Consider the following 52,438-nt stretch of genomic DNA (forward strand, 5'->3'; position numbering starts at 1 on the left):
TCATGGATAAATTACAGGCCATCCGCGGCGTGGCATTTGACCTGGACGGTACGCTGGTCGATAGCGCGCCGGGTTTAACCGCCGCCGTTGATAGCGCGCTTTACGCGCTGGAACTGCCAGTGGCAGGTGAAGAGCGCGTCGTGACCTGGATTGGCAACGGCGCAGACGTCCTGATGGAGCGGGCGCTGAATTGGGCTCGCCAGGAGCGTGCCACGTTACGCGCGGCGATGGGGAAACCTTCCGTCGACGATCATGATATACCGCAAGACGAACAGCTACGCGTTTTGCGTAAACTGTTCGACCGCTATTACGCCGAAGCGGCGGAAGAAGGCAGTTTCTTGTTCCCGGCAGTGGCCGATACGCTCGGCGCGCTGCACGCAAAAGGCCTGCCGCTGGCGCTGGTTACCAACAAACCGACACCGTTCGTGGCGCCCTTGCTCGAGGCCCTCGATATCGCGAAATACTTTAGCGTGGTGATCGGCGGCGACGATGTGAAGAATAAAAAGCCGCATCCGGATCCGCTGCTGCTGGTGGCGCAAAAGCTCTCTCTGACGCCAGCCGAACTCCTGTTCGTCGGGGATTCGCGCAACGATATTCAGGCGGCGAAAGCGGCGGGCTGTTGCTCTATCGGTCTGACTTACGGCTACAACTACGGCGAGCCGATTGCGTTGAGCGAGCCGGATTTTATCTTTGACCAATTTAATGAACTCTTGCCCGCTCTTGGGCTACCGTACAGTGAAACTCAGGAATTAAAAAATGACTAAGCCCATCGTTTTTAGTGGCGCACAGCCCTCAGGTGAATTGACCATTGGCAACTATATGGGTGCGCTGCGTCAATGGGTAAACATGCAGGATGACTATCACTGTATTTACTGCATCGTTGACCAGCACGCGATCACCGTGCGTCAGGATCCGCAGAACCTGCGTAAAGCGACGCTGGATACGCTGGCGCTGTACCTGGCCTGTGGTATCGATCCGCAAAAGAGCACCATTTTCGTCCAGTCTCACGTGCCGGAACACGCCCAACTGGGCTGGGCGCTGAACTGCTACACCTATTTCGGCGAGCTGAGCCGCATGACCCAGTTTAAGGACAAGTCCGCGCGCTACGCCGAGAACATCAACGCCGGTCTGTTTGACTACCCGGTACTGATGGCCGCTGATATTCTGCTGTACCAGACCAACCAGGTACCGGTAGGCGAAGATCAGAAACAGCATCTTGAGCTGAGCCGCGACGTCGCGCAGCGCTTTAACGCTATCTATGGCGATATCTTTAAAGTGCCGGAGCCGTTTATTCCTAAGTCCGGCGCGCGCGTGATGTCCCTGCTGGAGCCGACCAAGAAGATGTCCAAGTCCGATGACAACCGCAACAACGTCATTGGTCTGCTGGAAGACCCGAAATCGGTAGTTAAGAAGATTAAACGCGCGGTGACCGACTCCGACGAGCCGCCGGTTGTCCGTTACGATGTGCAAAACAAAGCGGGCGTTTCCAACCTGCTGGATATCCTCTCCGCCGTGACCGGCCAGAGCATTCCGGAACTGGAACAGCACTTTGAAGGTAAAATGTACGGCCACCTGAAAGGCGAAGTCGCCGAAGCGGTTTCCGGGATGCTGACCGAGCTGCAGGAGCGCTATCACCGTTTCCGCAACGACGAAGCGTTCCTTAATCAGGTGATGAAAGAGGGGGCGGAAAAAGCCAGCGCGCACGCTTCTAAGACCCTGAAAGCGGTATATGACGCGATTGGCTTTGTCGCTAAGCCGTAACAAGGCTCGCTGAAGGTAAAAAAACCGGGATAATCCCGGTTTTTTTGTGTCTGTTAGAGCGCATTAGCTTAATGGTGAGAAAACCAGTTCAGCTTGTCGCGTAGCGCCACCACGCGGCCCACGATAATCAACGCCGGGCTGGCCATCTGCTGCGCCAGAATATCCAACCGATCCAGAGTGCCGGCGACAACCTTCTGGTTGACCGCGGTGCCGTTCTCGACGATGGCGGCCGGCATATCCGCCGCCATGCCGTGGGCGATCAGCTTTTCACGGATCGCCGGCGCCTGGTTTAGCCCCATATAGAACACCAGCGTCTGTTTTTCCGCCGCCAGGTTTTGCCAGTCGAGATCGCTACCGGTTTTCAGATGGCCGGTAATTAGACGTACGCCCTGGGCGAAATCACGGTGGGTAAGCGGAATGCCTGAGTAGGCCGAGCAGCCGGATGCGGCGGTGATCCCTGGCACCACCGAGAACGGAATACCTGCCGCGCAGAGAGTCTCCAGCTCTTCGCCGCCGCGGCCAAAAATAAACGGATCGCCGCCTTTCAGGCGCACGACACGCTTGCCGCTTTGCGCTTCGCGCAGCAGGATTTGGTTAATTTCCTCCTGCGGCACGCAGTGATAGCCTGCGCGTTTGCCGACAAATACCCGATCGGCGTCGCGGCGCACCAGATTCATAATATCGTCGGAGACCAGCCGGTCGTAGACCACCACATCGGCCTGCTGGATCTGCTGCAGCCCTTTGAGGGTGAGCAGACCGGCATCGCCCGGACCGGCGCCAACCAGCACCACTTCGCCGCGATGTTCCAGTGGTTCATTCAGTAACCGTTCCGTGGTATCGGCGACGGCCTGACGATCATCGTTCGCCAGCGATTGGGCGAGGCCATCGTTAACAAATAGCTTTTCCCAGAAGCGGCGGCGTTCGCCGACGGTAGCGAACTGCTTTTTCACCCTTGAGCGCAGCTGCCCGGCATAGCGGGCGATTTGTCCGAGATGCAGCGGCAGCAGCGATTCGAGCTTTTCACGCAGCAGGCGCGCCAACACCGGCGAGGTACCACCGGAAGACACGGCGACCATCAGCGGCGAGCGGTCGATAATTGACGGCATGATAAAGCTAGCCTGACGGGGCGCATCCACCACGTTACAGAAAATACGCCGTGATTCGGCTGCCTCGCTGACCTGCTGATTAACGACATCATCGTCGGTGGCGGCGATCGCCAGCCAGCAGTTATCGAGCAGCGCAGGATTGAAATCGCCCTGCGCCAGCGTCAGCATCTGCGCCTCGGCCCACACCTGAAACTGCGGAGTAAACTGGCGTGAGTTCACCGTTAACCGGGCGCCGGCGTCGAGCAACAGACGCGCCTTGCGTTCAGCGACATCGCCGCCGCCGACCAGCAAGCAGTCGCGATCGCGTAGTTGGCAAAAAATAGGTAAGTGGTCCACGGCAGATCCTCACGGCAAGGGGGGAAAGGGAGTGCGGTCGTAGCATAGCAGCAGAGGGAATCACGGAGATATGAATTTTGCCGCCTCTACTTAGTAGTGGTTATAAGCCGATGATATGGTTCCCCCCGCGGCGCGGAGGGAACCTTGCGGCATCAGGCTTTCAGCTGCACTTTGCCATCTTTAACACGGGCTTCGTAATGGGCGATGGAGTGGCTCTCATCTTCCATGCACAACCCGTCGCTGAGGCGGAAGCGCTGCTTTTTCAGCGGGCTGGCAACCCACAGCGCGCCGTCATGCTCAGCGATGATCCCGCGGGACAGCACGCTGGCATTGAAGAACGGATCGATATTGCTGATGGCGAACACTCTGTCGTCATGGTACGGACGGAAGATAGCCACCTGCTGTTGCCCCAGCAGCGCGCAGACGCCGGTCGCCGGCAGGATGTCGTCAATTTTGCAGATGTTTACCCACTGGCTCATACGTTTTCCTCCACCAGCGTGACCGGGATGCGCTCATAGGGCGTGGCCGGGCGATGCTGGTCACGTTCCGGCACCACCTGAACGTTCGGGTCGCGCTGGTCGCTGTTGATAAAGTGTTTGAAGCGCGTCTGCGCCGCCGGGTTATTGACGGTCTCGGTCCATTCGCAGGCGAAAGCGGCGCGCAGGCGAGCCAGCTCTTCTTCAAGGTGATCGTTCAGGCCCAGCTTATCGTCGATGATGACGCTGCGCAGATAGTCGATGCCGCCTTCCATGTTGTCCAGCCACGGCGCGGTACGGGTCAGCTTATCGGCGGTGCGGATGTAGAACATCATAAAGCGGTCGAGATATTTGATGAGCGTATCGCGATCGAGGTCCGCGGCCAGCAGATCGGCGTGGCGTGGTTTCATCCCGCCGTTACCGCACACGTACAGGTTCCAGCCTTTCTCGGTGGCGATGATCCCAACGTCTTTACCCTGGGCTTCCGCGCATTCACGGGTGCAGCCGGAGACGCCGAACTTCATTTTGTGCGGGGTACGGATGCCTTTGTAGCGGTTTTCCAGTTCTACGCCGAAGCCGACGCTATCGCCGACGCCGTAGCGGCACCAGGTACTGCCGACGCAGGTTTTCGCCATACGTAGCGCTTTGGCGTACGCATGGCCGGTTTCGAAGCCGGCTTCAATCAGCTGACGCCAGATCTCCGGCAGGTCATCTTTTTGCGCGCCGAACAGGCCGATACGCTGGGAGCCGGTGATTTTGGTATACAGATTAAATTCGCGCGCGATGCGACCGACGGCAACCAGGCCTTCTGGCGTGATTTCGCCGCCTGCGGAGCGCGGGATCACCGAGTAGGTGCCATCTTTCTGGATATTGGCGAGGAAGTTATCGTTGGTGTCCTGCAGCGGCGTGTGCTGTGGTTTGAGGATGTACTCATTCCAGCAGGAGGCCAGCAGGGAACCGACGGTCGGCTTACAGACTTCACAGCCGTAGCCCTGACCGTGTTTTTCCAGCAGCTCGTCGAAGGTTTTGATGCCTTCCACGCGGATCAGGTGGAACAGTTCCTGGCGAGAGTAGGCGAAGTGCTCGCACAGATTGTTGTTCACTTCGATACCCTGTTTCGCCAGCTCGGCGTTGAGCACCTGCGTCACCAGCGGAATACAGCCGCCGCAGCCGGTTCCGGCTTTGGTTTCCGCTTTCAGCGCCGCTACGGTGTGACAGCCTTTATTGATAGCGGCGATCAGGTCGCCTTTGCTGACGTCGAAGCAGGAACAAATTTGCGCGCTGTCCGGCAGTTTATCCACGCCGATAGACGGCTTGCCGCTGCCGGCGTGGGCCGGGAGGATCAGCGAATCCGGGTTTTCCGGTAATTCGATGGCGTTCAGCACCAGCTGCAGCAGGTTGCCGTAATCGCTGGTGTCGCCGACCAGTACCGCGCCGAGCAGGGTTTTGTTATCTTCGCTGACGATGAGCCGTTTGTAGACTTCTTTGCTTTCGTCGAGATAGACGTAGCTACGCGCGCCCGGCGTGCGCCCGTGGGCGTCGCCGATACCGCCAACGTCAACGCCGAGCAGTTTCAGCTTGGCGCTGAGGTCGGCGCCGGTGAACAGATTGTCGTTGCCGAGGATATGGTCAACCGTCACCTGCGCCATTTTGTAGCCCGGGGCGACAAGACCATACACGCGGTTATTCCAGCTGGCGCATTCGCCGATAGCGTAGATATCCGGGTCGGAGGTCTGGCAGCTATCGTTGACCATGATGCCGCCGCGCTGGGCGACGGCGAGACCGCATTGAGTAGCCAGCTTGTCGCGCGGACGGATACCGGTAGAGAAGACGATGAAATCGACCTGCAGTTCGCTACCGTCGGCGAAGCGCATCGTTTTGCGCGCCTCGGTGCCCTGCTGAACGATCTCTTTGGTGTTTTTGCTGGTGTGAACCTTCACACCCATGCTTTCGATCTTACGCTTCAGCTGCTCGCCGCCCATCTGATCGAGCTGCTCGGCCATCAGCATCGGCGCAAACTCGATCACGTGGGTTTCCACCCCGAGATTTTTCAGCGCGCCGGCTGCTTCCAGACCGAGCAGACCGCCGCCGACCACCGCGCCGCGTTTGCTGCGACGGGCGCAGGATTCGATGGCGTTAAGATCTTCAATAGTACGATAGACGAAGCAATCCTGGGTTTCCGCGCCTTTAATCGGCGGGATCCACGGGTATGAGCCAGTCGCCATAATCAGCTTGTCGTAGAAAACGGTACGGCCAGCGCTGGAGTGGATAACCTTTTCCTGGCGGTTGATGGTAATCGCGCGTTCGCCGACCAGCACCTTGACGCCGTGTTTCTCATAGAAACCTTCGCGTACCAGCGACAGCTCTTCCGCAGTGTGATGGGAGAAGTAAGACGACAGGTGGACACGGTCATAGGCGATACGCGGCTCTTCACAGAACACGGTAATGTCGAATTGTCCGGCAGGCGCCTTATCAAGAAGCTCTTCGATAAAGCGATGGCCGACCATGCCGTTACCGATAATAGCGATTCTGACTTTGCTCATTTTTGCCTCGATTTCTTTTCTATTACCGCCTACCTTAACGATTCAGCTACTACACTCATTGATACAAATCAATTTAGAACTTACCTACCACTTAATGAGTATATTCATGATTTATAATGATTTTTATAAGTTATGGAAAAATCAGGCTTTTCCGTTCTGTTCTTTTTATGTACAAAGGCAGCGGAAGAAATGAGCAATATTCAGGGGAGCAAACTATGTCGACAACGCCGCTGTGGTTAATTCAGAACGTCCATCTGCCAAAGAGGGAAGGGTTGTGGCAGATTGCGATTGATAAAGGGCGATTCGGCGACATTACGCCGATGGGAGAGGCACGCAGCGAGAGCTACGAAGTGCTTAACGCCCGCGGCGGATTGGCCATCCCGCCGTTTATCGAACCGCATATTCATCTCGATACCACGCAAACGGCGGGAGAACCAAACTGGAACCAGTCCGGGACGCTGTTCGAGGGGATTGAGCGTTGGGCCGAGCGTAAAGCGCTGCTAAGCCATGAGGATGTGAAAGCCCGCGCGTGGAAAACCCTGCGCTGGCAAATCGCTAACGGCATCCAGTTTGTTCGCACCCATGTCGATGTTTCTGACCCATCGTTGACCGCGCTGAAAGCGATGCTGGAAGTCAAACAAGAGGTAGCGCCGTGGGTCGATTTGCAGATAGTCGCCTTCCCCCAGGAAGGGATTTTATCCTACCCCAATGGTGAGAGTTTGCTGGAGGAGGCATTACAGCTGGGCGCCGATGTGGTCGGGGCGATCCCGCATTTCGAATTTACTCGTGAATACGGAGTGGAATCGCTGCATATCGCCTTCCGTTTGGCGCAGAAATACCAGCGTCCGCTGGATATCCACTGCGATGAAATTGACGATGAACAGTCACGCTTTGTCGAAACGGTCGCCGCGCTGGCATTAAAAGAGGGAATCGGCCCCCGGGTGACCGCGAGTCATACGACCGCGATGCACTCCTACAATGGCGCTTATACCTCGCGGCTGTTCCGCCTGTTAAAACTCTCGGGCATTAACTTCGTCGCCAACCCGCTGGTCAATATTCATCTGCAGGGGCGCTTTGATGACTACCCGAAGCGGCGCGGCGTGACGCGGGTCAAGGAGCTGATGGCGGCCGGCATTAATGTTTGTTTTGGCCACGATGATGTGTTCGACCCATGGTATCCGTTGGGAACCGGCAACATGCTACAGGTGCTGCATATGGGGCTGCACGTTTGCCAACTGATGGGCTATCAGCAGATTAACGACAGTCTACAGCTGATTACCCACAACAGCGCCAGAACCTTTGGGCTCAATGATTACGGCATCGCTACCGGCAATCCGGCTAATCTGGTGATCTTGCCTGCTGAAAACGGTTTTGAAGCCGTACGCTGCCAGGTGCCGGTACGTTGGTCAATTCGTCAGGGAAGGGTCATTGCGACTACGCAGCTGGCGCAGACGTGGATACAGACCGATAAAGGCGGCGAGGAGTTGTTTTTTACCAAAAATAGCCCCTTTGCCGAAGCAAAGGGGCCTAAGGCTTAGTGCGTCGACGCGTTCTGACGGTGGCGGGAAACGAAGCCAAGGAGCAGACACATCACGAATACCACGGCATAGAGGCCGTTCGCGGTGTGCAGCGCGGCCAGCGGGCCGCTGGCCGCGACGATCGGCCCGGTCACCACGAAGGTCAGCATGGTGCCGATGGTGCCGCAGGTCAGAATGAAGTTCACCAGCTTCGGTGAAGCGACTTTGGTCTGCTGCGAGCCCAGGGTAATGATCGAGGTATAGATAGCGCTGGAGAAGAAGCCAAGGGTCAGGATGAACCACGGCATATGCTCCGGCGAACCGTTAATGAACAGATACATCAGGACTGTCGCCAGACCCGCCAGCACGGTCAGGATGCGCTGCAGGTCGAAGAAGCGCAGGATGAAGCTGAACGACCACATGCCGATCATATAGGACATCCAGAAATCGCTGACCAGCTTACCGGCGTCGCCGAGGCTCATGCCGAGGCCTTTGGCATACTCTGGTACCCAGGAGATAAAGCCCAACTGGCCGAGGATGTAGCATAGCGCGGCGATGGAAAGGAACAGCACGCCGATGCCCCATTTCTCTTTCACTACCGGCTGGCTGTTTTCCGCCAGCGCTTTATTGCCAAGCACCGGGAACTCACAGCCGAAAGTCAGCACGAAAATAGCGACGTAGACCAGGCCGATACAGGCGTAAACCCAGTACCACTCGATGCTGCGCGCCAGCAGAACGGCGGCGACCATCGGGAAGATCATCCCTGCCATGCTGAAGAAGGAGTCCGTGAACAGCAGACGCGCGCCGCGCTGGCGGCCTTCATACATGTGGGTAATCAGGAAAGTCCCGATCGACATGGTGATCCCGCTGACCAGACCGAGCACGAACATCGACGCGGAGAACAGCGTCAGGCTGTGGCCGAACATCAGCCCGGCGATGGCTAACAGCATCAGGATAAAGCCGAAGCGCAGCTGGGTTTTCAGCGGCACGATCTCCATCAGCCAGGCATTGAGGAAGATAGAAATCAGAATACCGGCATTGAGGAAGGTAAAGGTGTTACTCATACTGGACACCGGCAGATGGAAATAATCTGCGATGTTCCCCATCACCATCCCGGTGACGATCACCAACGCGCCGGTCAGGGCGTAGGAGAAAAAGCTGATCCATGTGAGCTTGATACGATTGCTGTTAGTCATGACAGGCCTGTGAATAGATAGGTAAAGCGCGTTGACGCTGCGCCGGGCGCACAGATTTTATTCATTCAAGTGATGAAGGCAAACGTTTATATTGAAATGTAGAATTTATTGCATGGATTTATGTGATCTCCATCACATTAGTGAACGGTGAGAGGATTGAGTCAGTTCGTAACAAGTGTTTCAGCTAAGTAAAATTAGGTAAAAGGCTAGCCCGCTATGCAAAGGCTCTTTAGAATCAAGGCACTTGCTTTTTACTCTGCTCCGTTAAGGAATTTCCATGCTCAAATCCACTCTGGCGGCGATGGCTGCCGTATTCGCCATTTCAGCATTCTCCCCCGCCATGGCGGCCAAGGGCGACCCGCACGTACTGCTGACCACTTCTGCTGGCAACATCGAGTTGGAGCTGAATAGCCAGAAGGCGCCGATTTCTGTCGATAACTTCCTGAAGTACGTGAACAGCGGTTTCTATAACAACACGACCTTCCACCGGGTGATCCCAGGCTTTATGGTGCAGGGCGGCGGCTTTAACGAGCAGATGCAGCAAAAGCAGCCTAACCCGCCGATTAAAAACGAAGCCGACAATGGCCTGCGTAATACCCGCGGGACGATCGCCATGGCGCGTACCGCCGATCAGGACAGCGCGACCAGCCAGTTCTTCATCAACGTGGCGGATAACGCCTTCCTCGACCACGGCCAGCGTGATTTTGGCTATGCGGTATTTGGTAAAGTGGTGAAGGGTATGGACGTCGCCGACAAAATCTCTCAGGTTCCGACCCACAACGTTGGCCCGTACCAAAATGTTCCGTCTAAACCGGTCGTTATTCTTTCGGCGAAAGTGCTGCCGTAACCCTCTTCTGGCGCGGGCGGTCCGCCTGCGCCTGGCTTGCCTCTCTGCGTAACCCGAAATTGCTGCTTATACTTGTGGCACACAGGGGACGATAAGGGAGGCGACCATGCGTTTACTCACCGATAAGCAAAAATCCCGGCTCTGGGAACAGACCCGCAACGCCAATTTTCAGGCCAGCAGACGCCTTGAAGGCGCGACGGTACCGCTGGTTAGCCTGACGGCTGAGGAAGCGCTGGCGCGTCTTGCCGAGCTGAGGAGGCGTCATGAGCGATAAATATGGCGACGGTCGCGACCCCTATCTCTATCCGGCGCTGGATGTGCTGCGTAACCGGCTGGGTATCCATCAGGCGCAACGGCTGGAACAAACTGCATGGGAATTCACTTCGCTGCGCGCGGCGACGATCCCGTTGGGCCCGCGCGGCCGCGGCTTACCGCATCTCTGCGCCATTCACCGGCAACTTTATCAGGATCTCTTTGACTGGGCGGGTAAACTGCGGGAAATCGATATCTACCAGGGCGATACGCCGTTTTGCCACTTCGCGTGGATAGAGAAAGAGGGTAACGCGCTGATGCGCAAGCTGGAAGAAGAGGACTATCTGCGTGAACTCCCCCGGGAGACCTTCGTCGAGCGCCTGAGCTGGTACTACGGCGAAATCAATGTCCTGCATCCTTTCCGCCTTGGCAACGGCCTGACGCAAAGGATCTTCTTCGAACAGTTGGCCATTCACGCCGGTTACCTGCTCGACTGGCGGGGCATCGATCCGGATGCGTGGAGCCAGGCTAACCAGCTGGGCGCGATGGGCGACCCGGAGCCGCTGGAGCGGATCTTTCGTAAAGTGGTGAGCGAAGCGCGGGAATCTGAGTAGAATAGCCCGGTTTTGTTTTTTCCGGAGCCGCTATGATCCTGCTAATCGATAACTATGACTCTTTCACCTGGAATCTGTACCAGTACTTTTGTGAACTGGGGGCGGAGGTGCTGGTTAAGCGTAACGATGAGTTAACGCTGGAAGAGATAGCGTCGCTGGCGCCGGAGAAAATCGTCATTTCGCCGGGCCCCTGCACGCCGGATGAGTCCGGTATTTCGCTGGACGTTATCCGCCGCTATGCCGGTAAAACACCGCTGCTCGGCGTGTGTCTGGGTCATCAGGCCATCGCCCAGGTCTTTGGCGCCACCATCGTACGCGCCGCGCAGGTCATGCATGGTAAAACGTCGCTGATTGAGCACAACGGCGAGGGCGTTTTTCAGGGACTAAACAACCCGCTTACCGTTACGCGCTACCATTCATTAGTTATCGACCCGCCGACCCTTCCCGCGGATTTTATCGTTACCGCCCGCAGCGCCAGCGGTGAAATCATGGGTATCCGCCATCGCCAGTGGGATCTCGAAGGCGTGCAGTTCCACCCGGAGAGCATTCTTAGCGAACAGGGACACCAGTTGCTGGAAAACTTCCTTAAACGCTGATTTGTAGTTGCCATGAGGTGATTTATTATGCATATTTTGTGATTAAAACTTCGCAATCATTGCACGTTACACAGAAGGATGGGCATCACATGGCAACAGAGCAACCGGCAATCACCCGCGCCACATTCGATGAAGTCATTCTGCCGATTTATGCACCGGCGGAGTTTATTCCGGTGAAGGGGAAAGGCAGCCGCGTTTGGGATCAGCAGGGCAAAGAGTACGTTGATTTTGCCGGCGGGATTGCGGTGACCGCGCTGGGCCACTGCCACCCGGCGCTGGTGGCGGCGCTGCGTGAGCAGGGCGAGACCCTGTGGCACACCAGCAACGTTTTTACCAACGAGCCGGCGCTGCGCCTGGGGCGCCAGCTGGTAGATGCCACTTTTGCCGAGCGCGTGGTGTTTATGAACTCCGGAACGGAAGCCAACGAAACGGCGTTCAAGCTGGCGCGTCATTACGCGATCACTCGCCATAGTCCGTACAAAACCAAAATCATCGCTTTCCATAATGCTTTCCACGGACGGTCGCTGTTCACCGTCTCGGTCGGCGGTCAGCCGAAATACTCTGACGGTTTCGGGCCGAAACCGGCAGATATCGTGCATGTTCCATTTAACGATCTCGAGGCGGTGAAAGCGGTGATCGATGACCATACCTGCGCGGTGGTGGTTGAGCCGATTCAGGGCGAGGGCGGGGTGATGGCGGCGACGCCAGCGTTCCTGCAGGGGCTGCGCGATCTGTGCGACCAGCATCAGGCGCTGCTGGTATTTGATGAAGTGCAGTGCGGTATGGGCCGTACCGGTTCATTGTTCGCCTATATGCATTACGGCGTGACGCCGGACATCCTGACCAGCGCGAAAGCGCTCGGCGGCGGTTTCCCGATTAGCGCGATGTTAACCACCAATGAAATCGCCAGCGCCTTCCATGCCGGTTCCCATGGCTCCACCTACGGCGGCAATCCGCTGGCCTGTGCGGTGGCGACCGCGGCTTTCAACCTGATTAACACGCCGCAGGTGCTGGCGGGCGTCAATGCCAAACGGGCGCTGTTTGTTGAACACCTGCAGCAGATCGATGCGCAGTTTGATCTGTTCAGCGACATCCGCGGCATGGGACTGTTAATCGGCGCCGCGCTTAAGCCGCAGCATCACGGACGCGCGCGCGATTTCCTCTATGCCGCGGCGGAGGCCGGGGTGATGGTGTTAAACGCCGGGCCGGACGTAATGCGCTTTGTGCCGTCGCTGGTGATTGATGATAGCGATATCGCCGAAGGGATGGCGCGCTTCGCGCAGGCGGTTAAAAACGTACTTAGCGCTTAGTCGTGCGTAGCCAGATGCCGTGATGCGGACGCTGACGCCATGCCACCGACGAAATGGTGTGCATGGTGTTCAGATGGCCGAGGATCCGCTGCAAATGCTGCTCAAGGGTGCTGAGCGGCCCACGCAACACTTCCCCGTCCTGGGATTCCATAATATTCACATCGCCCGCGCTGCCCGGCCCGTCTGAATCCAGACGCTGCTGACAGCGCTGCAGGGCAATTTCACACGATTCCAGATACCGCTGCGCCAGGTCAGGCGTTAGCATCGTATGCTCGCGCGCCAGCGTGGTCATGGCGTTGATATGCTCAACGATAAACTGGCTATGGGTTACCCACAGCTTCATATCTTCCAGATAGTGCGAGTTAAAGCCCGGTTCCTGCATCGCCTGGTTAAGCGAGTTATACAGGGCGTTGTGCGCCTGGTTGACGCGCATACGCTGGTAGGCCAACGCCGGGGCCTGCGGATCGGCGCTAAGGATCAGCCGAATAGCCTCCTGATCGGCCTCCAGGGCATCGTGGGCGTTTTTACGTAGCAGGCCGCTCTGCCATTGCGGCCATAGCCAGACCATCCCGCCAAAGGCGATCAGACAGCCAATGATGGTATCGATAAAGCGGGCGACGATGAACTGCTCGCCGTTAAGCGTTAGCAACTGCAGGGTATATACCGCGGTGACGGTAAAGCCCACCATCGCCCAGCCGTAGTGTTTACGGATGATGAGATAGCTCAGCAGCGTGATGAACAACATACCGCTTAACGTGTAGCTCTCCGGTACGTGGAAATGTAGGGTCAGCCAGGCGATCACCAGGCCCGCCAGGGTGCCTGCCGCCCGGTGGACAATCCGCACGCGGGTGGCGCCGTAACCGTTTTGCGTCACGAACAGCACGGTCATCAGGATCCAGTACGGCTTCGGCAGATGTAGGGCGCTGCCCATCAGGCTGGCGATGCTCAACATTACGCTGATGCGCGCGGCGTTGCGCAGCGCCGGGGATTTCAATGACAGGTAGTTCTTCAGCGCCGGTAGTAGCGGTAGGCGCCGTTCTTTATCCGCCATCAGGTTACGTGCGTACAGCGGGCGCTGGGTGCGCAGCACGCGGGCGATACGACTGAAGTGCCAGGCGCAGAACTGGCCTACCGGGTTATCGGGATGCTGATAAGCGATTTTTTCCAGCGCGCCGATTTGCTTATCCATCTGGAAGCGACGCGGGTAGCGGTGGTAGAGAATATCATCCGCCAGCACCCGCAGACGCGCGGCGACGGTCTGCGCGTTCCAGCGGATAACCGCTTCCGCATGGCTGCGCTCCACCAGTTTTTGTACCTCTTCCGGCTGGTGCAGGCTCACTGAAATATGTTCCTGCAGATCCAGCCCAACCTGGAACGCGCGCAGCAGGCGCTTATGATCGCTACGCTGGTTGGCGGCTAACATATGCATCTGCTGGTAGCATTGGGTAATTAAATCGACCACCTTCTGCTGGCGGGTAAGCAGCGGCGGCAGGGAGGTCGTCGGGTCAGTGTGCTGCGTCAGGAGGCTATATTTGGCCTCGCAATAATTAGCCAGTTCGCGGTAAAGCAGGCTTAACGACTCGCGCAGCGGCTGCTCCCGCCAGAGCCAAAACCAGAACCAGTTAAAGAGTCCGTACCACAAGGTTCCCAGCGCATAGATAAGCAGCGGCTCCCAGATGGGCATATTGCCGGCCAGGCTTAAGGTAAAAATGGCGGCGATAAGCGATGCCGGCAACAGGCGAGCGTGCAGCGAACTGATTTCCGCCGTCACGCCGAGAATCAGCGCCAGCGCGCTGAGGATAAGCGGCAACGGGATGTCCCGCGCCAGAAGCAATTGCACAATCAGGCTGCTGCCGGCAAACAGGCAGCCGCCAACGATCAGGCGTTTGAAAAAGCGTTTATGCGGGGTGTCGAGACCGGCGATATTGCAACAGGCGGGAACTAACGAGAACAGCAACCCTTGCTGCAGATGGCCGAGCAGAAGCCCGATGGCCACAGGTAGACACAGCACCAGCGTTTGCCGCAGTGCGTAGTTGACTTCCGGGTGGTAAATCAGCCTGCGCCACATGGGAGAAACAAAAACGGCGTACTGCGCGGAGCAATACGCCGTTTAGCGACTTAACGGGTACCGTAGACGACGATAGTTTTACCGTGTGCGGAGATCAGATTTTGATCTTCCAGCATCTTCAGAATACGGCCAACCGTCTCACGAGAACAGCCGACGATCTGGCCAATTTCCTGGCGGGTGATTTTGATCTGCATCCCGTCCGGGTGGGTCATGGCATCAGGCTGTTTCGCCAGATTCAGTAAGGTCTGAGCGATACGGCCCGTCACGTCGAGGAAAGCAAGGTTACCGACTTTCTCGGAAGTGACCTGCAGACGACGCGCCATCTGCGAAGAGAGGCGCATCAGGATGTCCGGGTTCACCTGGATTAACTGACGGAATTTTTTGTAAGAGATCTCGGCCACTTCACATGCGGTTTTCGCACGTACCCAGGCACTACGTTCCTGACCTTCTTCAAACAGGCCTAATTCACCGATGAAATCGCCCTGGTTGAGGTAAGAGAGGATCATCTCTTTACCTTCTTCATCCTTGATGAGTACAGCCACGGAGCCTTTTACGATGTAGTAAAGCGTTTCCGCTTTCTCACCCTGGTGAATCAGCGTGCTCTTTGATGGGTACTTATGAATGTGGCAATGAGACAAGAACCATTCAAGGGTAGGGTCTGTTTGCGGTTTGCCAAGCACCATGCGCGGTTATCCTCTGTTATAAGCTATCTCCGGACGCCGACACTACACGGCATCCGGGCATGCAATCGTATTTTTCCCTATGCCTGGGAAGCTGGCTGCTCAATTTATGCAGCCTGTAATGTGAACTCCTCAGCATACATGCGGTACATCAATGTATTACTGTAGCATCCAGACTGTTTTAGCATAGCTTTCACCGCATGTCTCCTGGTGTCTCGCTTCAGCATGACCCAGGTCGCCTTCCGTTGCGAGATTTGTTATGTGCGCGTAATCTGTCAGGAAAATTGCAACAGCGGAGTTAAATTTTATGCAAGCGCGTGTGAAATGGGTGGAAGGTCTAACCTTCATCGGTGAGTCGGCCTCCGGCCACCAGATTTTAATGGATGGCAACTCCGGGGACAAAGCGCCCAGCCCGATGGAAATGGTGCTGATGGCGGCGGGCGGCTGTAGCGCAATTGACGTGGTGTCTATCCTGCAAAAAGGGCGTCAAAACGTCACCAACTGCGAAGTGAAGCTGACCTCTGAACGCCGTGAAGAGGCGCCGCGCCTGTTCACCCATATCAATCTGCACTTTATCGTCACCGGTAAAGAGCTGAAGGATGCGGCGGTGTCCCGTGCGGTGGATTTATCCGCGGAGAAGTACTGCTCGGTGGCGCTGATGCTGGAAAAGGCCGTCAACATCACCCACTCTTACGAAGTGATCGAAGCCTGAGACGAATTGACGTAGCGGGACACTAACCCCGGCAGCACGGCGACCGGGGTTTTATTTTGCCCTTAACTAATGGTTTTGCCTTCCATCAAGCGCTCGACCAGCGGCGCCATAATGAGCTCCATCGCCAGCCCCATCTTACCGCCTGGCACCACCAGGGTGTTCATATGCGAGATAAACGACCCCTGTAGCATCGCCAACAGCCAGGGGTAATCAATCCCCTGCAAATTGCGAAAGTGAATCACCACGAAGCTTTCGTCGAGCGATGGAATGCCTTTGGCGGCAAACGGATTCGAGGTATCGACCGTCGGCACACGCTGGAAGTTGATATGGGTGCGTGAGAACTGCGGGGTGATGAAATTGATATAGTCTTCCATCGAACGCACCACCGAGTCCATCACCGCTTCGCGCGAATGGCCGCGTTCGCTGGTATCGCGAATGAGCTTCTGGATCCATTCAAGGTTGACGATCGGCACCACGCCGACCAGCAGGTCGACATGTTTCGCCACGTCATGCTGCGGCGTCACCACGCCGCCGTGCAGCCCTTCATAAAACAACACGTCGGTCGGTTCAGGCAGCGGTTGCCATGGGGTAAAGGTGCCGGGAACCTGATTCCAGGGAACCGCTTCATCGTAGGTATGGAGGTATTTGCGCGACTGGCCCTTGCCGAATTCGCCGTACTCTAAAAAGGTGCGTTCAAGCAGGCTGAAGTCATTGGCTTCCGGGCCAAAGTAGCTGATGTGTTTGCCCTGATCGCGCGCCTTGCGGATCGCCATGTCCATTTCCGGGCGAGTATAGCGATGGAAGCTATCCCCTTCGACCTCCGCGGCATGCAGGTTCAGTTGCGAGAAAATTTTGCGAAACGCGAGGCTGGTGGTGGTGGTGCCCGCGCCGCTGGAGCCCGTGACTGCGATCACTGGATGTTTGGCAGACATAACAACTCCCTGATTAAGTGATGGTGTGTCGCCGTATCGCGCCAGGCACTCGCGGTTAGAGGGGCATGGCGCTTAGCCGTTAAACATCTTGCGGGGCATGATGTTGACCGTCTCGTGCAGTTCTGACCACACCAGCACGGCCTCCCCGGTTTTAAGCTGCTGTTTTACATCGGCGACTTTATCGGCAAGCGAACGTTCATGTTCACCATAATCGGTGCCTTCGCGCAACACAAAGCTTTCAATCAGATTATCCAGCGTTTCGGGATCGAGATCCTGCCAGGGAATAATCATGCTTGTCCTCCCAGCCAGCGGGTTAACCAATCCGGAATACGTTGCTCCAGCCACATTTGCGGTTTTCGCAGCGTACCGCCGACAAAGCCAACGTGGCCGCCCTGTTCCGTGAGCTGATATTCGACGTTAGCCGGCAGTTGTTCCTGCGGCGGAATTGAATGATGGTCCATAAACGGATCGTCTTTCGCGTGAATGATCAGCGTCGGCTTGGTGATATCGCTTAAGCGCGGCATCGCGCTGCACTGTCGGTAATAGTCTAGCGCATCGGCGAAACCGTGGATTTTGGCGGTGATCATGTCGTCGAATTCGCGGATGCGGCGCATGCTTTTAAGCTGGCGAAGATCGACCGGCAGCGAGCCTGGATAGGCTTTCAGCTTGCGCGCGGCGTTGGCTTTCAGCAGGTTGAGCAGGTAACGCTGATAGACGCGCGAAAATCCTTTGTCCATATGGTAGCTGCAGGCTTCCAGCATAAAGGGCGCCGAGACAATGACGGCTGCATCGAGCGGAATATTGTCGCCTTCTTTCGCCAGCAGACAGCCCAGCATGTTGCCGCCAAGCGAATAGCCTACCGCCGCCGTCGGCGCGGCGCCGAACTCGCGCTGCAGCCAGTGCAGGAACCAGGTACCGTCTTCCGTTTCGCCAGAGTGATAAATACGACTGTTGCGATTCGGCTCGCCGCTGCAACCGCGAAAATGCATCACCACCCCGAGCCAGCCGCGCTGCATGGCGGCGTGAATCAAACCGTGGGCGTAAGGGCTGTGCAGGCTGCCTTCCAGACCGTGAAAGACCACCAGTCGCGGTTTGTGGCGCGCGCCGGCGGGGTCTTCGCTCCAGGCCAGATCGACGAAATCGCCATCCGGCAGCTCAAGGCGTTGCCAGTGCGGCGTAAATCGGAGCTTGCGGCGGATGATCCGCGGCAGCATGGTTTGCAGATGACGATTGCCCACGCCGCGCATCGGATGGAATTCACGCGAGTCGTTATCGGGGGGCGTCACTGCTGTCGGGGTTATTTCAACCATAGTACCAGGATTATTAAGAAACTTTTAGAACACTATACCGCGCATAAAAGTGGGCGGTTAGCCAATATGTGGTCTTGCGGGTAATCGGTATAGATTACATGAAAATGACTCAAGAGAATGGCTGAGCGATGAATTTCGGAAAGTCTCCCGGGATGCCTAAGCAGAAAGTCCCGACGATGAATTTTCTCTCACCGCCGGGCGGTTACTCATTAACTTTCCTGCAGCATCCGCTCCAGCTGTTCCTGCGCGTCGAGCCACGCCATCTCACACTCTTCGAGCCCTGATTTGGCGCTCGCCTGCTGCTGCAGGCATGCGGTTAATTCCGCTTTGCGCGAGGCGTCATACAACTCGCTGTCGCCCAGTTTCTCTTCCGCCTGCGCCAGCTGCGCGTTGAGTTTATCCATCTCTTTTTCCAGACGGGCAATCTCTTTACGCAGCGGTTGCGTTTGCGTACGCAGTTCGGCTTCGCGGCGTTTTTGATCCTTACGCGCCTGCGCGCTGTTGCCGTTATCCTTTGGCGCTTCAGAAGTCTGGTTTTCCTGCTTCTGCGAATCGCTCAGCCACTGCTGATAATCTTCCAGATCGCCATCAAAAGGTTCGACTTTACCGTCGTGCACGAGATACAGATCGTCAGTGGTGGAGCGGATCAGGTGGCGATCGTGCGAGACCACGACCAGCGCCCCTTCGAAGTCGATCAGCGCTTCGGTCAAGGCCTGGCGCATATCAAGATCAAGGTGGTTGGTCGGTTCATCGAGCAGCAGCAGGTTAGGGCGCTGCCAGACGATTAACGCCAGCACCAGACGCGCTTTTTCGCCGCCGGAGAAACGGCGGGTCTCTTCGCTGACTTTATCCCCCTGGAATCCAAAGCCGCCGAGGTAGTCGCGCAATTTTTGTTCCAGCTCCTGCGGCGCCAGGCGGGCCAGATGCTGTATCGGCGACTCATCGGCGCGCAGGAATTCGAGCTGATGCTGGGCGAAGTAACCGAGCTTAATGCCCTTAGCCAGGCCAATTTCACCGGACAGCGGCTGTAGTTCGCCGGCCAGCAGCTTAATCAGCGTTGATTTACCGGCGCCGTTGCGCCCCAGCAGACCGATACGCGAACCGGGTACCAGATTCAGCTTGATGGAGTCGAGAATAATTCGTTCGCCGTAGCCGGCGCTGACTTTCTCCATCTTGAGTAACGGGTTCGGTAGACTTTCCGGCGCGCGGAAGCTGAAGTGGAACGGGTTATCGACGTGCGCCGGGGCGATAAGCTCCATACGCTCAAGCATTTTGATACGGCTCTGCGCCTGCTTCGCTTTGGTGGCTTTGGCGCGGAAACGGTCGATGTAGCTCTGCAAGTGGGCTACGCGCTGCTGCTGGCTTTCATACATGGCCTGCTGCTGCGACAGACGGGTCGCGCGCTGGATTTCAAACGAGCTGTAGTTACCGGTGTATTCGAACATCGTTTGCTGTTCGATATGAATAATTTTATCGACGATCGGATCGAGGAAATCACGATCGTGGGAAATCAGGATCAGCGTACCGTTATAGCCCTTTAGCCACTTTTCCAGCCAGATCACCGCATCAAGATCGAGGTGGTTGGTCGGTTCGTCGAGCAGCAGCAGATCGGAACGGCAGATCAGCGCCTGCGCGAGGTTTAAGCGCATACGCCAGCCGCCGGAGAAATCACTGACCGGCCGATCGAGCTGTTCGTTACTGAATCCAAGGCCGTGCAGCAGGCTGGCGGCGCGGGAACGAATCGTCCAGGCGTCAATCGCATCCAGCTTACCGTGGACGGTGGCGATGGCATGGCCGTCGTCGCGCTCATTGGCCTGCTGTAAATCGGCTTCCAGCTTGCGGAACTCGCGATCGCCATCAATAACATAATCAATAGCCGGCTGCGGCAGGGCCGGCGTTTCCTGATTAACCCACGCCAGCTGCCAGTTGCTCGGGAAGGTCATGGAGCCGCCGTCGGCGCTTATCTCGTTTTTCAAAAGCGAAAGCAACGTAGATTTACCGCAGCCGTTTTTACCTACCAGACCGACCTTCTGGCCAGGATTGATGGTGGCGGTGGCGTTGTCCAGCAGGACGCGTACGCCGCGACGAATTTGTAACGAGGAGAAAACAATCATAAGGCGCCGTATGTTCAGACTATGTTAATTTGTCTTTATGATAATGTAGTGTGGAAGCGAAACGCTCCATTGGGCCGCAATGGTAGCCCAAAATGAAGACGATAGACAAAGTCATTCTGGTTGCGTCGAGACGCAGCCGCTTCGCAAGCCGCCAGATGACGTTCGGGAGGGGAATGATGTCTCAGACAGCGAAAGTGTTGCTGCTGTATGCCCACCCAGAATCTCAGGATTCCGTGGCCAACCGGGTGTTGCTTGAACCGGCTTTACAGTTGCCGAATGTCACCGTGCACGATCTTTATGCGCACTATCCAGATTTTTTTATTGATATCGCCCATGAGCAGGATCTCCTGCGTCAGCATCAGGTGATTGTGTTCCAACATCCGCTGTATACGTGGAGCTGCCCGGCATTGTTGAAAGAGTGGCTGGACCGGGTGCTGAGCCGCGGCTTCGCCAGCGGCGCGGGAGGAAATCAACTGGCGGGAAAGTACTGGCGTAGCGTGATCACCACCGGCGAGCCGGAGAGCGCTTACCGCCGCGATGCTAACCGCTATCCGATGAACGATATTCTGCGCCCTTTTGAGTTAACGGCCGGCATGTGCCGCATGCACTGGCTGAGTCCGATTATTGTCTACTGGGCGCGCCGACAGCGGCCGGAAGATTTGCAAAGCCACGCCCGCGCGTACCGCGATTGGCTCGCGAATCCTGTTGCAACAGGAGGCGCCAATGGCGGGAGCTGATTTGCTATTAGCAGGGGTACTGTTTTTGTTTGCCGCCGTGGTGGCGGTTCCGCTGGCGGCCCGGCTGGGTATTGGCGCCGTACTCGGTTACCTGCTGGCCGGGATTGCGATTGGCCCGTGGGGGCTCGGGTTTATTAGCGATGTGGATGAAATTCTTCACTTTTCCGAGCTGGGCGTCGTGTTTCTCATGTTTATCATCGGCCTTGAGCTCAACCCCGCCAAACTGTGGCAACTGCGCAACTCAATATTCGGGGTCGGCGCGGCGCAGGTGTTGTTTAGCGCGGCGATCCTCGGCGGATTGCTGGTGGTCACCGGGTTTTCGTGGCAGGCGGCCGTAGTGGGCGGTATTGGTCTGGCGATGTCCTCTACCGCGATGGCGCTGCAGCTGATGCGCGAGAAAGGAATGAGCCGTAACGAATCCGGCCAGCTGGGTTTTTCAGTTCTGTTATTTCAGGATTTAGCGGTGATCCCGGCGCTGGCGCTGGTCCCGCTGCTCGCCGGACACGGCGACGATAACTTCAACTGGATGTCGGTAGGGATGAAGGTGCTGGCATTCGCCGGCATGCTGATTGGCGGCCGTTTTCTGCTGCGCCCGGTATTCCGCTTTATCGCTGGTTCCGGCGTGCGTGAGGTCTTCACCGCCGCCACGCTGCTGCTGGTGCTGGGTTCCGCGCTGTTTATGGACGCCCTGGGGCTGTCGATGGCGCTGGGGACGTTTATCGCCGGCGTGCTGCTGGCGGAAAGCGAATATCGCCACGAGCTGGAAATCGCTATTGAGCCGTTTAAAGGCCTGCTGCTGGGGCTGTTTTTTATCTCCGTCGGTATGGCGCTGAATCTTGGCGTGCTATATACCCATCTGTTGTGGGTCGCGCTGAGCGTCGCCGCGCTGGTGGCGGTTAAAGCGTTGGTGCTTTATGTATTGGCCCGGCTATATGGTTTGCGCAGCTCCGAGCGCACGCAGTTCGCCGGCGTATTGAGCCAGGGCGGCGAGTTCGCCTTTGTTCTCTTTTCCATGCCGGCTTCGCAGAAGCTGTTCCATAACGATCAAATGGCGCTGCTGCTGGTTACCGTAACCTTATCGATGATGACCACGCCGCTCCTGATGAAGGTCATTGATAAAGTGTTGTCACGACGGCTTAACCCGGCGGAGGATACCGATGAGGCGCCGTGGGTCGAGGATGATAAGCCACAGGTGATTATCGTCGGCTTCGGGCGTTTTGGTCAGGTGATTGGGCGCCTGCTGATGGCCAATAAAATGCGTATTACCGTGCTTGAACGCGATATCAGCGCGGTCAACCTGATGCGCAAATATGGCTACAAAGTCTATTTCGGCGATGCGACGCAGCTTGAGCTGCTGCGCTCGGCGGGGGCGGAAGAGGCGCAGTCTATCGTGATTACCTGCAACGAGCCGGAAGATACCATGAAGCTGGTGGAGATGTGCCAACAGCATTTTCCCCACCTGCATATTCTGGCGCGAGCGCGGGGGCGCGTAGAGGCGCATGAGCTATTACAGGCCGGCGTGACGCAGTTCTCGCGTGAAACCTTCTCCAGCGCCCTGGAATTGGGGCGCAAGGCGCTGGTGACTCTGGGAATGCATCCGCATCAGGCGCAGCGCGCGCAGTTACACTTTCGACGCCTCGATATGCGAATGCTTCGCGAGTTAATGCCGGTGCATACTGATACCGTACAGATATCCCGCGTGCGGGAAGCCCGGCGCGAGCTGGAAGAGATTTTTGAGCGTGAGATGCAGAAAGAAAGCCGGCAGCTGGACGGCTGGGACGAGTTTGAATAAAAGGTAGAGCAAAATGGCGGTACGTAAACGTTTTATTGCCGGCGCAAAATGTCCGGCGTGCCAGGCACAGGATTCACTGGCGATGTGGCGCGAGAATAATGTCGATATTGTTGAGTGTGTTAAGTGCGGACATCAGATGCGCGAGGCCGATAAAGAGGTCCGCGAACACGTTCGCAAAGAAGAGCAAGTGATCGGCATTTTTCATCCGGACTAGCGTTATCTGTCGGCTTTTTTTAAGCTAGAGGGTACACGGCTGCAGAATTCCGCTACAATCTGCGCCACTATTCTTCCCATGCTCAGGAGATATCATGAAAGTAGCAAAAGACCTGGTGGTCAGCCTGGCCTATCAGGTACGTACAGAAGACGGTGTGTTGGTTGATGAGTCTCCGGTGAGTGCGCCGCTGGACTACCTGCATGGTCACGGTTCCCTGATTTCCGGCCTGGAAAACGCATTAAACGGCCACGAAGTGGGCGACAAATTTGATGTCGAAGTCGGCGCGAATGACGCGTACGGCCAGTATGACGAAAACCTGGTTCAGCGCGTTCCTAAAGACGTCTTCATGGGCGTTGACGAACTGCAGGTTGGCATGCGCTTCCTGGCTGAAACCGACCAGGGTCCGGTACCGGTAGAAATCACCGAAGTCGGCGACGATTTCGTGGTGGTTGACGGCAACCACATGCTGGCTGGCCAGAATCTGAAGTTCAACGTAGAAGTTGTCGCCCTGCGCGAAGCCACTGCAGAAGAGCTGGAGCACGGTCACGTACACGGCGCTCATGGCCACGATCACGATCATGACCACGGTCATGACGGTTGCTGCGGCGGCCACGGCCACGATCATGGTCACGACCATGAACACGGCAAAGGTGGTTGCGGTAACGGCGGTTGCGGTTGCCACTAATGGCGTCGCGTTCGCGCGAATAGCCAAAAAAAGCGGGGAGACCCGCTTTTTTTACGTCTCAATAATGCGGAGGCGGTGTCTCTTCAGACTGTGACGCGATGTGCGACGGCTGCGTCGCTTTCAGTTTTTCGATCATCAAGCGCATATGTTCGCGCATTTTGGCCATTTCTATTTCATGCGCCGTGACGGTTTTGTTGAGGTCCTCGATGGTGATCTCCTGAAACGCCAGTCGGCTTTCCAGTTCCGCCAGACGCGTCTCCATTGTGCTATCGTTCATAGGTCGCCTCTTCTGTCTTGTTTGCGGGCGGATTCTACTCAAGTTTCCGCGTTAACGCAGCATCGTAACGTCAGAGAGGAAACTAATTCATACAAAAATAGTCTGAAATGAGGCGATATTCAGGTAGGTCCGTATGTAGATTTGTTCTGCAACGTTCTATAGTACGTTTTTTGCTTTTTATGATAACCCTGGGGTGAGATGCCCCGGCCCTGGAGAAATGGATGAAATCACTGTTTAAAGTAACGCTGCTGGCGACCACGATGGCCGTTGCCCTGAATGCACCGCTGACCTTTGCTGCCGATACCGCAGCAAAAGCCGCACCGGCGGCGGACAGCAAATCGGCATTTAAAAATGACGATCAAAAATCCGCTTATGCGCTGGGTGCATCCCTCGGCCGTTACATGGAAAACTCCCTGAAAGAACAAGAGAAGCTGGGTATCAAACTGGATAAAGACCAGCTGATCGCCGGCGTGCAGGATGCGTTTGCCGATAAGAGCAAACTGTCCGACAAAGAAATTGAAACCACTCTGCAGTCCTTTGAGACCCGCGTGAAAACCGCCGCTCAGCAGAAGATGGAAAAAGATGCGACCGAGAACGATGCCAAAGGCAAAGCGTTCCGTGACGCCTTCGCTAAAGAGAAGGACGTGAAAACTTCTAAATCCGGCCTGATGTATAAAGTCGAGAAAGCCGGTACCGGCGATGCGCCGAAAGACAGCGATACCGTCGTGGTGAACTACAAAGGTACGCTGATCGATGGTAAAGAGTTCGACAACTCTTACACCCGCGGCGAGCCGCTCTCTTTCCGTCTTGATGGCGTTATCCCGGGCTGGACCGAAGGCCTGAAAAACATCAAAAAAGGCGGCAAAATCAAGCTGGTCATCCCACCGGATCTGGCTTACGGCAAAACTGGCGTTCCGGGTATCCCGGCTAACTCTACGCTGGTATTCGATGTAGAACTGCTGGACATCAAACCGGCTCCGAAGGCTGATGCTAAGCCAGAAGCCGCTGCCGAAGCACCGGCTGCAGACGCTAAGAAGTAATCTGCCATAAGCCGCCGCCTTCAGGGGCGGCGGCTTTTTTATTGGCAGCAGATATAATTAAAACTGGAAAATTCCTCAGGCGCTGTATTACTTTAGATAGCTTAATAATGATGATGAGCCTGCCCTGACGATAACGACAGGCTCCTGAAAAGGAGTGCTTTTTTACATGTCCAGGTCGCTTTTAACCAACGAAACCAGCGAGCTTGACCTGCTGGATCAACGTCCTTTCGACCAGACCGACTTCGATATCCTAAAATCCTATGAAGCGGTGGTGGACGGGTTAGCGATGCTCATTGGCTCCCACTGTGAAATCGTGCTGCACTCACTGCAGGATTTAAAATGCTCCGCTATTCGTATCGCTAACGGTGAACACACCGGCCGCCAAATTGGCTCGCCGATTACCGATCTGGCGTTACGTATGCTGCACGATATGACGGGAGCGGATAGCAGCGTATCGAAGTGCTATTTTACCCGCGCGAAAAGCGGCGTGCTGATGAAATCGGTGACTATCGCCATACGTAACCGCGAACATCGGGTGATTGGTCTGCTTTGTATCAACATGAACCTCGATGTCCCGTTCTCGCAGATTATGAGCACTTTCATTCCGCCGGAAACGCCGGAAGTCAACTCGCAGGTCAACTTCGCCTCGTCGGTAGATGACCTGGTCGCACAAACGCTGGAGTTCACCATTGAAGAGGTGAATGCCGATCGCAACGTGTCGAATAACGCGAAAAACCGCCAAATCGTGTTGAATCTTTACGAGAAAGGCATCTTCGATATCAAAGATGCGATTAACCAGGTAGCCGATCGCCTGAATATCTCTAAACACACGGTGTACCTCTACATCCGCCAGTTTAAAAGCGGTGATTTCCAGGGACTCGATAAGTAATGCGTTTTGCCATCACGGTAACCGGGCCTGCCTACGGTACTCAGCAGGCCAGTAGCGCGTGGCAGTTTGCGCAGGCGGTTATTAACGCAGGGCATGAACTGGCCTGCGTGTTTTTCTATCGCGAAGGAGTCTACAACGCCAATCAGCTGACGGCCCCTGCCAGCGATGAGGTAGACCTGGTGCGTCACTGGCAGCGCCTGCATGATGAACATGCCGTTGCGCTGCACATTTGCGTGGCAGCCGCGCTACGCCGCGGCGTGACCGATGAATGCGAAGCGCAGCAGCTTGGTTTGCCGGCGCAGAATCTGCAGCCGGGATTCACCTTAAGCGGACTAGGCGCGCTGGCTGAAGCGTCGTTAACCTGCGATAGAATGGTGCAGTTCTGATGAAACGCGTGGCCTTCGTATTTTCTTCCGCGCCGCACGGCAGCGCAGCCGGCAGGGAAGGGCTGGACGCCTTACTGGCGACCTCGGCGCTTACCGATGATCTCGGCGTCTTCTTTGTCGGCGACGGCGTGTTTCAGATTATCCCTGGCCAGCAGCCGGGAAAAATCCTCGCCCGTGATTATATCGCCACCTTCAAGCTGTTATCGCTGTATGACATCGAACAGTGTTGGCTATGCGCGGCGTCTGCCCGCGAACGCGGTCTGGCCGCCGATACGCCGTGGGTGGTGGATGCAGAAAGCCTCGAGCCAGAAGCGCTGCGCGCCCGGCTTGACGAGTTCAACGTGATTCTACGATTCTGAGGCCCAGATGCTCCATACTCTAAGCGTCTCTCCCTGGCACGCCGATATCGATGCGATGCTGCGTCTGGTGAAGCCAGGTGACGATCTGCTGCTGCTCTCCGATGGCGTGGTCGCGGCGATTGACGGCGGCCGTTTCCTTGAAATCCTGCAATCCGCCCCCATAACCCTACATGCTCTGCAAGACGATATCGAAGCCCGCGGGCTGGCTGGTCAAATTGCGGACAGTGTCGTCAGGGTTGACTATACTGATTTCGTCAGTCTTACGGTCAAACATGAAGGTCAGTTGGCCTGGTAATGGCGGGATCGTTGTATATTTCTTGACACCTTTTCGGCACCGCCCTAAAATTCTGCGTCCTCATATTATATGAGGCGATTTATTACGTGTTTACGAAGCAAAAGCTAAAACCAGGAGCTATTTAATGGCAACAGTTAACCAGCTGGTACGCAAACCACGCGCGCGCAAAGTTGCAAAGAGCAACGTGCCGGCGCTGGAAGCCTGCCCGCAGAAACGTGGCGTATGTACTCGCGTATATACCACCACTCCTAAGAAACCGAACTCCGCACTGCGTAAAGTTTGCCGTGTGCGTCTGACTAACGGTTTCGAAGTCACCTCCTACATCGGTGGTGAAGGTCACAACCTGCAGGAGCACTCCGTGATCCTGATCCGTGGCGGTCGTGTTAAAGACCTTCCGGGTGTTCGTTACCACACCGTTCGTGGTGCGCTTGACTGCTCCGGCGTTAAAGACCGTAAGCAGGCTCGCTCCAAGTACGGCGTGAAGCGTCCTAAGGCTTAATGGTTCTCCGTTAAGTAAGGCCAAACGTTTTATATTAATGTCAAACTAAACTCTTTGAGTTTTGGACAATCCTGAATTAACAACGGAGTATTTCCATGCCACGTCGTCGCGTCATTGGTCAGCGTAAAATTCTGCCGGATCCGAAGTTCGGATCAGAACTGCTGGCTAAATTTGTAAATATCCTGATGGTAGATGGTAAAAAATCTACTGCAGAAACTATCGTATACAGCGCGCTGGAGACCCTGGCTCAGCGCTCTGGTAAAACTGAACTGGAAGCCTTCGAAGTTGCGCTCGAAAACGTGCGCCCGACTGTCGAAGTTAAGTCCCGCCGCGTAGGTGGTTCTACTTATCAGGTTCCAGTTGAAGTACGTCCGGTTCGTCGTAATGCCCTGGCAATGCGTTGGATCGTTGAAGCTGCTCGTAAACGCGGTGATAAATCCATGGCTCTGCGCCTGGCGAACGAACTCACTGACGCTGCAGACAACAAAGGTACTGCAGTTAAGAAACGTGAAGACGTTCACCGTATGGCCGAAGCCAACAAGGCGTTCGCACACTACCGTTGGTAATCCCTTCGGAGTCATAGTCACCAGGCGGGCGTTTCAGATGAGTCGCCCGCTCTGGATAACTTAACTGAACGCCTAAAGAAATAAACGAGGAATCAAATGGCTCGTACAACACCCATCGCACGCTACCGTAACATCGGTATCAGTGCGCACATCGACGCCGGTAAAACCACTACTACCGAACGTATTCTGTTCTACACCGGTGTAAACCACAAAATCGGTGAAGTTCATGACGGCGCCGCTACCATGGACTGGATGGAGCAGGAGCAGGAACGTGGTATCACCATCACTTCCGCTGCGACTACTGCATTCTGGTCTGGTATGGCTAAACAGTATGAACCGCACCGTGTAAACATCATCGACACCCCGGGGCACGTTGACTTCACTATCGAAGTAGAACGTTCCATGCGTGTTCTTGATGGTGCGGTAATGGTTTACTGCGCAGTTGGTGGTGTTCAGCCGCAGTCTGAAACCGTATGGCGTCAGGCAAACAAATATAAAGTTCCGCGCATTGCGTTCGTTAACAAAATGGACCGCATGGGTGCGAACTTCCTGAAAGTTGTTGGTCAGATCAAAACCCGTCTGGGCGCGAACCCGGTTCCGCTGCAGTTGGCAATTGGTGCTGAAGAAGGTTTCACCGGTGTTGTTGACTTGGTGAAAATGAAAGCCATCAACTGGAACGATGCAGACCAGGGCGTTACCTTCGAATACGAAGATATCCCGGCTGACATGCAGGACCTGGCTGACGAATGGCACCAGAACCTGATCGAGTCCGCTGCGGAAGCTTCCGAAGAGCTGATGGAAAAATACCTGGGTGGTGAAGAACTGACTGAAGAAGAGATCAAAAAAGCTCTGCGTCAGCGCGTTCTGAACAACGAAATCATCCTGGTAACCTGCGGTTCTGCGTTCAAGAACAAAGGTGTTCAGGCGATGCTGGATGCGGTAATTGATTACCTGCCATCCCCGGTTGATGTTCCGGCAATCAACGGCATCCTGGACGACGGTAAAGATACCCCGGCTGAGCGTCACGCAAGCGACGACGAGCCGTTCTCTGCACTGGCGTTCAAAATCGCTACCGACCCGTTTGTTGGTAACCTGACCTTCTTCCGTGTGTACTCCGGTGTGGTTAACTCTGGTGATACCGTACTGAACTCCGTGAAAGCTGCACGTGAGCGTTTCGGTCGTATCGTTCAGATGCACGCTAACAAACGTGAAGAGATCAAAGAAGTTCGCGCGGGCGATATCGCTGCCGCTATCGGTCTGAAAGACGTAACCACTGGTGACACCCTGTGTGACCCGGATGCGCCGATCATTCTGGAGCGTATGGAATTCCCTGAGCCGGTAATCTCCATCGCCGTTGAGCCGAAAACCAAAGCTGACCAGGAAAAAATGGGTCTGGCTCTGGGTCGTCTGGCTAAAGAAGACCCGTCATTCCGCGTATGGACTGACGAAGAGTCTAACCAGACCATCATCGCCGGTATGGGTGAGCTGCACCTCGACATCATCGTTGACCGTATGAAGCGTGAATTCAACGTTGAAGCGAACGTCGGTAAACCTCAGGTTGCTTACCGCGAAGCGATTCGCCAGAAAGTTACCGATGTTGAAGGTAAACACGCCAAGCAGTCTGGTGGTCGTGGTCAGTACGGTCACGTTGTGATCGACATGTACCCGCTGGAGCCGGGCTCTAACCCGAAAGGTTACGAGTTCATCAACGACATTAAAGGTGGTGTAATCCCTGGCGAATACATCCCGGCCGTTGATAAAGGCATCCAGGAACAGCTGAAAGCTGGTCCGCTGGCTGGTTACCCGGTAGTTGATATGGGTATCCGTCTGCACTTCGGTTCTTACCACGACGTTGACTCCTCTGAGCTGGCGTTTAAACTGGCCGCTTCTATCGCCTTTAAAGAAGGCTTTAAGAAAGCGAAACCAGTTCTGCTTGAGCCGATCATGAAGGTTGAAGTAGAAACTCCGGAAGAGAACACCGGTGACGTAATCGGTGACTTGAGCCGTCGTCGCGGCATGCTGCGCGGTCAAGAATCTGAAGTAACTGGCGTTAAGATCCACGCTGAAGTTCCGCTGTCTGAAATGTTCGGATATGCAACTCAGCTGCGTTCTCTGACCAAAGGTCGTGCATCATACACCATGGAATTCCTGAAGTATGATGATGCGCCGAACAACGTTGCTCAGGCCGTTATTGAAGCCCGTGGTAAATAATCCACAGGATTAAAACCTAAGTCCCGTGCTCTCTCCTGAGGGGAGAGCACTATAGTAAGGAATATAGCCGTGTCTAAAGAAAAATTTGAACGTACAAAACCGCACGTCAACGTTGGTACTATCGGCCACGTCGACCATGGTAAAACTACTCTGACCGCTGCAATCACCACCGTACTGGCTAAAACCTACGGCGGTGCTGCTCGCGCATTCGACCAGATCGATAACGCGCCGGAAGAAAAAGCTCGTGGTATCACCATCAACACTTCTCACGTTGAATATGACACCCCGACTCGCCACTACGCACACGTAGACTGCCCGGGCCACGCCGACTATGTTAAAAACATGATCACCGGTGCTGCTCAGATGGATGGCGCGATCCTGGTTGTTGCTGCGACTGACGGCCCGATGCCGCAGACTCGTGAGCACATCCTGCTGGGTCGTCAGGTAGGCGTTCCGTACATCATCGTGTTCCTGAACAAATGCGACATGGTTGATGACGAAGAGCTGCTGGAACTGGTTGAGATGGAAGTTCGTGAACTGCTGTCTCAGTACGATTTCCCGGGCGACGACACTCCGATCGTTCGTGGTTCTGCTCTGAAAGCGCTGGAAGGCGACGCAGAGTGGGAAGCGAAAATCATCGAACTGGCTGGCTTCCTGGATTCTTACATCCCGGAACCAGAGCGTGCGATTGACAAGCCGTTCCTGCTGCCGATCGAAGACGTATTCTCCATCTCCGGTCGTGGTACCGTTGTTACCGGTCGTGTAGAGCGCGGTATCATCAAAGTTGGTGAAGAAGTTGAAATCGTTGGTATCAAAGAAACCGCGAAAACCACCTGTACTGGCGTTGAAATGTTCCGCAAACTGCTGGACGAAGGCCGTGCTGGTGAGAACGTAGGTGTTCTGCTGCGTGGTATCAAACGTGAAGAAATCGAACGTGGTCAGGTACTGGCTAAGCCGGGCAGCATCAAGCCGCACACCAAGTTCGAATCTGAAGTGTACATCCTGTCCAAAGACGAAGGCGGCCGTCATACTCCGTTCTTCAAAGGCTACCGTCCGCAGTTCTACTTCCGTACTACTGACGTGACTGGTACCATCGAACTGCCGGAAGGCGTAGAGATGGTAATGCCGGGCGACAACATCAAAATGGTTGTTACCCTGATCCACCCGATCGCGATGGACGACGGTCTGCGTTTCGCAATCCGTGAAGGCGGCCGTACCGTTGGCGCGGGCGTTGTAGCTAAAGTTCTGGGCTAATTCGTTAGCTTTGAATTAAAAAGGGCGCTTCGGCGCCCTTTTTGCTGTCTGTGATTTGGTGATAAGCCAGGTTGGTTTAAATATTCATAAAGTGCGCCGCTACGGATAATTAATAAACAGTCTATTGTAATCATAACTATTCTCATTTAAACTTTGTGCATAAATTGAACGGGAGTTTATATGTACGTTTGTTTGTGCAATGGCGTTAGCGATAAAAAAATCCGCCAGGTTGTGCGTCAATTTCAACCGCAATCTTTTCAACAATTACGCAAGTTTATTCCCGTTGGAAATCAATGCGGTAAGTGCGTCCGCGCGGCACGCGAAGTGATGGAAGATGAATTAACCAGCATGCCGGAATTCAAAGAAATCGCCTGATCGCGACCCTTCTCTTTTTGACATCCTTATAGCCCGGACTACGCTTCAATAAGTGGAAGCGGAGGGACTTTATAATGAAAGGTGATGTCAAAATCATAAGTTATCTCAATAAATTATTGGGAAACGAACTGGTTGCTATTAACCAGTATTTTCTTCATGCAAGAATGTTCAAGAACTGGGGCCTGATGCGCCTCAACGATATTGAATATCATGAATCTATCGATGAGATGAAACACGCCGATAAGTACATCGAGCGTATTTTGTTTCTTGAAGGGCTGCCTAACCTGCAGGATCTTGGCAAACTTGGCATCGGTGAGGATGTCGAAGAGATGCTGCAGTCTGACTTACGGCTGGAGCTCGAAGGTGCGCAAAACCTGCGTGAGGCAATCGCCTATGCCGACAGCGTTCATGATTATGTCAGTCGCGATATGATGATTGAAATCCTTGCCGATGAGGAAGGCCATATTGACTGGCTGGAAACCGAGTTAGATCTGATCGGTAAAATCGGTCTGCAAAATTACCTTCAATCGCAGATCAAAGTGTCAGACTAGCGAACGTCTGCCACCCGCACCAAAAACCCGCTGCAGTCAGAAATGGCCCAAACGGCAGCGGGTTGTTCAAATCCCATCGTTGTTGCTTCCTCCTCCTGACCAACGCCAATGTCATCCATGTCATCCCGGCAAACAGCGAGGCGACCAATACCAGCTGTGGCAACTTTTGCCAACCGTGCCAGGCGCCGAGGGCGGCAAGATATTTAACGTCGCCGTATCCTAATCCCTCATAGCTGCGAAACATGCGATATAGCCAATAGAGCAGGGCAAAAAAAAGATAGCCGGCAATAGCCCCCCAGACGGCATCTTCTAGCCGCTGCGGCGCAAGACACAGGTAAAAAACTAAACCACTCCACAGCAGCGGGCAGGTGAGACTGTCGGGAAGAAGACCGTGAAGCAGGTCCTGCCAGCACAACGCCAGGGTTAATGCACAGTAGCAAACTAAGAAGGGGAGGACGGTAAGCATGGAACACTCCTGTTCGGGGATAATGCGCTCACTTTGCTTATCGTCGCGCGTTTGCGCAAAGCGCATTTGTGCAAGATGGAAGGCTTATTCCTGACTTATTTATCGTGTTATTGCATTGCTGAGCGCCTGCGCGAGAAGACGCGCAAATTGTGGTGATGATTTTCTAATCAGCACTTGCGTCGCGCCTGAATTTGCGTATAATGCGCGGGCCTGTCAAAATTGACGGCCGGTTCGATATGAGCCCTGGTAGCGCAGTTTGCTACCTAACAATGTTCCCAATCGGGGAACTCTGTAAGAACGGTTACACTCTCCCATCAATCGTAATGGGTATGAGGAGTAATCATTTCGTCTATAAAATAATTGGAGCTCTGGTCTCATGCAGAACCAAAGAATCCGTATCCGCCTTAAAGCGTTTGATCATCGTCTGATCGATCAATCAACCGCGGAAATCGTCGAGACTGCTAAGCGCACTGGTGCGCAAGTCCGTGGTCCGATCCCGCTGCCGACCCGCAAAGAGCGTTTCACCGTTCTGATCTCTCCGCACGTCAACAAAGATGCGCGTGATCAGTACGAGATTCGTACTCACAAGCGTCTGGTTGACATCGTTGAGCCAACTGAAAAAACCGTTGATGCTCTGATGCGTCTGGACCTGGCTGCCGGTGTAGACGTGCAGATCAGCCTGGGTTAATCAGGTCATCGAGCGATTGAGAGGTTGATACAATGATTGGTTTAGTCGGTAAAAAAGTGGGTATGACCCGCATCTTCACTGAAGATGGCGTCTCTATCCCAGTAACCGTTATCGAAGTTGAAGCAAACCGCGTTACTCAGGTCAAAGATCTGGCTAACGATGGCTATCGCGCTGTTCAGGTTACCACTGGTGCTAAAAAAGCTAACCGTGTAACTAAGCCGGAAGCTGGTCACTTTGCTAAAGCTGGCGTAGAAGCTGGCCGCGGCCTGTGGGAGTTCCGTCTGGCAGATGGTGAAGAATACACCGTTGGTCAGAACATTAGCGTTGAACTGTTTGCTGACGTTAAAAAAGTTGACGTAACCGGTACCTCTAAAGGTAAAGGTTTCGCTGGTACCGTTAAGCGCTGGAACTTCCGTACCCAGGACGCTACCCACGGTAACTCCTTGTCTCACCGCGTTCCGGGTTCTATCGGTCAGAACCAGACTCCGGGCAAAGTGTTCAAAGGCAAGAAAATGGCAGGTCAGCTGGGCAACGAACGCGTTACTGTTCAGAGCCTGGACGTAGTACGTGTTGACGCTGAGCGCAACCTGCTGCTGGTTAAAGGTGGTGTTCCGGGTGCAACCGGCTGCGACCTGATCGTTAAACCAGCTGTGAAGGCGTAAGGGGATAGCAATGGAATTAGTATTGAAAGACGCGCAGAGCGCGCTGACTGTTTCCGAAACTACCTTCGGTCGTGATTTCAACGAAGCGCTGGTTCACCAGGTTGTTGTTGCTTATGCAGCTGGTGCGCGTCAGGGTACTCGTGCTCAGAAGACTCGTGCTGAAGTAACTGGTTCAGGCAAAAAGCCATGGCGCCAGAAAGGTACCGGCCGTGCGCGTTCAGGTTCTATCAAGAGCCCGATCTGGCGTTCCGGTGGCGTAACCTTCGCTGCTCGTCCGCAGGACCACAGTCAAAAAGTTAACAAGAAGATGTACCGCGGCGCGCTGAAAAGCATTCTGTCCGAACTGGTACGTCAGGATCGTCTGATCGTTGTCGAGAAGTTCTCTGTAGAAGCGCCTAAAACTAAGCTGCTGGCTCAGAAACTGAAAGACATGGCTCTGGAAGATGTGCTGATCATCACCGGTGAGCTGGACGAGAACCTGTTCCTGGCCGCACGTAACCTGCACAAGGTTGACGTACGCGATGCGACTGGTATCGACCCGGTTAGCCTGATCGCCTTCGACAAAGTCGTAATGACTGCTGATGCTGTTAAGCAAGTTGAGGAGATGCTGGCATGATTCGTGAAGAACGTCTGCTGAAGGTGCTGCGCGCACCGCACGTTTCTGAAAAAGCGTCTACTGCGATGGAAAAAACCAACACCATCGTTCTCAAAGTTGCTAAAGACGCGACCAAAGCAGAAATCAAAGCTGCTGTGCAGAAACTGTTTGAAGTCGAAGTCGAAGTCGTTAACACCCTGGTAGTTAAAGGGAAAGTTAAACGTCACGGACAGCGTATCGGTCGTCGTAGCGACTGGAAAAAAGCTTACGTCACCCTGAAGGAAGGCCAGAATCTGGACTTCGTCGGCGGCGCTGAGTAAGTCGGAGGAGTAATACAATGGCAGTTGTTAAATGTAAACCGACATCTCCGGGTCGTCGCCACGTTGTTAAAGTGGTCAACCCAGAGCTGCACAAGGGCAAACCTTTTGCTCCGCTGGTTGAAAAAAACAGCAAATCCGGCGGTCGTAACAACAATGGCCGTATCACCACTCGTCATATCGGTGGTGGTCACAAGCAGGCTTACCGTATTGTTGACTTCAAACGCAACAAAGATGGTATCCCGGCAGTTGTTGAACGTCTTGAGTACGATCCGAACCGTTCCGCGAACATCGCGCTGGTTCTGTACAAAGACGGTGAGCGCCGTTACATTCTGGCCCCGAAAGGCCTGAAAGCTGGCGACCAGATTCAGTCTGGCGTTGATGCTGCAATCAAAGCAGGCAACACCCTGCCGATGCGCAATATCCCGGTTGGTTCTACCGTTCATAACGTAGAAATGAAACCAGGTAAAGGCGGTCAGCTGGCTCGTTCCGCTGGTACTTACGTTCAGATCGTTGCTCGTGACGGTGCTTATGTCACCCTGCGTCTGCGTTCTGGTGAAATGCGTAAAGTCGAAGCAGACTGCCGCGCTACTCTGGGCGAAGTTGGCAATGCTGAGCATATGCTGCGCGTTCTGGGTAAAGCAGGTGCTGCACGCTGGCGTGGTGTTCGTCCTACCGTTCGCGGTACTGCGATGAACCCAGTCGATCACCCACATGGTGGTGGTGAAGGTCGTAACTTTGGTAAGCACCCGGTATCCCCGTGGGGCCTGCAGACCAAAGGTAAGAAGACCCGCAGCAACAAGCGTACTGATAAATTCATCGTACGTCGCCGTAGCAAATAATTTTAGAGGATAAGCCATGCCACGTTCTCTCAAGAAAGGTCCTTTTATTGACCTGCACTTGCTGAAGAAGGTAGAGAAAGCGGTGGAAAGCGGAGACAAGAAGCCCCTGCGCACTTGGTCCCGTCGTTCAACGATCTTTCCTAACATGATCGGTTTGACCATCGCTGTCCATAATGGTCGTCAGCACGTTCCAGTCTTTGTTTCCGACGAAATGGTTGGTCACAAACTGGGTGAATTCGCACCGACTCGTACTTATCGCGGCCACGCTGCTGATAAAAAAGCGAAGAAGAAATAAGGTAGGAGGAAGAGATGGAAACTTTAGCTCAACATCGCCATGCTCGTTCTTCTGCTCAGAAGGTTCGCCTTGTAGCTGACCTGATTCGCGGTAAGAAAGTGTCGCAGGCCCTGGATATTCTGACCTACACCAACAAAAAAGCTGCTGTACTGGTCAAGAAGGTACTGGAATCTGCCATTGCTAACGCTGAACACAACGATGGCGCTGACATTGATGATCTGAAAGTTGCGAAAATTTTCGTAGACGAAGGCCCGAGCATGAAGCGCATTATGCCGCGTGCTAAAGGTCGTGCAGATCGCATCCTGAAGCGCACCAGCCACATCACTGTGGTTGTGTCCGATCGCTGAGACTCTGGAGACTAGCAATGGGTCAGAAAGTACATCCTAATGGTATTCGCCTGGGTATTGTCAAACCATGGAACTCTACCTGGTTCGCGAACACCAAAGAATTCGCTGACAACCTGGACAGCGATTTTAAAGTACGTCAGTTCTTAACTAAAGAGCTGGCTAAAGCGTCTGTATCTCGCATCGTTATCGAGCGTCCGGCTAAGAGCATCCGTGTGACCATTCACACTGCTCGCCCGGGTATCGTTATCGGTAAGAAAGGCGAAGACGTAGAAAAACTGCGCAAGGTCGTAGCGGATATCGCTGGCGTTCCTGCACAGATCAATATTGCCGAAGTTCGTAAGCCTGAACTGGACGCTAAATTGGTTGCTGACAGCATCACTTCTCAGCTGGAACGTCGCGTTATGTTCCGTCGTGCTATGAAGCGTGCTGTACAGAACGCAATGCGTCTGGGCGCTAAAGGTATCAAAGTTGAAGTTAGCGGCCGTCTGGGCGGCGCGGAAATCGCACGTACCGAATGGTACCGTGAAGGTCGCGTACCGCTGCACACTCTGCGTGCTGACATCGACTACAACACCTCTGAAGCGCACACCACTTACGGTGTAATCGGCGTTAAGGTATGGATCTTCAAAGGTGAGATCCTGGGTGGTATGGCTGCTGTTGAACAACCGGAACCGGCTGCTCAACCTAAAAAGCAGCAGCGTAAAGGCCGTAAATAAGGAGCGTCGCTGATGTTACAACCAAAGCGTACAAAATTCCGTAAAGTGCACAAAGGCCGCAACCGTGGTCTGGCGCAGGGTACGGATGTTAGCTTCGGCACTTTCGGTCTGAAAGCTGTTGGCCGTGGTCGTCTGACTGCACGTCAGATCGAAGCAGCACGTCGTGCTATGACCCGTGCAGTTAAGCGTCAAGGTAAGATCTGGATCCGTGTATTCCCGGACAAACCGATCACCGAGAAGCCGCTGGAAGTTCGTATGGGTAAAGGTAAAGGTAACGTGGAGTACTGGGTTGCCTTGATTCAGCCGGGTAAAGTCCTTTATGAAATGGACGGCGTACCGGAAGAGCTGGCCCGTGAAGCATTCGGCCTGGCAGCAGCGAAACTGCCGATCAAAACCACCTTTGTAACTAAGACGGTGATGTAATGAAAGCAAAAGAGCTGCGTGAAAAAAGCGTTGAAGAGCTGAACGCTGAGCTGCTGAACCTGCTGCGTGAGCAGTTCAACCTGCGTATGCAGGCTGCAAGTGGCCAGCTGCAACAGACTCATCTGCTGAAGCAAGTGCGTCGTGATGTTGCACGCGTTAAGACTTTACTGACTCAGAAGGCGGGTGCGTAATGACCGATAAAATCCGTACTCTGCAAGGTCGCGTAGTTAGCGACAAAATGGAGAAATCCATTGTTGTTGCTATCGAACGTTTTGTGAAACACCCGATCTACGGTAAATTCATCAAACGTACGACCAAACTGCACGTACATGACGAGAACAACGAATGTGGTATCGGCGACAAGGTTGAAATCCGTGAATGCCGTCCACTGTCCAAGACTAAGTCCTGGACGCTGGTTCGCGTTGTAGAGAAAGCGGTTCTGTAATAGAGTACGCATTCTCAATACGAATAAACGGCTCAGCGATGGGCCGTTTATTTTTTCTACCCATATTGCAGAAGCGGTGTTATAATGCCGCGCCCTCGATATGGGGCTTTTTAACGACCCAGCTTTTGGGTCCCAGTAGTAGTTGACATTAGCGGAGCACTAAAATGATCCAAGAACAGACTATGCTGAACGTCGCCGACAACTCCGGTGCACGTCGCGTAATGTGTATCAAGGTTCTGGGTGGCTCGCACCGTCGCTACGCAGGCGTAGGCGACATCATCAAGATCACCATCAAAGAAGCAATTCCGCGTGGTAAGGTCAAGAAAGGTGATGTGCTGAAGGCGGTAGTGGTGCGCACCAAGAAGGGTGTTCGTCGCCCGGACGGTTCTGTCATTCGCTTCGATGGTAATGCATGCGTTATTTTAAACAATAACAGCGAGCAACCTATCGGTACGCGTATTTTTGGGCCGGTAACTCGTGAACTTCGTAACGAGAAGTTCATGAAAATTATCTCTCTGGCACCAGAAGTACTCTAAGGAGCGAATCATGGCAGCGAAAATCCGTCGTGATGACGAAGTTATCGTGTTAACCGGTAAAGATAAAGGTAAACGCGGTAAAGTTAAAAATGTCCTGTCTTCCGGCAAGGTCATTGTTGAAGGTATCAACCTGGTTAAGAAACATCAGAAGCCGGTTCCGGCCCTGAACCAACCAGGCGGCATCGTAGAGAAAGAAGCAGCTATTCAAGTCTCTAACCTTGCTATCTTCAACGCGGCAACCGGCAAGGCTGACCGTGTAGGCTTTAGATTCGAAGACGGCAAAAAAGTCCGTTTCTTCAAATCTAATAGCGAAACTATCAAGTAATTTGGAGTAGTACGATGGCGAAACTGCATGATTACTACAAAGACGAAGTAGTCGCTAAACTCATGACTGAGTTTAACTACAATTCTGTCATGCAAGTCCCTCGGGTCGAGAAGATCACCCTGAACATGGGTGTTGGTGAAGCGATCGCTGACAAGAAACTGCTGGATAACGCAGCAGCTGACCTGACAGCAATCTCCGGTCAAAAACCGCTGATCACCAAAGCACGCAAATCAGTTGCAGGCTTCAAAATCCGTCAGGGCTATCCGATCGGCTGTAAAGTAACTCTGCGCGGCGAGCGCATGTGGGAGTTCTTTGAGCGCCTGATCACTATTGCTGTACCGCGTATCCGTGACTTCCGTGGCTTGTCCGCTAAGTCTTTCGACGGTCGTGGTAACTACAGCATGGGTGTCCGTGAGCAGATCATCTTCCCAGAAATCGACTACGATAAAGTCGACCGCGTTCGTGGTTTGGATATTACCATTACCACTACTGCGAAATCTGATGAAGAAGGCCGCGCTCTGCTGGCTGCCTTTGACTTCCCGTTCCGCAAGTAAGGTAGGGTTACTTAATGGCTAAGCAATCAATGAAAGCACGCGAAGTAAAGCGCGTGGCTTTAGCTGATAAATTCTTCGCTAAACGCGCTGAACTGAAAGCTATCATCTCTGATGTGAACGCAACCGACGAAGATCGTTGGAACGCTGTTCTCAAGCTGCAGACTCTGCCGCGTGATTCCAGCCCGTCTCGTCAGCGTAATCGCTGCCGTCAAACAGGTCGTCCGCATGGTTTCCTGCGGAAGTTCGGGTTGAGCCGTATCAAGGTCCGTGAAGCCGCTATGCGCGGTGAAATCCCGGGTCTGAAAAAGGCTAGCTGGTAATTGTCACCAATTGAATCACGGGAGTAAAGACAGATGAGCATGCAAGATCCGATCGCGGATATGCTGACCCGTATCCGTAACGGTCAGGCCGCGAATAAAGCTGCGGTCACCATGCCTTCCTCCAAGCTGAAAGTGGCAATTGCCAACGTGCTGAAGGAAGAAGGCTTTATTGAAGATTTTAAAGTTGAAGGCGACATCAAGCCGGAACTGGAACTGACTCTTAAGTATTTCCAGGGTAAAGCTGTTGTAGAAAGCATTCAGCGTGTCAGCCGCCCAGGTCTGCGCATCTACAAACGTAAAGATGAGCTGCCGAAAGTTATGGCGGGTCTGGGTATCGCAGTTGTTTCTACCTCTAAAGGTGTTATGACTGATCGTGCAGCGCGCCAAGCTGGTCTTGGTGGCGAAATTATCTGCTACGTAGCCTAATCGGAGGAAAAAATGTCTCGTGTTGCTAAAGCACCGGTCGTTGTTCCTGCCGGCGTTGACGTTAAAGTCAACGGTCAGGTTATTACGATCAAAGGTAAGAATGGCGAGCTGACTCGTACTCTCAACGATGCTGTTGAAGTTAAACATGCAGATAATGCTCTGACCTTCGGTCCGCGTGATGGTTACGTAGACGGATGGGCTCAGGCTGGTACCGCGCGTGCCCTGCTGAACTCAATGGTTATCGGTGTTACCGAAGGCTTCACTAAAAAGCTTCAGCTGGTTGGTGTAGGCTATCGTGCAGCGGTCAAAGGGGATGTAGTAAACCTGGCTTTAGGTTTCTCTCATCCTGTTGAACATAAGCTGCCGGCCGGTATCACTGCAGAATGCCCGACTCAAACTGAAATCGTGCTGAAAGGCGCTGATAAGCAGGTGATCGGTCAGGTTGCAGCAGATCTGCGCGCCTACCGTCGTCCTGAGCCTTACAAAGGCAAGGGTGTTCGTTACGCCGACGAAGTCGTGCGTACCAAAGAGGCTAAGAAGAAGTAAGGTAACACTATGGATAAGAAATCTGCTCGTATCCGTCGTGCGACCCGCGCACGCCGCAAGCTCCAGGAGCTGGGTGCAACTCGCCTGGTGGTACATCGTACCCCGCGTCATATTTACGCACAGGTAATTGCTCCGAATGGTTCTGAAGTTCTGGTAGCTGCTTCTACTGTAGAAAAAGCTATCTCTGAACAACTGAAGTACACCGGTAACAAAGACGCGGCTGCAGCTGTGGGTAAAGCTGTTGCTGAACGCGCTCTGGAAAAAGGCATCAAAGATGTTTCCTTTGACCGTTCCGGGTTCCAATATCATGGTCGTGTCCAGGCACTGGCAGATGCTGCCCGTGAAGCTGGCCTTCAGTTCTAAGGTAGAGGTGTAAGATGGCTCACATCGAAAAACAAGCTGGCGAACTGCAGGAAAAGCTGATCGCGGTTAACCGCGTATCTAAAACCGTTAAAGGTGGTCGTATTTTCTCCTTCACAGCTCTGACTGTAGTTGGTGACGGTAACGGTCGCGTAGGTTTTGGTTACGGTAAAGCGCGTGAAGTTCCAGCAGCGATCCAGAAAGCGATGGAAAAAGCCCGTCGCAATATGATTAACGTCGCGCTGAATACTGGCACCCTGCAGCACCCGGTTAAGGGTACTCACACGGGTTCTCGTGTATTCATGCAGCCGGCTTCCGAAGGTACCGGTATCATCGCCGGTGGTGCAATGCGCGCCGTTCTGGAAGTCGCTGGGGTTCGTAACGTTCTGGCTAAAGCATATGGTTCCACCAACCCGATCAACGTGGTTCGTGCAACTATTGATGGCCTGGAAAATATGAAGTCTCCAGATATGGTCGCTGCCAAGCGTGGTAAATCCGTTGAAGAAATTCTGGGGAAATAAACCATGGCAAAGACTATTAAAATTACTCAAACCCGCAGTGCAATCGGTCGTTTGCCGAAACACAAGGCAACGCTGCTTGGCCTGGGTCTGCGTCGTATTGGTCACACCGTAGAGCGCGAGGATACTCCTGCTGTTCGTGGTATGGTCAACGCGGTTTCCTTCATGGTTAAAGTTGAGGAGTAAGAGATGCGTTTAAATACTCTGTCTCCGGCCGAAGGCTCCAAAAAGGCGGGTAAACGCCTGGGTCGTGGTATCGGTTCTGGCCTCGGTAAAACCGGTGGTCGTGGTCACAAAGGTCAGAACTCTCGTTCTGGCGGTGGCGTACGTCGCGGTTTCGAGGGTGGTCAGATGCCACTGTACCGTCGTCTGCCGAAATTCGGCTTCACTTCTCGTAAAGCAATGATCACCGCAGAAGTTCGTCTGTCTGATCTGGCTCACGTAGAAGGCGATGTGGTAGACCTGAACACGCTGAAAGCGGCTAACATTATCGGTATCCAGATCGAGTTCGCGAAAGTGATCCTGTCTGGTGAGGTAACTCGTCCGGTAACTGTTCGTGGCCTGCGCGTGACTAAAGGCGCTCGTGCTGCTATCGAAGCTGCTGGCGGTAAAATTGAGGAATAAGTAGCAGATGGCTAAACAACCGGGATTAGATTTTCAAAGTGCCAAAGGTGGAATTGGCGAACTGAAACGCAGACTTTTGTTTGTTATCGGTGCGCTGATTGTGTTCCGTATTGGCTCTTTTATTCCGATCCCTGGTATTGATGCCACTGTACTTGCCAAACTGCTTGAGCAACAGCGAGGCACCATCATTGAAATGTTCAACATGTTCTCTGGTGGTGCTCTCAGCCGTGCTTCTATCTTTGCTCTGGGGATCATGCCGTATATTTCGGCGTCGATCATTGTCCAGCTGCTGACCGTTGTTTATCAACCGCTGGCAGAACTGAAGAAAGAAGGGGAGTCTGGTCGTCGTAAGATCAGCCAGTACACCCGCTACGGTACTCTGGTGCTGGCTATATTCCAGTCGATCGGTATTGCTACCGGTCTGCCGAATATGCCTGGTATGCAGGGCCTGGTGATTAATCCGGGCTTTGCATTCTATTTCACCGCTGTTGTTAGTCTGGTCACAGGGACTATGTTCCTGATGTGGCTCGGCGAACAGATCACCGAACGCGGTATCGGAAACGGTATCTCGATCCTGATCTTCGCCGGGATCGTTGCGGGACTCCCGCCGGCCATCGCCCATACTATCGAGCAAGCGCGTCAAGGCGACCTGCACTTCCTCCTGTTGCTGTTGGTTGCAGTATTAGTATTTGCAGTGACCTTCTTCGTTGTATTCGTTGAACGTGGTCAACGCCGCATTGTGGTAAACTACGCTAAGCGTCAACAGGGTCGTCGTGTCTATGCTGCACAGAGCACACATTTACCGCTGAAAGTGAATATGGCGGGGGTAATCCCGGCAATCTTCGCTTCCAGTATTATTCTGTTCCCGGCGACCATCACGTCATGGTTCGGGGGCGGTACTGGTTGGAACTGGCTGACAACAATTTCGCTGTATTTGCAGCCTGGGCAACCGCTTTATGTGTTACTCTATGCGTCTGCAATCATCTTCTTCTGTTTCTTCTACACGGCGTTGGTTTTCAACCCGCGTGAAACAGCAGATAACCTGAAGAAGTCCGGTGCATTTGTACCAGGAATTCGTCCGGGAGAACAAACGGCGAAGTATATCGATAAAGTAATGACCCGCCTGACTCTGGTCGGTGCGTTGTATATCACTTTTATCTGCCTGATCCCGGAGTTCATGCGTGATGCAATGAAAGTGCCGTTCTACTTCGGTGGAACCTCGCTGCTTATTGTTGTCGTCGTGATTATGGACTTTATGGCTCAAGTGCAAACTCTGATGATGTCTAGTCAGTATGAGTCTGCATTGAAGAAGGCGAACCTGAAAGGCTACGGCCGCTAACTGGTCGCCCGAGAAGTTACGGAGAGTAAAAATGAAAGTTCGTGCTTCCGTCAAGAAATTATGCCGTAACTGCAAAATCGTTAAGCGTGATGGTGTCATCCGTGTGATTTGCAGTGCCGAGCCAAAGCATAAACAGCGCCAAGGCTGATTTATTCGCATATTTTTCTTGCAAAGTTGGGTTGAGCTGGCTAGATTAGCCAGCCAATCTTTTGTATGTCTGTACGTTTCCATTTGAGTATCCTGAAAACGGGCTTTTCAGCATGGTACGTACATATTAAATAGTAGGAGTGCATAGTGGCCCGTATAGCAGGCATTAACATTCCTGATCAGAAACATACCGTAATTGCTTTAACCGCAATTTTTGGTATCGGCAAGACCCGCTCTAAAGCCATCTGCGCTGAAACGGGTATCGCTGAAAATGTTAAGATCAGTGAGCTGTCTGAAGAACAGATTGATTCTCTGCGTGAAGCAGTAGGTAAATTTGTCGTTGAAGGTGATCTGCGCCGTGAAATCACCCTTAGCATCAAGCGTCTGATGGACCTTGGTTGCTACCGTGGTTTACGCCATCGTCGTGGTCTTCCGGTTCGCGGTCAGCGTACTAAGACCAACGCACGTACCCGTAAGGGTCCGCGTAAACCGATCAAGAAATAATCGGGGTGATTGAATAATGGCAAAGGCACCAGTTCGTGCACGTAAGCGTGTAAGAAAACAAGTCTCTGATGGCGTGGCTCATATCCATGCTTCTTTTAACAACACCATCGTTACCATCACTGATCGTCAGGGTAACGCGCTGGGTTGGGCAACAGCCGGTGGTTCCGGTTTCCGTGGTTCTCGCAAATCCACTCCGTTTGCAGCTCAGGTTGCAGCAGAGCGTTGCGCAGAAGCCGTAAAAGAATACGGCATCAAGAATCTGGAAGTTATGGTTAAAGGTCCGGGTCCAGGTCGCGAATCTACTATTCGTGCACTGAACGCCGCTGGTTTCCGCATCACTAATATTACTGATGTGACTCCGATCCCTCATAACGGTTGTCGTCCGCCGAAAAAACGTCGCGTATAACGCCTCGTTTCTAGGATTGTTGGAGAAAGAAAATGGCAAGATATTTGGGTCCTAAGCTCAAGCTGAGCCGTCGTGAGGGCACTGACTTATTCCTTAAGTCTGGCGTTCGCGCGATCGATACCAAGTGTAAAATTGAACAAGCTCCTGGCCAGCACGGTGCGCGTAAGCCGCGTCTGTCTGACTATGGTGTGCAGTTGCGTGAAAAGCAAAAAGTTCGCCGTATGTACGGTGTGCTGGAGCGTCAGTTCCGTAACTACTATAAAGAAGCAGCACGTCTGAAAGGCAACACCGGTGAAAACCTGTTGGCTCTGCTGGAAGGTCGTCTGGACAACGTTGTATACCGTATGGGCTTCGGCGCCACTCGTGCTGAAGCACGCCAGCTGGTTAGCCACAAGGCTATCATGGTAAACGGTCGTGTTGTTAACATCGCTTCTTATCAGGTAAAAGCGAATGACGTTGTTAGCATCCGTGAGAAAGCGAAAAAGCAATCTCGCGTGAAAGCCGCTCTGGAGCTGGCTGAGCAGCGTGAAAAGCCAACCTGGCTGGAAGTTGATGCTGGCAAGATGGAAGGTACGTTCAAGCGTCAGCCGGAGCGTTCTGATCTGTCTGCGGACATTAACGAACACCTGATCGTCGAGCTTTACTCCAAGTAAAGCTTAGTACCAAAGAGAGGACACAATGCAGGGTTCTGTGACAGAGTTTCTAAAACCGCGCCTGGTCGATATCGAGCAAGTGAGTTCGACGCACGCCAAGGTGACCCTTGAGCCTTTAGAGCGTGGCTTCGGCCATACTCTGGGTAACGCACTGCGCCGTATTCTGCTCTCATCGATGCCGGGTTGCGCGGTGACCGAGGTTGAGATTGATGGTGTACTGCACGAGTACAGCACCAAAGAAGGCGTTCAGGAAGACATCCTTGAAATCCTGCTCAACCTGAAAGGGCTGGCGGTGAGAGTTCAGGGTAAAGATGAAGTCATCCTTACTTTGAATAAATCTGGCATTGGCCCTGTGACTGCAGCCGACATTACCCACGACGGTGATGTCGAAATCGTCAAGCCGCAGCACGTGATCTGCCACCTGACCGATGAGAACGCATCTATTAGCATGCGCATCAAAGTTCAGCGCGGTCGCGGTTATGTGCCGGCTTCTGCCCGAATTCATTCGGAAGAAGATGAGCGCCCAATCGGCCGTCTGCTGGTCGACGCCTGCTACAGCCCTGTAGAGCGTATTGCCTACAATGTTGAAGCCGCGCGTGTTGAGCAGCGTACCGACCTGGACAAGCTGGTCATCGAGATGGAAACCAACGGCACAATCGATCCTGAAGAGGCGATTCGTCGTGCGGCAACCATTCTGGCTGAACAACTGGAAGCTTTCGTTGACTTACGTGATGTACGTCAGCCGGAAGTGAAAGAAGAGAAACCAGAGTTCGATCCGATCCTGCTGCGCCCTGTTGACGATCTGGAATTGACTGTCCGCTCTGCTAACTGCCTCAAGGCAGAAGCTATCCACTATATCGGTGATCTGGTACAGCGTACCGAGGTTGAGTTGCTGAAAACGCCGAACCTGGGTAAAAAATCTCTTACCGAGATTAAAGACGTGCTGGCTTCACGTGGTCTGTCTCTGGGCATGCGCCTGGAAAACTGGCCGCCGGCAAGCATTGCTGACGAGTAACCGGATCACAGGTTAAGGTTTTACTGAGAAGGATAAGGTCATGCGCCATCGTAAGAGTGGTCGTCAACTGAACCGCAACAGCAGCCATCGCCAGGCTATGTTCCGTAACATGGCAGGTTCGCTGGTTCGTCATGAGATCATCAAGACGACCCTGCCGAAAGCGAAAGAACTGCGTCGCGTAGTTGAGCCGCTGATTACTCTTGCCAAGACTGATAGCGTTGCTAATCGTCGTCTGGCATTCGCCCGCACTCGTGATAACGAGATCGTGGCAAAACTGTTTAACGAGCTGGGCCCGCGTTTCGCGAGCCGCGCCGGTGGTTACACTCGCATTCTGAAGTGTGGCTTCCGTGCAGGCGACAACGCGCCGATGGCATACATCGAGCTGGTTGATCGTGCTGAGCTGAAAGCAGAAGCTGCTGCAGAGTAATCTGTAGTAACGTAAAAAAACCCGCCCCGGCGGGTTTTTTTATATCTACCGCCACCCCACTTCATTACACTATCTGTACTCTTTTTGTTCATCCCTGGGAGCCGTATAATGTGGTTACTGGACCAGTGGGCAGAACGCCACATCCTCGACGCACAATCTAAAGGCGAGTTTGATAATCTGACGGGCAGCGGCGAACCGCTGGCGCTGGATGATGATTCACATGTGCCGCCGGAACTACGCGCCGGTTACCGCTTATTAAAAAATGCCGGCTGTTTACCACCTGAACTCGAGTTACGTAGAGATGCCATGGCGTTGAGCGACCTACTCAAGACCGTTGAGCATGACGACCCGCGGTATGCCGAGTTAAACCGTCGCTTGACTCTGTTTGAGCTGAAATTACGTCAGGCAGGGATGAATACCGATTTTCTACGCGGTGATTATGCCGATAGACTGTGGCACAAAATTAACGAGGAGTAGCTATGTATCGTATTGGCGAGCTGGCCAAACTGGCTGATGTCACCCCGGATACCATCCGTTATTATGAAAAGCAGCAAATGATGGATCACGACATCCGCACTGAAGGCGGTTTTCGCCTCTATTCGGATAACGATCTGCAGCGACTGCGTTTTATCCGTTATGCCCGGCAATTAGGCTTCACTCTGGAGTCGATCCGCGAATTATTATCGATCCGTATCGATCCCGAACATCATACTTGCCAGGAGTCTAAAGGGATCGTCCAGGCCCGGCTAAGTGAAGTCGAAGCGCGTATTAAAGAACTGGAAACGATGCGGCGTTCTTTACAGCGGCTGAATGATGCCTGCTGCGGCACGGCGCACAGTAGCGTTTACTGCTCAATTCTCGAAGCTTTAGAGCAAGGCGCCAGCGGTAGCCATGCCGGGCGTTGATTTTTTCCGCGCGCGGATTTACACTCGCGCCGAATTCATACATTCACTGGAGTTACTATGAGTCGCTATCAGCATACCAAAGGGCAAATTAAAGATAATGCGATTGAGGCATTACTGCATGACCCATTATTCAGACAGCGCGTTGAGAAAAATAAGAAAGGGAAAGGAAGCTATCAACGTAAAGAAAAACATGCAGGACGTAATGACCGGGAGGCCAGTGGCAAGCAAGCGAATCGCTTTTTTACCACTGGCCTTCTGCTTTCTGTGTGCTGATTAAGAACGGTTATTTTGTTCTTTTAACAGATCGCGGATTTCACTCAGAAGTACTTCTTCTTTGCTCGGCGCCGGAGCGGCAGGCGCTTCTTCTTTCTTACGGTTCAGTTTATTCATCAGTTTGATCGCCATGAAAATCGCGAAGGCGACGATGATGAAATCGAAGACGTTCTGAATAAACACGCCATAATGCATGACAACGGCCGGGACATCTCCCTGCGCATCGCGTAGCGTAACGGCGAACTGTTTAAAGTCGATCCCGCCAATAAGCAAACCCAGTGGAGGCATAATAATATCGGCCACTAAAGACGATACAATTTTACCGAATGCTGCACCAATGATGACACCCACTGCCAAATCGACAACATTCCCGCGCATTGCGAATTCGCGGAATTCTTTTAACATACCCATTTTACTCTCCTTGAGCCAGCTGACATTGATAAGTTTATCAAATGTATTTCCATTTTCCATTGCTGTTGAATAATTGCCGGAAAATATTATCCATTGATAAATAAGGGATAATAAAAAGGCGTCTGAGCGACGCCCATTGTAATTACAGGAAGAACGGGCTCGGCTGGAATAGTCTCTCAACGTCGGAGATAAATTTCTTGTCGGTCAGGAACATAATTACGTGGTCGCCTTGCTCAATACGTAAATTATTATTGGCGATCATTACGTCATTACCGCGCACTACCGCGCCAATAATCGTTCCCGGCGGCAGCTTAATTTCATCAATTGAACGGCCAACTACCCGAGAGGTGCTTTCATCGCCATGCGCGACGGCCTCAATCGCTTCGGCAACGCCGCGGCGTAGCGACGAAACACCGACAATATCAGCTTTACGTACGTGGCTCAGCAGTGCAGAAATAGTGGCTTGCTGCGGCGATATCGCAATATCAATCACGCTTCCCTGAACCAGATCGACATAAGCGCGACGCTGGATCAGCACCATGACCTTCTTCGCGCCCATCCGCTTGGCCAGCATTGCCGACATGATATTGGCTTCGTCATCATTGGTGACGGCAATAAAGAGATCGACTTGATCGATATGCTCTTCCGCCAGTAACTCTTGATCCGACGCATCGCCATAAAAGACGATCGTATTCTGCAGCTTTTCGGCAAGCTCAGCGGCACGCTGTTGATCGCGCTCGATCAACTTCACGCTGTAGTCTTTCTCCAGGCGGTGCGCGAGACCCGCGCCGATGTTGCCGCCGCCGACCAGCATAATGCGCTTGTAGGGTTTCTCCAGACGTTGGAGTTCGCTCATTACGGCGCGAATATGTTGCGATGCGGCGATAAAGAAAACTTCGTCGCCAGCTTCAACGATGGTTGATCCCTGTGGGCGAATTGGTCGGTCGTGGCGGAAAATTGCCGCAACGCGCGTGTCGATGTGCGGCATATGTTCACGCATCGTTGATAGTGCATTACCGACCAGTGGTCCACCGTAATAAGCCTTCACAACGGCCAGGCTCACTTTCCCTTCAGCGAAGTTCACTACCTGAAGCGCGCCCGGATATTCAATCAGACGGTAGATGTTATCGATGACTAATTGCTCCGGAGCAATCAGATGGTCAATTGGTACCGCTTCTGAATGAAAAAGTTTATCGGCATCGCGAACGTAATCCGGTGAACGAATTCGGGCGATACGATTCGGCGTATTAAACAGCGAATAGGCGACCTGACAGGCCACCATGTTGGTCTCATCTGAGCTGGTCACGGCGACCAGCATATCGGCATCATCGGCGCCAGCTTCACGCAGCACGCGCGGATGAGAACCGTGGCCCTGAACGACGCGGAGATCGAACTTATCCTGCAGACCGCGCAAACGGTCGCCATTGGTATCGACCAGGGTAATATCGTTGTTTTCGCCGACGAGATTTTCCGCCAGCGTGCCGCCTACCTGTCCGGCGCCAAGAATAATAATCTTCATCAGCAGTGACCCATTAATTCCGCTTTTTGATTAGCTTAGCGTAAAAGAAGCCATCGCCTTCTTCCGCCCCTGGCAGATTTTGCTGACCCGGGTTTTCCGGCGTCCCTGTCTCATGGAGTTCGGCATCTCTGGTACGGGCCAGGAAGGCGGCGATCTGTTGGCTATTCTCTTCCGGCAAAATAGAGCATGTCGCATAGACCAGCGTACCGCCCGGTTTCAGATGAGCCCAGGTGGCATCGAGAATTTCTGCCTGTAATTGCGCCAGCTCGGCGATATCGCGATCCCGGCGCAGCCATTTAATATCCGGATGGCGACGGATAACGCCGGTGGCCGAACATGGCGCATCAAGCAAAATACGGTCGAACTGCTCATCGCCGCACCACTGTTCAGGATAGCGGCCATCGCCCTGTTTCACTTCCGCTTTCATACCCAGACGTTTCAGGTTGTCATAGACACGAGACAGACGCTGCTGGTCGATGTCGACCGCCATTAGATTTGCCTGCGGGGCGACTTCCAGAATATGCGTCGTCTTGCCGCCCGGCGCCGCACAGAGATCGAGAATGCGCTCGCCGTTTTCCGGTTGCAAGTAGCGCATGCAGCCCTGAGCTGAGGCGTCCTGAACGGTGACCCAGCCTTCTTCAAATCCCGGTAACGCATGGACCGGGGCCGGGGAGGCAAGACGGACGGCATCCGGATAGTCCGGGTGAGCGAAACCCTGTAAACCCGCGTCTTCCAGCAGAGAGAGCCATTCATCTCGCGAATGATGACTGCGATTCACACGCAGCCACATTGGCGGGCGTAAATTATTAGCTGACACAATATCCTGCCATTGTTCCGGCCAGGCCTGCTGCAGACGTTTAAGCAGCCATTTAGGATGGAGATAACGGTTCTCATGCTGGGCGAATTCTGCCAGCAGCTCTTCCTGTTGGCGCTGAAACTGGCGTAATACGCCATTGATAAGCCCTTTAAGCTGCGGACGCTTAATTGCCACCGCGCCTTCCACCGTTTCCGCCAGCGCGGCGTGCGGGGGAATTCGCGTATAAAGTAGCTGATACAGGCCGACCATGATCAGGAAATGTACGGTACGCTGTTTGCCGGTCATCGGACGCGCCATTAGTTTACCAATCAGCCACTCGAGTTGGCTTAAGGTACGCAAGACGCCGAAGCACAGCTCCTGCAGCAGCGCTTTGTCTTTTTCGCTCACTTTTTGCTGAAGCGGCGGCAGAACATTGCTTAAAGACTGGCCTTTCTCTACGACCTGCTCAATAGCCTGGGCTGCCAGGCTGCGTAAATTACTATTCTTTTTCATAAGCGCAAAAATAAAAATGCCCGGCGAACCCGGGCTTTAGAAGAGAAGTGCGTCAGGCAAGGCGGTTTCCGGGGATAAACCATTCCCGGCGAGAGTTCAGTAAATCCTGGGTACTCATCGCTTTTTTCCCTGCCGGCTGCAGTGATTCCAGATTCAGAATACCGTTGCCGGTGGCAACCTGGATCCCTTGCTTGGTTGCTGCAACGATAGTGCCTGGCTCTGCGTTGGCGGATTCTGCAATAACGGATGCACGCCACACCTTCACCGGTTGCTCATCGATTTCCAGCCAGCTCATTGGCCAGGGATTAAATGCGCGGATACAGCGTTCGAGCTGTTCTGCGGAAAGCGACCAATCAATACGGGCCTCTTCCTTACTCAGCTTCTCGGCGTAACTGACTAGCGATTCGTCCTGAACTTCAGGCTCTGCGCTACCATCGGCCAGCTGCGCTAAGGTCGCCAGTAGACCCTCTGGGCCAAGGTCGGCCAGCTTATCGTACAGGCTACCGCTGGTATCTTCCGCGGTAATCGGGCAGGAGAGCTTATACAGCATGTCGCCGGTATCAAGACCGACGTCCATCTGCATGATGGTGACACCGGTTTCGGCATCGCCAGCCCATAGCGAACGCTGAATCGGCGCTGCGCCGCGCCAGCGAGGAAGCAGGGAGCCGTGAACGTTAATGCAGCCCAAACGCGGCATTTCAAGAACCGCTTTCGGCAGGATCAGTCCATAAGCCACGACGACCATAACATCGGCGTTAAGATCGGCAACCAGTTGCTGATTTTCCTGCGGACGTAGGGAGGATGGCTGGAAGACCGGTAGATTGTTGGCTTCAGCCAGCACTTTTACCGGGCTCGGCATCAATTTTTTGCCGCGACCAGCAGGGCGGTCGGGCTGAGTAAATACGCCAACCACCTGATGTTCAGACGACAACAGCGCGTCAAGGTGACGCGCTGCAAAGTCGGGGGTTCCGGCGAAAATGATACGTAGTGTTTGTGACACGTTAATCCTTGTTATCAGGCACGGG

General features: G+C 53.9%; 73 protein-coding genes (2 of these 73 cut by a window edge). 56 read left to right on the top strand and 17 right to left on the bottom strand.

Translation table 11 applies throughout. The annotated features are described in order from the left end of the window. The 3 genes in view from rpe to trpS are tightly spaced (each overlapping or abutting the next) and all read left to right on the top strand, a layout consistent with a single transcriptional unit that may run on beyond the window. On the top strand, positions 1-10 hold the final stretch of the coding sequence (rpe, locus tag AC22LX_RS18410; protein ID WP_015369389.1) for a ribulose-phosphate 3-epimerase. Its footprint begins 668 nt before the window's first position; 10 of the gene's 678 nt are visible here — the last part of the coding sequence; its start codon lies off the left edge, out of view; it ends in the stop codon at positions 8-10. Next, on the top strand, positions 3-764 hold the full coding sequence (gene gph, locus AC22LX_RS18415) for a phosphoglycolate phosphatase (protein WP_045394865.1): 762 nt from the start codon (positions 3-5) through the stop codon (positions 762-764). Before rpe ends, gph begins: the two co-directional genes overlap by 8 nt. Further along, complete coding sequence (trpS, locus tag AC22LX_RS18420) at positions 757-1,761, top strand: tryptophan--tRNA ligase (RefSeq protein WP_045394867.1); 1,005 nt, start codon at positions 757-759, stop codon at positions 1,759-1,761. The genes gph and trpS overlap by 8 nt, the downstream gene beginning before the upstream one ends. A gap of 68 nt (positions 1,762-1,829) precedes the next feature. Here trpS and cysG read toward each other — a convergent pair whose 3' ends face one another. The 3 genes from cysG to nirB form a co-directional block, all read right to left on the bottom strand. After that, a complete protein-coding gene (cysG, locus tag AC22LX_RS18425) occupies positions 1,830-3,203 on the bottom strand; it encodes a siroheme synthase CysG (protein ID WP_047050227.1) in 1,374 nt (457 codons plus the stop codon). 152 nt (positions 3,204-3,355) lie between these two features. After that, entirely contained in the window at positions 3,356-3,682 is a 327-nt protein-coding gene (nirD, locus tag AC22LX_RS18430) for a nitrite reductase small subunit NirD (protein WP_015369393.1), read from the bottom strand. Next, a complete protein-coding gene (gene nirB, locus AC22LX_RS18435; RefSeq protein WP_015369394.1) occupies positions 3,679-6,222 on the bottom strand; it encodes a nitrite reductase large subunit NirB in 2,544 nt (847 codons plus the stop codon). Before nirB ends, nirD begins: the two co-directional genes overlap by 4 nt. 215 nt (positions 6,223-6,437) lie before the next feature. Here nirB and AC22LX_RS18440 point away from each other — a divergent pair, with 215 nt between their 5' ends. Beyond that, on the top strand, positions 6,438-7,760 hold the full coding sequence (locus AC22LX_RS18440; protein WP_045394871.1) for a cytosine deaminase: 1,323 nt from the start codon (positions 6,438-6,440) through the stop codon (positions 7,758-7,760). Here the strand turns inward: AC22LX_RS18440 and tsgA are convergent. After that, positions 7,757-8,935 carry an MFS transporter TsgA gene (gene tsgA / locus AC22LX_RS18445; protein WP_045394873.1) on the bottom strand — a complete coding sequence of 393 codons (1,179 nt, stop codon included), beginning with the start codon at positions 8,933-8,935 and terminating at the stop codon, positions 7,757-7,759. The genes AC22LX_RS18440 and tsgA overlap by 4 nt on opposite strands. 277 nt (positions 8,936-9,212) lie before the next feature. On the opposite strand from tsgA, the gene ppiA reads away from it, so the two are divergent. The 5 genes from ppiA to argD all read left to right on the top strand — a co-directional run bounded on the left by ppiA (position 9,213) and on the right by argD (position 12,554). Further along, complete coding sequence (gene ppiA / locus AC22LX_RS18450; protein WP_015369397.1) at positions 9,213-9,782, top strand: peptidylprolyl isomerase A; 570 nt, start codon at positions 9,213-9,215, stop codon at positions 9,780-9,782. A 106-nt stretch (positions 9,783-9,888) separates the two neighbouring features. Next, positions 9,889-10,056 (top strand): YhfG family protein, encoded by a 168-nt coding sequence (locus AC22LX_RS18455; protein WP_064571555.1) that lies wholly within the window; start codon positions 9,889-9,891, stop codon positions 10,054-10,056. Next, a complete protein-coding gene (locus AC22LX_RS18460) occupies positions 10,046-10,648 on the top strand; it encodes a putative adenosine monophosphate-protein transferase Fic (protein ID WP_045394875.1) in 603 nt (200 codons plus the stop codon). The genes AC22LX_RS18455 and AC22LX_RS18460 overlap by 11 nt, the downstream gene beginning before the upstream one ends. 32 nt (positions 10,649-10,680) lie before the next feature. Further along, positions 10,681-11,244, top strand: a complete 564-nt coding sequence (gene pabA, locus AC22LX_RS18465) for an aminodeoxychorismate synthase component 2 (RefSeq protein ID WP_045394877.1) — start codon at positions 10,681-10,683, stop codon at positions 11,242-11,244. Between the two features lie 89 nt (positions 11,245-11,333). Beyond that, complete coding sequence (argD, locus tag AC22LX_RS18470; protein ID WP_063447542.1) at positions 11,334-12,554, top strand: bifunctional acetylornithine/succinyldiaminopimelate transaminase; 1,221 nt, start codon at positions 11,334-11,336, stop codon at positions 12,552-12,554. On the opposite strand, the gene AC22LX_RS18475 is transcribed toward argD, so the two are convergent. Then, positions 12,544-14,622, bottom strand: coding sequence for a YccS/YhfK family putative transporter (locus tag AC22LX_RS18475; protein WP_045394881.1), 2,079 nt, complete (start codon positions 14,620-14,622; stop codon positions 12,544-12,546). The two genes, argD and AC22LX_RS18475, sit on opposite strands and share 11 nt — an antisense overlap. A 50-nt stretch (positions 14,623-14,672) precedes the next feature. Continuing rightward, positions 14,673-15,305, bottom strand: a complete 633-nt coding sequence (gene crp / locus AC22LX_RS18480; RefSeq protein ID WP_000242758.1) for a cAMP-activated global transcriptional regulator CRP — start codon at positions 15,303-15,305, stop codon at positions 14,673-14,675. Between the two features lie 304 nt (positions 15,306-15,609). On the opposite strand from crp, the gene AC22LX_RS18485 reads away from it, so the two are divergent. Further along, a complete protein-coding gene (locus AC22LX_RS18485) occupies positions 15,610-16,014 on the top strand; it encodes an OsmC family protein (protein ID WP_015703648.1) in 405 nt (134 codons plus the stop codon). 62 nt (positions 16,015-16,076) lie between these two features. Here AC22LX_RS18485 and AC22LX_RS18490 read toward each other — a convergent pair whose 3' ends face one another. From AC22LX_RS18490 to AC22LX_RS18505, 4 genes are all read right to left on the bottom strand, one after another. Beyond that, entirely contained in the window at positions 16,077-16,946 is an 870-nt protein-coding gene (locus AC22LX_RS18490; RefSeq protein WP_015369404.1) for a phosphoribulokinase, read from the bottom strand. Positions 16,947-17,018: 72 nt separating this feature from the next. Further along, on the bottom strand, positions 17,019-17,237 hold the full coding sequence (locus AC22LX_RS18495) for a YheU family protein (RefSeq protein ID WP_015369405.1): 219 nt from the start codon (positions 17,235-17,237) through the stop codon (positions 17,019-17,021). After that, complete coding sequence (locus tag AC22LX_RS18500) at positions 17,234-18,256, bottom strand: hydrolase (RefSeq protein WP_045375901.1); 1,023 nt, start codon at positions 18,254-18,256, stop codon at positions 17,234-17,236. Before AC22LX_RS18500 ends, AC22LX_RS18495 begins: the two co-directional genes overlap by 4 nt. A gap of 209 nt (positions 18,257-18,465) precedes the next feature. Next, the gene (locus tag AC22LX_RS18505) at positions 18,466-20,370 is read right to left on the bottom strand and encodes an ABC transporter ATP-binding protein (RefSeq protein ID WP_487334131.1); all 1,905 of its coding nucleotides are present in this window, start codon (positions 20,368-20,370) and stop codon (positions 18,466-18,468) included. A gap of 173 nt (positions 20,371-20,543) precedes the next feature. On the opposite strand from AC22LX_RS18505, the gene kefG reads away from it, so the two are divergent. The 4 genes from kefG (at position 20,544) to slyD (ending at position 23,798) form a co-directional block, all read left to right on the top strand. Further along, positions 20,544-21,107 (top strand): glutathione-regulated potassium-efflux system ancillary protein KefG, encoded by a 564-nt coding sequence (gene kefG / locus AC22LX_RS18510; RefSeq protein ID WP_047065853.1) that lies wholly within the window; start codon positions 20,544-20,546, stop codon positions 21,105-21,107. Further along, the gene (gene kefB, locus AC22LX_RS18515) at positions 21,094-22,899 is read left to right on the top strand and encodes a glutathione-regulated potassium-efflux system protein KefB (RefSeq protein WP_015369409.1); all 1,806 of its coding nucleotides are present in this window, start codon (positions 21,094-21,096) and stop codon (positions 22,897-22,899) included. Before kefG ends, kefB begins: the two co-directional genes overlap by 14 nt. 13 nt (positions 22,900-22,912) lie before the next feature. After that, positions 22,913-23,113: a YheV family putative zinc ribbon protein gene (locus tag AC22LX_RS18520; RefSeq protein ID WP_004106389.1), complete on the top strand. Its 201-nt coding sequence runs from the start codon at positions 22,913-22,915 to the stop codon at positions 23,111-23,113. Positions 23,114-23,207: 94 nt separating this feature from the next. After that, positions 23,208-23,798 (top strand): peptidylprolyl isomerase, encoded by a 591-nt coding sequence (slyD, locus tag AC22LX_RS18525; RefSeq protein ID WP_015369410.1) that lies wholly within the window; start codon positions 23,208-23,210, stop codon positions 23,796-23,798. Positions 23,799-23,856: 58 nt separating this feature from the next. Here the strand turns inward: slyD and AC22LX_RS18530 are convergent, their stop codons facing one another. After that, entirely contained in the window at positions 23,857-24,075 is a 219-nt protein-coding gene (locus AC22LX_RS18530; RefSeq protein WP_015369411.1) for a protein SlyX, read from the bottom strand. A gap of 221 nt (positions 24,076-24,296) precedes the next feature. Here AC22LX_RS18530 and fkpA point away from each other — a divergent pair, with 221 nt between their 5' ends. The 11 genes from fkpA (at position 24,297) to bfr (ending at position 32,500) form a co-directional block, all read left to right on the top strand. Then, positions 24,297-25,115 carry an FKBP-type peptidyl-prolyl cis-trans isomerase gene (gene fkpA, locus AC22LX_RS18535; RefSeq protein WP_487334132.1) on the top strand — a complete coding sequence of 273 codons (819 nt, stop codon included), beginning with the start codon at positions 24,297-24,299 and terminating at the stop codon, positions 25,113-25,115. Between the two features lie 166 nt (positions 25,116-25,281). Next, complete coding sequence (locus AC22LX_RS18540) at positions 25,282-26,004, top strand: helix-turn-helix transcriptional regulator (RefSeq protein WP_004868391.1); 723 nt, start codon at positions 25,282-25,284, stop codon at positions 26,002-26,004. Next, positions 26,004-26,390: a sulfurtransferase complex subunit TusD gene (gene tusD / locus AC22LX_RS18545; protein ID WP_487334133.1), complete on the top strand. Its 387-nt coding sequence runs from the start codon at positions 26,004-26,006 to the stop codon at positions 26,388-26,390. Before AC22LX_RS18540 ends, tusD begins: the two co-directional genes overlap by 1 nt. Further along, complete coding sequence (tusC, locus tag AC22LX_RS18550; RefSeq protein ID WP_045394885.1) at positions 26,390-26,749, top strand: sulfurtransferase complex subunit TusC; 360 nt, start codon at positions 26,390-26,392, stop codon at positions 26,747-26,749. Before tusD ends, tusC begins: the two co-directional genes overlap by 1 nt. 7 nt (positions 26,750-26,756) lie before the next feature. Continuing rightward, positions 26,757-27,044: a sulfurtransferase complex subunit TusB gene (gene tusB, locus AC22LX_RS18555; RefSeq protein WP_045394886.1), complete on the top strand. Its 288-nt coding sequence runs from the start codon at positions 26,757-26,759 to the stop codon at positions 27,042-27,044. A gap of 124 nt (positions 27,045-27,168) precedes the next feature. Continuing rightward, positions 27,169-27,543 (top strand): 30S ribosomal protein S12, encoded by a 375-nt coding sequence (rpsL, locus tag AC22LX_RS18560; protein WP_000246815.1) that lies wholly within the window; start codon positions 27,169-27,171, stop codon positions 27,541-27,543. 95 nt (positions 27,544-27,638) lie between these two features. Continuing rightward, positions 27,639-28,109 carry a 30S ribosomal protein S7 gene (gene rpsG, locus AC22LX_RS18565; RefSeq protein ID WP_015369416.1) on the top strand — a complete coding sequence of 157 codons (471 nt, stop codon included), beginning with the start codon at positions 27,639-27,641 and terminating at the stop codon, positions 28,107-28,109. A 96-nt stretch (positions 28,110-28,205) separates the two neighbouring features. Next, positions 28,206-30,320 carry an elongation factor G gene (gene fusA / locus AC22LX_RS18570; protein WP_045375915.1) on the top strand — a complete coding sequence of 705 codons (2,115 nt, stop codon included), beginning with the start codon at positions 28,206-28,208 and terminating at the stop codon, positions 30,318-30,320. Between the two features lie 69 nt (positions 30,321-30,389). Then, positions 30,390-31,574, top strand: coding sequence for an elongation factor Tu (gene tuf / locus AC22LX_RS18575; RefSeq protein ID WP_015369418.1), 1,185 nt, complete (start codon positions 30,390-30,392; stop codon positions 31,572-31,574). 180 nt (positions 31,575-31,754) lie between these two features. Further along, positions 31,755-31,949, top strand: a complete 195-nt coding sequence (gene bfd, locus AC22LX_RS18580; RefSeq protein WP_015369419.1) for a bacterioferritin-associated ferredoxin — start codon at positions 31,755-31,757, stop codon at positions 31,947-31,949. A 74-nt stretch (positions 31,950-32,023) separates the two neighbouring features. Next, on the top strand, positions 32,024-32,500 hold the full coding sequence (gene bfr / locus AC22LX_RS18585) for a bacterioferritin (RefSeq protein WP_015369420.1): 477 nt from the start codon (positions 32,024-32,026) through the stop codon (positions 32,498-32,500). Here the strand turns inward: bfr and AC22LX_RS18590 are convergent. Beyond that, positions 32,484-32,966: a prepilin peptidase gene (locus tag AC22LX_RS18590; RefSeq protein WP_487334134.1), complete on the bottom strand. Its 483-nt coding sequence runs from the start codon at positions 32,964-32,966 to the stop codon at positions 32,484-32,486. The two genes, bfr and AC22LX_RS18590, sit on opposite strands and share 17 nt — an antisense overlap. Before the next feature lie 376 nt (positions 32,967-33,342). Here AC22LX_RS18590 and rpsJ point away from each other — a divergent pair, with 376 nt between their 5' ends. From rpsJ to AC22LX_RS18745, 31 genes are all read left to right on the top strand, one after another. Continuing rightward, positions 33,343-33,654 (top strand): 30S ribosomal protein S10, encoded by a 312-nt coding sequence (gene rpsJ, locus AC22LX_RS18595; protein WP_001181005.1) that lies wholly within the window; start codon positions 33,343-33,345, stop codon positions 33,652-33,654. A 32-nt stretch (positions 33,655-33,686) separates the two neighbouring features. Continuing rightward, positions 33,687-34,316 carry a 50S ribosomal protein L3 gene (gene rplC / locus AC22LX_RS18600; RefSeq protein ID WP_003031117.1) on the top strand — a complete coding sequence of 210 codons (630 nt, stop codon included), beginning with the start codon at positions 33,687-33,689 and terminating at the stop codon, positions 34,314-34,316. A 10-nt stretch (positions 34,317-34,326) separates the two neighbouring features. After that, positions 34,327-34,932, top strand: a complete 606-nt coding sequence (rplD, locus tag AC22LX_RS18605; protein ID WP_000424395.1) for a 50S ribosomal protein L4 — start codon at positions 34,327-34,329, stop codon at positions 34,930-34,932. Then, positions 34,929-35,231 (top strand): 50S ribosomal protein L23, encoded by a 303-nt coding sequence (rplW, locus tag AC22LX_RS18610; RefSeq protein ID WP_000617546.1) that lies wholly within the window; start codon positions 34,929-34,931, stop codon positions 35,229-35,231. The genes rplD and rplW overlap by 4 nt, the downstream gene beginning before the upstream one ends. Before the next feature lie 17 nt (positions 35,232-35,248). Then, complete coding sequence (rplB, locus tag AC22LX_RS18615; protein WP_015369423.1) at positions 35,249-36,070, top strand: 50S ribosomal protein L2; 822 nt, start codon at positions 35,249-35,251, stop codon at positions 36,068-36,070. A gap of 16 nt (positions 36,071-36,086) precedes the next feature. Beyond that, a complete protein-coding gene (rpsS, locus tag AC22LX_RS18620; RefSeq protein ID WP_001138115.1) occupies positions 36,087-36,365 on the top strand; it encodes a 30S ribosomal protein S19 in 279 nt (92 codons plus the stop codon). A 14-nt stretch (positions 36,366-36,379) separates the two neighbouring features. Further along, a complete protein-coding gene (rplV, locus tag AC22LX_RS18625; protein ID WP_002919773.1) occupies positions 36,380-36,712 on the top strand; it encodes a 50S ribosomal protein L22 in 333 nt (110 codons plus the stop codon). A 17-nt stretch (positions 36,713-36,729) separates the two neighbouring features. Further along, complete coding sequence (gene rpsC / locus AC22LX_RS18630) at positions 36,730-37,428, top strand: 30S ribosomal protein S3 (protein ID WP_002919766.1); 699 nt, start codon at positions 36,730-36,732, stop codon at positions 37,426-37,428. A gap of 12 nt (positions 37,429-37,440) precedes the next feature. Next, positions 37,441-37,851, top strand: coding sequence for a 50S ribosomal protein L16 (gene rplP / locus AC22LX_RS18635; protein ID WP_002919759.1), 411 nt, complete (start codon positions 37,441-37,443; stop codon positions 37,849-37,851). Further along, positions 37,851-38,042 (top strand): 50S ribosomal protein L29, encoded by a 192-nt coding sequence (gene rpmC, locus AC22LX_RS18640; RefSeq protein WP_002919754.1) that lies wholly within the window; start codon positions 37,851-37,853, stop codon positions 38,040-38,042. Before rplP ends, rpmC begins: the two co-directional genes overlap by 1 nt. Continuing rightward, a complete protein-coding gene (gene rpsQ / locus AC22LX_RS18645) occupies positions 38,042-38,296 on the top strand; it encodes a 30S ribosomal protein S17 (RefSeq protein ID WP_002438707.1) in 255 nt (84 codons plus the stop codon). The genes rpmC and rpsQ overlap by 1 nt, the downstream gene beginning before the upstream one ends. Before the next feature lie 164 nt (positions 38,297-38,460). Continuing rightward, positions 38,461-38,832, top strand: a complete 372-nt coding sequence (rplN, locus tag AC22LX_RS18650) for a 50S ribosomal protein L14 (RefSeq protein WP_000613954.1) — start codon at positions 38,461-38,463, stop codon at positions 38,830-38,832. Between the two features lie 10 nt (positions 38,833-38,842). Further along, positions 38,843-39,157, top strand: a complete 315-nt coding sequence (gene rplX / locus AC22LX_RS18655) for a 50S ribosomal protein L24 (protein ID WP_015369424.1) — start codon at positions 38,843-38,845, stop codon at positions 39,155-39,157. Positions 39,158-39,171: 14 nt separating this feature from the next. Next, on the top strand, positions 39,172-39,711 hold the full coding sequence (rplE, locus tag AC22LX_RS18660) for a 50S ribosomal protein L5 (RefSeq protein WP_003031123.1): 540 nt from the start codon (positions 39,172-39,174) through the stop codon (positions 39,709-39,711). Positions 39,712-39,725: 14 nt separating this feature from the next. Beyond that, a complete protein-coding gene (gene rpsN / locus AC22LX_RS18665; protein WP_002919667.1) occupies positions 39,726-40,031 on the top strand; it encodes a 30S ribosomal protein S14 in 306 nt (101 codons plus the stop codon). A 33-nt stretch (positions 40,032-40,064) separates the two neighbouring features. Beyond that, positions 40,065-40,457, top strand: a complete 393-nt coding sequence (gene rpsH / locus AC22LX_RS18670; protein ID WP_008807048.1) for a 30S ribosomal protein S8 — start codon at positions 40,065-40,067, stop codon at positions 40,455-40,457. A gap of 12 nt (positions 40,458-40,469) precedes the next feature. After that, complete coding sequence (rplF, locus tag AC22LX_RS18675; RefSeq protein WP_008807049.1) at positions 40,470-41,003, top strand: 50S ribosomal protein L6; 534 nt, start codon at positions 40,470-40,472, stop codon at positions 41,001-41,003. Positions 41,004-41,012: 9 nt separating this feature from the next. Beyond that, positions 41,013-41,366 carry a 50S ribosomal protein L18 gene (gene rplR, locus AC22LX_RS18680; protein ID WP_006817270.1) on the top strand — a complete coding sequence of 118 codons (354 nt, stop codon included), beginning with the start codon at positions 41,013-41,015 and terminating at the stop codon, positions 41,364-41,366. 14 nt (positions 41,367-41,380) lie between these two features. Continuing rightward, a complete protein-coding gene (gene rpsE / locus AC22LX_RS18685; protein ID WP_015703641.1) occupies positions 41,381-41,884 on the top strand; it encodes a 30S ribosomal protein S5 in 504 nt (167 codons plus the stop codon). Between the two features lie 3 nt (positions 41,885-41,887). Further along, positions 41,888-42,067, top strand: coding sequence for a 50S ribosomal protein L30 (gene rpmD / locus AC22LX_RS18690; protein WP_001140434.1), 180 nt, complete (start codon positions 41,888-41,890; stop codon positions 42,065-42,067). 3 nt (positions 42,068-42,070) lie between these two features. Continuing rightward, positions 42,071-42,505 (top strand): 50S ribosomal protein L15, encoded by a 435-nt coding sequence (gene rplO / locus AC22LX_RS18695; protein WP_015369426.1) that lies wholly within the window; start codon positions 42,071-42,073, stop codon positions 42,503-42,505. 7 nt (positions 42,506-42,512) lie between these two features. Then, complete coding sequence (gene secY, locus AC22LX_RS18700; protein WP_015703640.1) at positions 42,513-43,844, top strand: preprotein translocase subunit SecY; 1,332 nt, start codon at positions 42,513-42,515, stop codon at positions 43,842-43,844. Positions 43,845-43,875: 31 nt separating this feature from the next. Further along, complete coding sequence (gene rpmJ, locus AC22LX_RS18705) at positions 43,876-43,992, top strand: 50S ribosomal protein L36 (RefSeq protein ID WP_000868187.1); 117 nt, start codon at positions 43,876-43,878, stop codon at positions 43,990-43,992. Between the two features lie 146 nt (positions 43,993-44,138). Beyond that, complete coding sequence (gene rpsM / locus AC22LX_RS18710; RefSeq protein ID WP_015369429.1) at positions 44,139-44,495, top strand: 30S ribosomal protein S13; 357 nt, start codon at positions 44,139-44,141, stop codon at positions 44,493-44,495. A gap of 16 nt (positions 44,496-44,511) precedes the next feature. After that, on the top strand, positions 44,512-44,901 hold the full coding sequence (gene rpsK / locus AC22LX_RS18715; protein ID WP_004388621.1) for a 30S ribosomal protein S11: 390 nt from the start codon (positions 44,512-44,514) through the stop codon (positions 44,899-44,901). A gap of 32 nt (positions 44,902-44,933) precedes the next feature. Further along, the gene (rpsD, locus tag AC22LX_RS18720; RefSeq protein ID WP_002919224.1) at positions 44,934-45,554 is read left to right on the top strand and encodes a 30S ribosomal protein S4; all 621 of its coding nucleotides are present in this window, start codon (positions 44,934-44,936) and stop codon (positions 45,552-45,554) included. 25 nt (positions 45,555-45,579) lie between these two features. Continuing rightward, positions 45,580-46,569, top strand: a complete 990-nt coding sequence (locus tag AC22LX_RS18725; RefSeq protein ID WP_002438685.1) for a DNA-directed RNA polymerase subunit alpha — start codon at positions 45,580-45,582, stop codon at positions 46,567-46,569. Positions 46,570-46,609: 40 nt separating this feature from the next. Continuing rightward, complete coding sequence (gene rplQ / locus AC22LX_RS18730; RefSeq protein WP_004868344.1) at positions 46,610-46,996, top strand: 50S ribosomal protein L17; 387 nt, start codon at positions 46,610-46,612, stop codon at positions 46,994-46,996. A gap of 108 nt (positions 46,997-47,104) precedes the next feature. Continuing rightward, a complete protein-coding gene (locus tag AC22LX_RS18735) occupies positions 47,105-47,473 on the top strand; it encodes a DnaJ family domain-containing protein (RefSeq protein WP_015369431.1) in 369 nt (122 codons plus the stop codon). 2 nt (positions 47,474-47,475) lie between these two features. Then, positions 47,476-47,901 (top strand): Zn(2+)-responsive transcriptional regulator, encoded by a 426-nt coding sequence (gene zntR, locus AC22LX_RS18740; protein ID WP_015369432.1) that lies wholly within the window; start codon positions 47,476-47,478, stop codon positions 47,899-47,901. Positions 47,902-47,958: 57 nt separating this feature from the next. Continuing rightward, positions 47,959-48,174: an alternative ribosome-rescue factor A gene (locus AC22LX_RS18745; RefSeq protein WP_045397936.1), complete on the top strand. Its 216-nt coding sequence runs from the start codon at positions 47,959-47,961 to the stop codon at positions 48,172-48,174. On the opposite strand, the gene mscL is transcribed toward AC22LX_RS18745, so the two are convergent. The 5 genes from mscL to def form a co-directional block, all read right to left on the bottom strand. After that, on the bottom strand, positions 48,175-48,585 hold the full coding sequence (gene mscL / locus AC22LX_RS18750) for a large-conductance mechanosensitive channel protein MscL (protein ID WP_015369434.1): 411 nt from the start codon (positions 48,583-48,585) through the stop codon (positions 48,175-48,177). 142 nt (positions 48,586-48,727) lie between these two features. Continuing rightward, entirely contained in the window at positions 48,728-50,104 is a 1,377-nt protein-coding gene (gene trkA / locus AC22LX_RS18755; RefSeq protein WP_015369435.1) for a Trk system potassium transporter TrkA, read from the bottom strand. Positions 50,105-50,117: 13 nt separating this feature from the next. Continuing rightward, positions 50,118-51,413: a 16S rRNA (cytosine(967)-C(5))-methyltransferase RsmB gene (rsmB, locus tag AC22LX_RS18760; RefSeq protein ID WP_047047073.1), complete on the bottom strand. Its 1,296-nt coding sequence runs from the start codon at positions 51,411-51,413 to the stop codon at positions 50,118-50,120. 52 nt (positions 51,414-51,465) lie between these two features. Further along, a complete protein-coding gene (fmt, locus tag AC22LX_RS18765) occupies positions 51,466-52,413 on the bottom strand; it encodes a methionyl-tRNA formyltransferase (protein WP_487334135.1) in 948 nt (315 codons plus the stop codon). A 14-nt stretch (positions 52,414-52,427) separates the two neighbouring features. Continuing rightward, positions 52,428-52,438: the final stretch of a peptide deformylase gene (gene def / locus AC22LX_RS18770; protein WP_045397945.1), read on the bottom strand. It continues 499 nt past the right edge of the window; the window shows 11 of its 510 coding nt (coding positions 500-510); its start codon lies off the right edge, out of view; its stop codon occupies positions 52,428-52,430.

Source organism: Klebsiella sp. PK01 (genome assembly GCF_057624675.1).

What these genes read in the sequence shown, in the direction of transcription:
- gph (WP_045394865.1), top strand. Translation starts at nt 3, where the DNA reads ATGGATAAATTACAGGCCATCCGCGGCGTGGCATTTGACCTGGACGGT.
- trpS (WP_045394867.1), top strand. Translation starts at nt 757, where the DNA reads ATGACTAAGCCCATCGTTTTTAGTGGCGCACAGCCCTCAGGTGAATTG.
- nirD (WP_015369393.1), bottom strand. Translation starts at nt 3,682, where the DNA reads ATGAGCCAGTGGGTAAACATCTGCAAAATTGACGACATCCTGCCGGCG.
- nirB (WP_015369394.1), bottom strand. Translation starts at nt 6,222, where the DNA reads ATGAGCAAAGTCAGAATCGCTATTATCGGTAACGGCATGGTCGGCCAT.
- AC22LX_RS18440 (WP_045394871.1), top strand. Translation starts at nt 6,438, where the DNA reads ATGTCGACAACGCCGCTGTGGTTAATTCAGAACGTCCATCTGCCAAAG.
- tsgA (WP_045394873.1), bottom strand. Translation starts at nt 8,935, where the DNA reads ATGACTAACAGCAATCGTATCAAGCTCACATGGATCAGCTTTTTCTCC.
- ppiA (WP_015369397.1), top strand. Translation starts at nt 9,213, where the DNA reads ATGCTCAAATCCACTCTGGCGGCGATGGCTGCCGTATTCGCCATTTCA.
- AC22LX_RS18455 (WP_064571555.1), top strand. Translation starts at nt 9,889, where the DNA reads ATGCGTTTACTCACCGATAAGCAAAAATCCCGGCTCTGGGAACAGACC.
- AC22LX_RS18460 (WP_045394875.1), top strand. Translation starts at nt 10,046, where the DNA reads ATGAGCGATAAATATGGCGACGGTCGCGACCCCTATCTCTATCCGGCG.
- pabA (WP_045394877.1), top strand. Translation starts at nt 10,681, where the DNA reads ATGATCCTGCTAATCGATAACTATGACTCTTTCACCTGGAATCTGTAC.
- argD (WP_063447542.1), top strand. Translation starts at nt 11,334, where the DNA reads ATGGCAACAGAGCAACCGGCAATCACCCGCGCCACATTCGATGAAGTC.
- AC22LX_RS18475 (WP_045394881.1), bottom strand. Translation starts at nt 14,622, where the DNA reads ATGTGGCGCAGGCTGATTTACCACCCGGAAGTCAACTACGCACTGCGG.
- crp (WP_000242758.1), bottom strand. Translation starts at nt 15,305, where the DNA reads ATGGTGCTTGGCAAACCGCAAACAGACCCTACCCTTGAATGGTTCTTG.
- AC22LX_RS18485 (WP_015703648.1), top strand. Translation starts at nt 15,610, where the DNA reads ATGCAAGCGCGTGTGAAATGGGTGGAAGGTCTAACCTTCATCGGTGAG.
- AC22LX_RS18490 (WP_015369404.1), bottom strand. Translation starts at nt 16,946, where the DNA reads ATGTCTGCCAAACATCCAGTGATCGCAGTCACGGGCTCCAGCGGCGCG.
- AC22LX_RS18495 (WP_015369405.1), bottom strand. Translation starts at nt 17,237, where the DNA reads ATGATTATTCCCTGGCAGGATCTCGATCCCGAAACGCTGGATAATCTG.
- AC22LX_RS18500 (WP_045375901.1), bottom strand. Translation starts at nt 18,256, where the DNA reads ATGGTTGAAATAACCCCGACAGCAGTGACGCCCCCCGATAACGACTCG.
- AC22LX_RS18505 (WP_487334131.1), bottom strand. Translation starts at nt 20,370, where the DNA reads ATGATTGTTTTCTCCTCGTTACAAATTCGTCGCGGCGTACGCGTCCTG.
- kefG (WP_047065853.1), top strand. Translation starts at nt 20,544, where the DNA reads ATGATGTCTCAGACAGCGAAAGTGTTGCTGCTGTATGCCCACCCAGAA.
- kefB (WP_015369409.1), top strand. Translation starts at nt 21,094, where the DNA reads ATGGCGGGAGCTGATTTGCTATTAGCAGGGGTACTGTTTTTGTTTGCC.
- AC22LX_RS18520 (WP_004106389.1), top strand. Translation starts at nt 22,913, where the DNA reads ATGGCGGTACGTAAACGTTTTATTGCCGGCGCAAAATGTCCGGCGTGC.
- slyD (WP_015369410.1), top strand. Translation starts at nt 23,208, where the DNA reads ATGAAAGTAGCAAAAGACCTGGTGGTCAGCCTGGCCTATCAGGTACGT.
- AC22LX_RS18530 (WP_015369411.1), bottom strand. Translation starts at nt 24,075, where the DNA reads ATGAACGATAGCACAATGGAGACGCGTCTGGCGGAACTGGAAAGCCGA.
- fkpA (WP_487334132.1), top strand. Translation starts at nt 24,297, where the DNA reads ATGAAATCACTGTTTAAAGTAACGCTGCTGGCGACCACGATGGCCGTT.
- AC22LX_RS18540 (WP_004868391.1), top strand. Translation starts at nt 25,282, where the DNA reads ATGTCCAGGTCGCTTTTAACCAACGAAACCAGCGAGCTTGACCTGCTG.
- tusD (WP_487334133.1), top strand. Translation starts at nt 26,004, where the DNA reads ATGCGTTTTGCCATCACGGTAACCGGGCCTGCCTACGGTACTCAGCAG.
- tusC (WP_045394885.1), top strand. Translation starts at nt 26,390, where the DNA reads ATGAAACGCGTGGCCTTCGTATTTTCTTCCGCGCCGCACGGCAGCGCA.
- tusB (WP_045394886.1), top strand. Translation starts at nt 26,757, where the DNA reads ATGCTCCATACTCTAAGCGTCTCTCCCTGGCACGCCGATATCGATGCG.
- rpsL (WP_000246815.1), top strand. Translation starts at nt 27,169, where the DNA reads ATGGCAACAGTTAACCAGCTGGTACGCAAACCACGCGCGCGCAAAGTT.
- rpsG (WP_015369416.1), top strand. Translation starts at nt 27,639, where the DNA reads ATGCCACGTCGTCGCGTCATTGGTCAGCGTAAAATTCTGCCGGATCCG.
- fusA (WP_045375915.1), top strand. Translation starts at nt 28,206, where the DNA reads ATGGCTCGTACAACACCCATCGCACGCTACCGTAACATCGGTATCAGT.
- bfd (WP_015369419.1), top strand. Translation starts at nt 31,755, where the DNA reads ATGTACGTTTGTTTGTGCAATGGCGTTAGCGATAAAAAAATCCGCCAG.
- bfr (WP_015369420.1), top strand. Translation starts at nt 32,024, where the DNA reads ATGAAAGGTGATGTCAAAATCATAAGTTATCTCAATAAATTATTGGGA.
- AC22LX_RS18590 (WP_487334134.1), bottom strand. Translation starts at nt 32,966, where the DNA reads ATGCTTACCGTCCTCCCCTTCTTAGTTTGCTACTGTGCATTAACCCTG.
- rpsJ (WP_001181005.1), top strand. Translation starts at nt 33,343, where the DNA reads ATGCAGAACCAAAGAATCCGTATCCGCCTTAAAGCGTTTGATCATCGT.
- rplC (WP_003031117.1), top strand. Translation starts at nt 33,687, where the DNA reads ATGATTGGTTTAGTCGGTAAAAAAGTGGGTATGACCCGCATCTTCACT.
- rplD (WP_000424395.1), top strand. Translation starts at nt 34,327, where the DNA reads ATGGAATTAGTATTGAAAGACGCGCAGAGCGCGCTGACTGTTTCCGAA.
- rplW (WP_000617546.1), top strand. Translation starts at nt 34,929, where the DNA reads ATGATTCGTGAAGAACGTCTGCTGAAGGTGCTGCGCGCACCGCACGTT.
- rplB (WP_015369423.1), top strand. Translation starts at nt 35,249, where the DNA reads ATGGCAGTTGTTAAATGTAAACCGACATCTCCGGGTCGTCGCCACGTT.
- rpsS (WP_001138115.1), top strand. Translation starts at nt 36,087, where the DNA reads ATGCCACGTTCTCTCAAGAAAGGTCCTTTTATTGACCTGCACTTGCTG.
- rplV (WP_002919773.1), top strand. Translation starts at nt 36,380, where the DNA reads ATGGAAACTTTAGCTCAACATCGCCATGCTCGTTCTTCTGCTCAGAAG.
- rpsC (WP_002919766.1), top strand. Translation starts at nt 36,730, where the DNA reads ATGGGTCAGAAAGTACATCCTAATGGTATTCGCCTGGGTATTGTCAAA.
- rplP (WP_002919759.1), top strand. Translation starts at nt 37,441, where the DNA reads ATGTTACAACCAAAGCGTACAAAATTCCGTAAAGTGCACAAAGGCCGC.
- rpmC (WP_002919754.1), top strand. Translation starts at nt 37,851, where the DNA reads ATGAAAGCAAAAGAGCTGCGTGAAAAAAGCGTTGAAGAGCTGAACGCT.
- rpsQ (WP_002438707.1), top strand. Translation starts at nt 38,042, where the DNA reads ATGACCGATAAAATCCGTACTCTGCAAGGTCGCGTAGTTAGCGACAAA.
- rplN (WP_000613954.1), top strand. Translation starts at nt 38,461, where the DNA reads ATGATCCAAGAACAGACTATGCTGAACGTCGCCGACAACTCCGGTGCA.
- rplX (WP_015369424.1), top strand. Translation starts at nt 38,843, where the DNA reads ATGGCAGCGAAAATCCGTCGTGATGACGAAGTTATCGTGTTAACCGGT.
- rplE (WP_003031123.1), top strand. Translation starts at nt 39,172, where the DNA reads ATGGCGAAACTGCATGATTACTACAAAGACGAAGTAGTCGCTAAACTC.
- rpsN (WP_002919667.1), top strand. Translation starts at nt 39,726, where the DNA reads ATGGCTAAGCAATCAATGAAAGCACGCGAAGTAAAGCGCGTGGCTTTA.
- rpsH (WP_008807048.1), top strand. Translation starts at nt 40,065, where the DNA reads ATGAGCATGCAAGATCCGATCGCGGATATGCTGACCCGTATCCGTAAC.
- rplF (WP_008807049.1), top strand. Translation starts at nt 40,470, where the DNA reads ATGTCTCGTGTTGCTAAAGCACCGGTCGTTGTTCCTGCCGGCGTTGAC.
- rplR (WP_006817270.1), top strand. Translation starts at nt 41,013, where the DNA reads ATGGATAAGAAATCTGCTCGTATCCGTCGTGCGACCCGCGCACGCCGC.
- rpsE (WP_015703641.1), top strand. Translation starts at nt 41,381, where the DNA reads ATGGCTCACATCGAAAAACAAGCTGGCGAACTGCAGGAAAAGCTGATC.
- rpmD (WP_001140434.1), top strand. Translation starts at nt 41,888, where the DNA reads ATGGCAAAGACTATTAAAATTACTCAAACCCGCAGTGCAATCGGTCGT.
- rplO (WP_015369426.1), top strand. Translation starts at nt 42,071, where the DNA reads ATGCGTTTAAATACTCTGTCTCCGGCCGAAGGCTCCAAAAAGGCGGGT.
- secY (WP_015703640.1), top strand. Translation starts at nt 42,513, where the DNA reads ATGGCTAAACAACCGGGATTAGATTTTCAAAGTGCCAAAGGTGGAATT.
- rpmJ (WP_000868187.1), top strand. Translation starts at nt 43,876, where the DNA reads ATGAAAGTTCGTGCTTCCGTCAAGAAATTATGCCGTAACTGCAAAATC.
- rpsK (WP_004388621.1), top strand. Translation starts at nt 44,512, where the DNA reads ATGGCAAAGGCACCAGTTCGTGCACGTAAGCGTGTAAGAAAACAAGTC.
- rpsD (WP_002919224.1), top strand. Translation starts at nt 44,934, where the DNA reads ATGGCAAGATATTTGGGTCCTAAGCTCAAGCTGAGCCGTCGTGAGGGC.
- AC22LX_RS18725 (WP_002438685.1), top strand. Translation starts at nt 45,580, where the DNA reads ATGCAGGGTTCTGTGACAGAGTTTCTAAAACCGCGCCTGGTCGATATC.
- rplQ (WP_004868344.1), top strand. Translation starts at nt 46,610, where the DNA reads ATGCGCCATCGTAAGAGTGGTCGTCAACTGAACCGCAACAGCAGCCAT.
- AC22LX_RS18735 (WP_015369431.1), top strand. Translation starts at nt 47,105, where the DNA reads ATGTGGTTACTGGACCAGTGGGCAGAACGCCACATCCTCGACGCACAA.
- zntR (WP_015369432.1), top strand. Translation starts at nt 47,476, where the DNA reads ATGTATCGTATTGGCGAGCTGGCCAAACTGGCTGATGTCACCCCGGAT.
- AC22LX_RS18745 (WP_045397936.1), top strand. Translation starts at nt 47,959, where the DNA reads ATGAGTCGCTATCAGCATACCAAAGGGCAAATTAAAGATAATGCGATT.
- mscL (WP_015369434.1), bottom strand. Translation starts at nt 48,585, where the DNA reads ATGGGTATGTTAAAAGAATTCCGCGAATTCGCAATGCGCGGGAATGTT.
- trkA (WP_015369435.1), bottom strand. Translation starts at nt 50,104, where the DNA reads ATGAAGATTATTATTCTTGGCGCCGGACAGGTAGGCGGCACGCTGGCG.
- rsmB (WP_047047073.1), bottom strand. Translation starts at nt 51,413, where the DNA reads ATGAAAAAGAATAGTAATTTACGCAGCCTGGCAGCCCAGGCTATTGAG.